The 57,671-nt window shown below is 63.8% G+C and carries 46 protein-coding genes (1 of these 46 running past the window's edge); 24 read left to right on the top strand and 22 right to left on the bottom strand.

Annotated features, from left to right (window positions below; genetic code table 11):
- Window positions 1-194 precede the first annotated feature (194 nt).
- The 9 genes from KUV26_RS12660 to KUV26_RS12700 all read right to left on the bottom strand — a co-directional run bounded on the left by KUV26_RS12660 (window position 195) and on the right by KUV26_RS12700 (window position 10,630).
- Entirely contained in the window at window positions 195-1,637 is a 1,443-nt protein-coding gene (locus KUV26_RS12660) for an amidohydrolase family protein (protein ID WP_222508603.1), read from the bottom strand.
- Window positions 1,634-3,124, bottom strand: a complete 1,491-nt coding sequence (locus KUV26_RS12665) for an amidohydrolase family protein (protein WP_222508604.1) — start codon at window positions 3,122-3,124, stop codon at window positions 1,634-1,636. The genes KUV26_RS12660 and KUV26_RS12665 overlap by 4 nt, the downstream gene beginning before the upstream one ends.
- Window positions 3,124-4,323, bottom strand: coding sequence for an amidohydrolase family protein (locus KUV26_RS12670; protein WP_222508605.1), 1,200 nt, complete (start codon window positions 4,321-4,323; stop codon window positions 3,124-3,126). The genes KUV26_RS12665 and KUV26_RS12670 overlap by 1 nt, the downstream gene beginning before the upstream one ends.
- 7 nt (window positions 4,324-4,330) lie before the next feature.
- On the bottom strand, window positions 4,331-4,954 hold the full coding sequence (locus tag KUV26_RS12675; RefSeq protein ID WP_222506310.1) for a flavin reductase family protein: 624 nt from the start codon (window positions 4,952-4,954) through the stop codon (window positions 4,331-4,333).
- Window positions 4,954-6,048: an ABC transporter ATP-binding protein gene (locus tag KUV26_RS12680; RefSeq protein ID WP_222508606.1), complete on the bottom strand. Its 1,095-nt coding sequence runs from the start codon at window positions 6,046-6,048 to the stop codon at window positions 4,954-4,956. Before KUV26_RS12680 ends, KUV26_RS12675 begins: the two co-directional genes overlap by 1 nt.
- Window positions 6,045-7,037, bottom strand: a complete 993-nt coding sequence (locus KUV26_RS12685; RefSeq protein WP_222508607.1) for an ABC transporter ATP-binding protein — start codon at window positions 7,035-7,037, stop codon at window positions 6,045-6,047. The genes KUV26_RS12680 and KUV26_RS12685 overlap by 4 nt, the downstream gene beginning before the upstream one ends.
- 11 nt (window positions 7,038-7,048) lie before the next feature.
- Window positions 7,049-7,981, bottom strand: coding sequence for an ABC transporter permease (locus KUV26_RS12690; protein ID WP_222506313.1), 933 nt, complete (start codon window positions 7,979-7,981; stop codon window positions 7,049-7,051).
- 12 nt (window positions 7,982-7,993) lie between these two features.
- A complete protein-coding gene (locus KUV26_RS12695; protein WP_222506314.1) occupies window positions 7,994-8,962 on the bottom strand; it encodes an ABC transporter permease in 969 nt (322 codons plus the stop codon).
- A gap of 87 nt (window positions 8,963-9,049) precedes the next feature.
- Entirely contained in the window at window positions 9,050-10,630 is a 1,581-nt protein-coding gene (locus KUV26_RS12700; RefSeq protein ID WP_222508608.1) for an ABC transporter substrate-binding protein, read from the bottom strand.
- A gap of 191 nt (window positions 10,631-10,821) precedes the next feature.
- Here KUV26_RS12700 and KUV26_RS12705 point away from each other — a divergent pair, with 191 nt between their 5' ends.
- Window positions 10,822-11,550, top strand: a complete 729-nt coding sequence (locus tag KUV26_RS12705) for a GntR family transcriptional regulator (RefSeq protein ID WP_222506316.1) — start codon at window positions 10,822-10,824, stop codon at window positions 11,548-11,550.
- A gap of 83 nt (window positions 11,551-11,633) precedes the next feature.
- On the opposite strand, the gene KUV26_RS12710 is transcribed toward KUV26_RS12705, so the two are convergent.
- The 3 genes from KUV26_RS12710 to pcaQ all read right to left on the bottom strand — a co-directional run bounded on the left by KUV26_RS12710 (window position 11,634) and on the right by pcaQ (window position 17,424).
- Window positions 11,634-14,273, bottom strand: coding sequence for a methyl-accepting chemotaxis protein (locus tag KUV26_RS12710; protein ID WP_222508609.1), 2,640 nt, complete (start codon window positions 14,271-14,273; stop codon window positions 11,634-11,636).
- Between the two features lie 247 nt (window positions 14,274-14,520).
- Window positions 14,521-16,179 carry a transcriptional regulator gene (locus tag KUV26_RS12715; protein ID WP_222508610.1) on the bottom strand — a complete coding sequence of 553 codons (1,659 nt, stop codon included), beginning with the start codon at window positions 16,177-16,179 and terminating at the stop codon, window positions 14,521-14,523.
- Window positions 16,180-16,497: 318 nt separating this feature from the next.
- Window positions 16,498-17,424 (bottom strand): pca operon transcription factor PcaQ, encoded by a 927-nt coding sequence (gene pcaQ, locus KUV26_RS12720; RefSeq protein WP_222508611.1) that lies wholly within the window; start codon window positions 17,422-17,424, stop codon window positions 16,498-16,500.
- Between the two features lie 86 nt (window positions 17,425-17,510).
- Here pcaQ and pcaC point away from each other — a divergent pair, with 86 nt between their 5' ends.
- The 5 genes from pcaC (at window position 17,511) to KUV26_RS12745 (ending at window position 21,152) form a co-directional block, all read left to right on the top strand.
- Entirely contained in the window at window positions 17,511-17,906 is a 396-nt protein-coding gene (pcaC, locus tag KUV26_RS12725) for a 4-carboxymuconolactone decarboxylase (RefSeq protein WP_222508612.1), read from the top strand.
- The gene (gene pcaH / locus KUV26_RS12730) at window positions 17,903-18,640 is read left to right on the top strand and encodes a protocatechuate 3,4-dioxygenase subunit beta (protein ID WP_222508613.1); all 738 of its coding nucleotides are present in this window, start codon (window positions 17,903-17,905) and stop codon (window positions 18,638-18,640) included. The genes pcaC and pcaH overlap by 4 nt, the downstream gene beginning before the upstream one ends.
- A complete protein-coding gene (gene pcaG / locus KUV26_RS12735) occupies window positions 18,640-19,260 on the top strand; it encodes a protocatechuate 3,4-dioxygenase subunit alpha (RefSeq protein ID WP_222508614.1) in 621 nt (206 codons plus the stop codon). The genes pcaH and pcaG overlap by 1 nt, the downstream gene beginning before the upstream one ends.
- Window positions 19,261-19,271: 11 nt before the next feature.
- Complete coding sequence (locus tag KUV26_RS12740; RefSeq protein WP_222506323.1) at window positions 19,272-20,102, top strand: 3-keto-5-aminohexanoate cleavage protein; 831 nt, start codon at window positions 19,272-19,274, stop codon at window positions 20,100-20,102.
- Between the two features lie 129 nt (window positions 20,103-20,231).
- Window positions 20,232-21,152 carry a PHP domain-containing protein gene (locus tag KUV26_RS12745; protein ID WP_222508615.1) on the top strand — a complete coding sequence of 307 codons (921 nt, stop codon included), beginning with the start codon at window positions 20,232-20,234 and terminating at the stop codon, window positions 21,150-21,152.
- Between the two features lie 66 nt (window positions 21,153-21,218).
- On the opposite strand, the gene cueR is transcribed toward KUV26_RS12745, so the two are convergent.
- Window positions 21,219-21,608 (bottom strand): Cu(I)-responsive transcriptional regulator, encoded by a 390-nt coding sequence (gene cueR / locus KUV26_RS12750; protein ID WP_222508616.1) that lies wholly within the window; start codon window positions 21,606-21,608, stop codon window positions 21,219-21,221.
- A complete protein-coding gene (locus KUV26_RS12755; RefSeq protein ID WP_222508617.1) occupies window positions 21,605-24,112 on the bottom strand; it encodes a heavy metal translocating P-type ATPase in 2,508 nt (835 codons plus the stop codon). The genes cueR and KUV26_RS12755 overlap by 4 nt, the downstream gene beginning before the upstream one ends.
- Before the next feature lie 354 nt (window positions 24,113-24,466).
- On the opposite strand from KUV26_RS12755, the gene KUV26_RS12760 reads away from it, so the two are divergent.
- Window positions 24,467-25,579, top strand: coding sequence for an S-(hydroxymethyl)glutathione dehydrogenase/class III alcohol dehydrogenase (locus KUV26_RS12760; protein WP_222506335.1), 1,113 nt, complete (start codon window positions 24,467-24,469; stop codon window positions 25,577-25,579).
- Between the two features lie 85 nt (window positions 25,580-25,664).
- Here the strand turns inward: KUV26_RS12760 and KUV26_RS12765 are convergent, their stop codons facing one another.
- The 3 genes from KUV26_RS12765 to KUV26_RS12775 are packed head-to-tail and all read right to left on the bottom strand — an operon-like array spanning window position 25,665 to window position 30,456.
- Complete coding sequence (locus KUV26_RS12765; RefSeq protein ID WP_222508618.1) at window positions 25,665-27,179, bottom strand: SpoVR family protein; 1,515 nt, start codon at window positions 27,177-27,179, stop codon at window positions 25,665-25,667.
- Window positions 27,166-28,503: a YeaH/YhbH family protein gene (locus tag KUV26_RS12770; RefSeq protein WP_222506327.1), complete on the bottom strand. Its 1,338-nt coding sequence runs from the start codon at window positions 28,501-28,503 to the stop codon at window positions 27,166-27,168. The genes KUV26_RS12765 and KUV26_RS12770 overlap by 14 nt, the downstream gene beginning before the upstream one ends.
- 18 nt (window positions 28,504-28,521) lie before the next feature.
- Window positions 28,522-30,456 (bottom strand): PrkA family serine protein kinase, encoded by a 1,935-nt coding sequence (locus KUV26_RS12775; protein WP_222506328.1) that lies wholly within the window; start codon window positions 30,454-30,456, stop codon window positions 28,522-28,524.
- 731 nt (window positions 30,457-31,187) lie between these two features.
- On the opposite strand from KUV26_RS12775, the gene KUV26_RS12780 reads away from it, so the two are divergent.
- From KUV26_RS12780 to KUV26_RS12795, 4 genes are all read left to right on the top strand, one after another.
- Window positions 31,188-33,749 carry an Ig-like domain-containing protein gene (locus KUV26_RS12780; protein ID WP_222508619.1) on the top strand — a complete coding sequence of 854 codons (2,562 nt, stop codon included), beginning with the start codon at window positions 31,188-31,190 and terminating at the stop codon, window positions 33,747-33,749.
- Between the two features lie 75 nt (window positions 33,750-33,824).
- Window positions 33,825-35,114 (top strand): TolC family protein, encoded by a 1,290-nt coding sequence (locus KUV26_RS12785; RefSeq protein ID WP_222508620.1) that lies wholly within the window; start codon window positions 33,825-33,827, stop codon window positions 35,112-35,114.
- Window positions 35,111-37,450 carry an ATP-binding cassette domain-containing protein gene (locus tag KUV26_RS12790; protein ID WP_222508621.1) on the top strand — a complete coding sequence of 780 codons (2,340 nt, stop codon included), beginning with the start codon at window positions 35,111-35,113 and terminating at the stop codon, window positions 37,448-37,450. The genes KUV26_RS12785 and KUV26_RS12790 overlap by 4 nt, the downstream gene beginning before the upstream one ends.
- Window positions 37,447-38,625: an HlyD family type I secretion periplasmic adaptor subunit gene (locus KUV26_RS12795; protein ID WP_222508622.1), complete on the top strand. Its 1,179-nt coding sequence runs from the start codon at window positions 37,447-37,449 to the stop codon at window positions 38,623-38,625. Before KUV26_RS12790 ends, KUV26_RS12795 begins: the two co-directional genes overlap by 4 nt.
- Window positions 38,626-38,686: 61 nt before the next feature.
- Here KUV26_RS12795 and KUV26_RS12800 read toward each other — a convergent pair whose 3' ends face one another.
- Window positions 38,687-39,400, bottom strand: coding sequence for a trypsin-like serine peptidase (locus KUV26_RS12800; protein WP_222506333.1), 714 nt, complete (start codon window positions 39,398-39,400; stop codon window positions 38,687-38,689).
- Between the two features lie 620 nt (window positions 39,401-40,020).
- Between KUV26_RS12800 and KUV26_RS12805 the strand changes: the two genes are divergently transcribed.
- The 7 genes from KUV26_RS12805 (at window position 40,021) to KUV26_RS12835 (ending at window position 47,678) form a co-directional block, all read left to right on the top strand.
- A complete protein-coding gene (locus tag KUV26_RS12805; RefSeq protein ID WP_261399868.1) occupies window positions 40,021-42,333 on the top strand; it encodes a methyl-accepting chemotaxis protein in 2,313 nt (770 codons plus the stop codon).
- 166 nt (window positions 42,334-42,499) lie between these two features.
- Window positions 42,500-43,444: a CheB methylesterase domain-containing protein gene (locus KUV26_RS12810; protein ID WP_222508623.1), complete on the top strand. Its 945-nt coding sequence runs from the start codon at window positions 42,500-42,502 to the stop codon at window positions 43,442-43,444.
- 25 nt (window positions 43,445-43,469) lie between these two features.
- The gene (locus tag KUV26_RS12815; protein ID WP_222508624.1) at window positions 43,470-44,033 is read left to right on the top strand and encodes a chemotaxis protein CheD; all 564 of its coding nucleotides are present in this window, start codon (window positions 43,470-43,472) and stop codon (window positions 44,031-44,033) included.
- Between the two features lie 202 nt (window positions 44,034-44,235).
- Window positions 44,236-44,940 (top strand): molybdate ABC transporter substrate-binding protein, encoded by a 705-nt coding sequence (modA, locus tag KUV26_RS12820; protein WP_261399869.1) that lies wholly within the window; start codon window positions 44,236-44,238, stop codon window positions 44,938-44,940.
- Window positions 44,937-45,641 (top strand): molybdate ABC transporter permease subunit, encoded by a 705-nt coding sequence (modB, locus tag KUV26_RS12825; RefSeq protein WP_222508626.1) that lies wholly within the window; start codon window positions 44,937-44,939, stop codon window positions 45,639-45,641. The genes modA and modB overlap by 4 nt, the downstream gene beginning before the upstream one ends.
- Window positions 45,641-46,723 (top strand): molybdenum ABC transporter ATP-binding protein, encoded by a 1,083-nt coding sequence (gene modC, locus KUV26_RS12830; RefSeq protein WP_222508627.1) that lies wholly within the window; start codon window positions 45,641-45,643, stop codon window positions 46,721-46,723. The genes modB and modC overlap by 1 nt, the downstream gene beginning before the upstream one ends.
- 124 nt (window positions 46,724-46,847) lie before the next feature.
- Complete coding sequence (locus KUV26_RS12835) at window positions 46,848-47,678, top strand: bifunctional allantoicase/(S)-ureidoglycine aminohydrolase (protein ID WP_222508628.1); 831 nt, start codon at window positions 46,848-46,850, stop codon at window positions 47,676-47,678.
- Between the two features lie 49 nt (window positions 47,679-47,727).
- Here KUV26_RS12835 and bhcR read toward each other — a convergent pair whose 3' ends face one another.
- Window positions 47,728-48,561 (bottom strand): HTH-type transcriptional regulator BhcR, encoded by an 834-nt coding sequence (gene bhcR / locus KUV26_RS12840; protein WP_222508629.1) that lies wholly within the window; start codon window positions 48,559-48,561, stop codon window positions 47,728-47,730.
- Window positions 48,562-48,759: 198 nt separating this feature from the next.
- On the opposite strand from bhcR, the gene bhcA reads away from it, so the two are divergent.
- The 5 genes from bhcA (at window position 48,760) to KUV26_RS12865 (ending at window position 53,745) form a co-directional block, all read left to right on the top strand.
- Window positions 48,760-49,950, top strand: coding sequence for an L-aspartate--glyoxylate aminotransferase BhcA (bhcA, locus tag KUV26_RS12845; protein WP_222508630.1), 1,191 nt, complete (start codon window positions 48,760-48,762; stop codon window positions 49,948-49,950).
- On the top strand, window positions 49,950-50,918 hold the full coding sequence (bhcB, locus tag KUV26_RS12850) for a beta-hydroxyaspartate dehydratase BhcB (protein WP_222508631.1): 969 nt from the start codon (window positions 49,950-49,952) through the stop codon (window positions 50,916-50,918). Before bhcA ends, bhcB begins: the two co-directional genes overlap by 1 nt.
- A 16-nt stretch (window positions 50,919-50,934) precedes the next feature.
- On the top strand, window positions 50,935-52,098 hold the full coding sequence (gene bhcC, locus KUV26_RS12855; RefSeq protein WP_222508632.1) for a 3-hydroxy-D-aspartate aldolase BhcC: 1,164 nt from the start codon (window positions 50,935-50,937) through the stop codon (window positions 52,096-52,098).
- A 72-nt stretch (window positions 52,099-52,170) separates the two neighbouring features.
- Window positions 52,171-53,136 carry an iminosuccinate reductase BhcD gene (gene bhcD, locus KUV26_RS12860; RefSeq protein WP_222508633.1) on the top strand — a complete coding sequence of 322 codons (966 nt, stop codon included), beginning with the start codon at window positions 52,171-52,173 and terminating at the stop codon, window positions 53,134-53,136.
- A 96-nt stretch (window positions 53,137-53,232) separates the two neighbouring features.
- Complete coding sequence (locus KUV26_RS12865) at window positions 53,233-53,745, top strand: AmiS/UreI family transporter (protein WP_222508634.1); 513 nt, start codon at window positions 53,233-53,235, stop codon at window positions 53,743-53,745.
- Window positions 53,746-53,809: 64 nt separating this feature from the next.
- Here the strand turns inward: KUV26_RS12865 and KUV26_RS12870 are convergent, their stop codons facing one another.
- The 3 genes from KUV26_RS12870 to puuE all read right to left on the bottom strand — a co-directional run bounded on the left by KUV26_RS12870 (window position 53,810) and on the right by puuE (window position 57,221).
- Window positions 53,810-55,246 carry a uracil-xanthine permease family protein gene (locus tag KUV26_RS12870; RefSeq protein WP_222508635.1) on the bottom strand — a complete coding sequence of 479 codons (1,437 nt, stop codon included), beginning with the start codon at window positions 55,244-55,246 and terminating at the stop codon, window positions 53,810-53,812.
- 71 nt (window positions 55,247-55,317) lie between these two features.
- Window positions 55,318-55,809: an ureidoglycolate lyase gene (locus KUV26_RS12875; protein WP_222508636.1), complete on the bottom strand. Its 492-nt coding sequence runs from the start codon at window positions 55,807-55,809 to the stop codon at window positions 55,318-55,320.
- Window positions 55,806-57,221: an allantoinase PuuE gene (gene puuE, locus KUV26_RS12880; RefSeq protein WP_222508637.1), complete on the bottom strand. Its 1,416-nt coding sequence runs from the start codon at window positions 57,219-57,221 to the stop codon at window positions 55,806-55,808. Before puuE ends, KUV26_RS12875 begins: the two co-directional genes overlap by 4 nt.
- A 149-nt stretch (window positions 57,222-57,370) precedes the next feature.
- On the opposite strand from puuE, the gene uraH reads away from it, so the two are divergent.
- Window positions 57,371-57,671 carry the 5' portion of a hydroxyisourate hydrolase gene (uraH, locus tag KUV26_RS12885; protein WP_027233834.1) on the top strand. It continues 56 nt past the right edge of the window, so 301 of the gene's 357 nt are visible here — the first part of the coding sequence; it begins with the start codon at window positions 57,371-57,373; its stop codon lies beyond the right edge, outside the window.

Here is a 57,671-nt window from a genome sequence, read left to right on the forward strand (position 1 = left end):
CCGGCCAGCAGCAGATCGCTTGAACCGGGCATGCGGAGCGAGGCCAATTCGACCACCACAGGCGGTGCCGCCGCCGCTCCGCGGCGCGGCGCCACCCCGCGGCGGTTCTCTTCGGGCAACCGCGCAGCGCCGTAGCCCGTGCATAGCGTGGCTCAGTTACCCTTTTCACCTGTCCGGTTATTGTTCCGCGCCATTCACGCAGGGGGTTTTCCTTCCGGATTTTCCGCATTGCGCCAAAGGCACTCCGGTTCGAGCCGCAGAGCTTGCAGCCCGGCCCGGCTCACCGCCGCCCGCGCGGCTCCGGTTGCCTCCTCAATGACCGCTGCCGGATCCAGCGTTTGAGGCACGCGTCCCTGCAAGACAATCCGCCCGTTCGCGATAACAGTGTCTGCATCTGCGGCATTTGCGAAATGGGTGATGGCGTGCAGCGGCATGTCCGGCGGCGTCAGATGCGGTTTGCGCATATCCACCAGCACGATATCGGCTTTCTTGCCCGCTTCCAGAGAGCCGAGATCACGCTCCAGCCCCAGAGCCCGGGCTGCATCGATGGTTGCCATCTCCAGCACCTTGCCCGGCGGCAGCACAGAAGGGTTCCTGAAATGGCGGCGGTGGTAATGCATGGCCTGCGCCATGTGGCGGAACATGTCATAGCCGCGGTCCGGTGCCGATGCGTCCGAGCCAAGCGCCACCCGGATCCCCCGCGCGATCAGCTCGGGCGCCGGGCAGCGGCCCAGAATGGACATGATGGAACTGGGATTATGCGCAACTGCGGCACCGCTGTCCTCCAGCGCCGCGATATCTGCCGCGGTCAAGTCCACGCAGTGCGCCAGCAGGCTTAAGGGGCCAAGCAGCCCGAGGTCGCGGACATGGGCGACCGTCCCGTTGCGGTGCCCGTCCTGTGTCAGCAGGACCCCATGCTTTTCCCGCAGCGCGGCGACCGCACCGGCCATGCGGCGCACTTCCGTCTCAGGTGCAGCACTATCGTCCCCAGGCCCGTAAACCGGCATCACCAGGCAGATGCCGGTTCCGGTCTTCAGAATACTGTCATGCCGGGCGATGAGCTCCGCACTCACGTCCAGCTGATGTTCAAAGTTCACATCGACGGCAGCACCGCGGCTGTTGCGGTAGCGGCGGGGAAACGGCGGCCGCCCCGGCCCGACGGCCAGCATCGTGCGCAGCCCGCTTTCGCGCACCGCGGCGCAATAGGCATCGCCGTAGGCCGGATCATCGCTGCGGTAAATATCCGCCCCGCCGCCCAGCAGTGTGACACAGGTGGTGACCCCGGCCATCAGACGCTCCAGCAGCGTCAGACGCGCCTCTGCCGCCCAGAAGGCAACATCCGTACCCCCCGCATAAAGCGCCTCGCAGGCTTGGAACCAGGCCTGCGTGTCGCCGGCCCCCAGAGCACGGACAAGCCCATGCCCGGCGTGGGCGTGGCAATCAATCAGCCCGGGGATCGCGGTCATGCCGGTGGCGTCGATTATCTTGGCGGCGCCATCGGCCAGCGGCGCCACGTCAGCGTCGCGCCCGACCGCGGTGATGCGGTCGCCTTTAATGGCGATGGCCGCGTCCTCGATAACCCTGCGGTCCTCATCCACGGTCAGGGCTGTGGCGTGGCGGATCAGGATACTGCTCATGCAGGCGCCTTCCGCAGCGGATAGGCCGGGGCGAAGATCTCCTCCACCGGCGGATGACCGAAGGTGCGGTCGGGGTATTGCGCCACCAGGCTGTCGAAGCGGTGTTGCGCGCCGGCGCGCAGCCCGTCATGGTCGACACTGGGAATGATGCCGTCCTGCATTACGATGCGGCCGTCGATCACCACCGTGCGCACGTCACGGCCGGAACCGTTCAGCAGGACCGTCTGAACCGGGTCGATAACTTGCCCGATTGCCGGATCATCGAGACCTATAACGGTGATGTCGGCCCGTGCCCCAGGCGCCAGACGGCCGAGGTCGCTGCGCCCGAGCGCCTTGGCTCCGCCCAAAGTTGCCGCATCATACATGTCGGCTGCAGAGACGGCCTGCGGGTTGCTGTCTGCCATCCGGGCAGTGATAAGCCCCAGCTGCATGTTCAGGATCATGTCCGGCGGATGGGTGTCTGTCCCCATGCCGATGGTCAGCCCCGCGTCGCGGTAGCGTGCAAAGGATTTCAGTACCGCACCGCTGCGCGCCATCACCAGCGGGCAATGCGCCAGCGCAGCCCCTCCGTCCGCCAGGATCTCGAGGTCCGGTGCCTCGTACTCAATCCCGTTGACGCCCGACAGGAAGGTCAGATGCGGCAGGATCGCGCGCGGCGACAGGAAACCGATGTCCCGCAGCCATTCCGGCGGGCTCTTGCCATGCATCCGCAGAACGCTTTCGTACTCGAAGGCGGACTGGCAGCAATGCAGCCGAACCGGCACGTCCAGCTCCCGCACTGCCTGTGCGGTACGCGACAACAATGTTTCAGTGCAGGTTTCAATCCGGTCCGGGGCCAGCATGGTCCGGATCAGCCCTCCTGCCCCGCCTTCAAAGCGCTCGCAGAAACGCGCTGCGTCGGCGAGGCCCTGAAGACCCCGCTGCTCGTCGAAATGGAACCCGATGCTGCCGTCTTCGGAGACATAGGTGTTGCCGCTGCGGTAGGCCGGGCCAAGATAGACCCGCAGGCCAAGCCCCTCCGCCGCCTCTGCCGCGCCTTCGAATTCGTCCCAGGTTTCGCCCCATTCGCGGTAGAACAGCGAAGCAATGGGCAGCGCAGTGGTGATGCCATTGCGGATCAGCCTGGTAAAGGCATAGTGCTTCTGCCAGCGCAGGTCCTCCGGCGTGTACATTTCGCGCGGGCCGTTTTCCATGTAGCTGTGCGGCCAGATGCGGCCCTTCTTCCAGGCCGGCTGATTGTCCAGGCCCAGAACCGTGGTGTCGAGGTCCGACAGCGCGTCCAGGTCGATGAACCCCGGCCCGACAAGCGCACGGCCGCAATCGATGCGCCGCGCCACCTCGCCTTCGAACCCGTGGCCCGCAAACAGGATGGCGCCGTCCTCGAACACTACCTCGCCGCGCGGCAGCAGCACATGCTGCCCGTTTTCATGACCGACCACCCAGTCGGCGGTTATCAAGGTGCGGCCTTGCTCCCTGGTTCCGGCCATCACGGCGCTTCCCGCAGGCTGCGGCCGTCGCGGGCAACGATGCGGCCCGCCTTCAGCACCAGCTTGCGCGGCGGGTGGGATACCACCGCATGCGTCACGGTCTCTGCCTCGACCAGCACCAGATCCGCCTGGCAGCCGATTTCAAGCCCGTAGTCCTCCAGCCCCATGACTTTGGCGCCGCCCCAGGAGCAGCACCACAGGGCATGTTCGACATCGCTGTCGGCGCGCAGGTTGTTGCGCTGGCCCAGCAGCATGGCGCGCTCCAGCATATCCGCATTGCCATAGGGCCCCCAGGTATCGCGGATTCCGTCGGAGCCCGCGCACAGGGTCACCCCGGCCGCCCGCAGATCCTCTGCCAGCGGCACCGGCCGGAACGGGGTTGCGACCGTCGCGATGTGAATCTGCGCCTCGGCCAGCTGCGCCACCAGCGCCCGGGCACGGTCGCGGTCCGGCATGCCCAGGCAGAAGGCGTGACTGACCGTCACCCGCCCCTGCATCCCCAGCGCCCGGGTGCGGTCAATGATCATCTCCATGCTGAACGCCCCCAGCTCGCTGGGTTCGTGCAGATGGATGTCGATGGGTTTCCCATGCTTTTCAGCCAGAGCAAAGACTGCGTCCAGATGCCCCTTCGGGTCGGCATCCATGCCGCAGGGGTCGAGACCGCCGACAACATCCGCGCCTCCGCGCAGCGCCGCATCCAGCAGTTCCAGCGTGCCGGGGCGCGTCATCAGCCCGGATTGCGGAAAGGCCACAATCTCGATATCCACCAGCCCGGCCAGCTCGCTGCGGGTGCGCGCTACGCCCTCGATGCCGGCCAGGCCGGTTTCGGTATCCACATCCACGTGGCTGCGGATCGCGGTCGAGCCATGCCCCAGCGACAGCAGCGCCTGGCGCATCGACTGCCGGTGCGGGTCGATATTCCATTCCTGGCGCAGGCGGCGTTCGGTATCGATCTTGTCGCGCAGGCTCGGCCCCGCCTGATGCGGGCGCCAGCCCATGCCCCACAGGGATTTGTCCAGATGGGTATGGGCCTCCACCAGCCCCGGCAGCAGGATCGCGCCGCAGCAGTCTTCCTCCGGCACGCCGGGCCGGGCCGCCAGATCCGGGCCGGTTTGCGCGATGCGCCCGCCCTCGATCAGCATGTCAGCCGGTTCCGCGCCGAACGGGCGCAGGTTTCTCAGCAGGATATCGTCGGTCATGCGTGCTTCAGCTCCCTGTTGCGGCAGTCAGTGTCTCGGTTGCGGTCAGCACGAACTGCCGGTCCGATACGATGTAGTTGTCCGCATGCAGCCGCGCGACCGGCTGATAGGCTTCGGGCCGGACATAGCGCCCCGCCGCATCCAGACAATTGTCGCGCACATGCATCTGCACCACTTCGCCCAGCACGATAGCACGGCGCGGGTAGTCGATGATCTGCGACACCCGGCACTCCATCGACGCGGGCGCCTCGGCCACCCGGCCCGGTGCGATCTTCAGCGACGGCACATGGCTCAGGCCGGTCTGTGCGACCTCGTCGACATCGTCGGGAAAACTGATGCCGCAGTCCACCATTTGCTGGGCGATTGCCATGTCGCACAGGTTGACGACAAATTCGCTCGACCGGCGGATATTGCGCATCGTCTCCTTCTCGGTGCCGTCGGGCCGGGCCTGAATGCCCAGGATCACGATGGGCGGATCCTGCGAGAACACATTGAAGAAGCTCATCGGCGCCGCATTCGGAGTGCCGTTTTCGCTATTTGTGGTCACCAGCGCTATCGGCCGGGGCGCCACGAAACTGCACAGCAGCCGGTAGCGGTCCTTCGGCGGCAGCGCCTCGAAATCGAACTCCATCAGGCAACCCCCCTTTCCGGCTGCCGCTGTGCGACCGTGCCCGTTCCTGTGCCTGCGGCGCCGCCTGCACCGGGCCGGGACCCGGCGGCCGGCTCGCCGGTCACCGCATGGCAGGCGACAACGGTGCCGCTGCTGCGGGCTGCCAGCGCGGGCGATTGCTCGCGGCAGCGCTGGGTGGCAAGCGGACAGCGCGGATTGAACGAGCAGCCCGGCGGCGGCGTGATCGGATTGGGCACCTCGCCAATCGCCGGTGCCCGGTCGCGGCGGCCCAGGCTGATATCGGGTACCGTATCCATCAGCAGCCGGGTATAGGGATGCTCCGGCGCGGCAAAGATCTGCTCTGCCGGCCCGGCTTCCACCAGACGCCCCAGATACATGACGCCGACGTAGTCGGACATGAAGTCGACCACCGCCAGGTCGTGGCTGATGAACAGGTAGGTCAGCCCCAGCTCATCCTGCAGGTCGCGCATCAGGTTCAGCACCTGGCTCTGCACCGAAACGTCGAGCGCCGAGGTGGGCTCGTCGCAGACCAGGAACTCCGGCTTCGACGAAATCGCCCGCGCGATGGAGATCCGCTGGCGCTGGCCGCCGGAGAATTCATGCGGAAACTTCTCGCCGTCGCGGGCCGAGAGGCCCACCATCTCCAGCAGGCGTCCGACCTCGGCCCGTTCCTCCTGCTTCGAGGAGGTGATGCCGAAGCTGCGCAGCGGCTCCGCGATGATGTCGCGCACCCGCCAGCGCGGATTGAGGCTGGCATAGGGGTCCTGGAAGATCATCTGGATTCGCTTGCGGAAGGCGCCGCGGTCGGCGGCGGCCAGCCTGGTCAGGTCGGTGCCGTCGAAAGTGATGCTGCCGGAGGTGGCGCCATGCAGCCCCACCACCAGCTTGGCGACCGTGGACTTGCCGCAGCCCGACTCGCCCACAAGGCTGAAGGTCTTGCCGCGCGGGATGTCGATGTTGAGCGCGTCGACGGCACGGAGCGTGCGGCGGCCCTTGCGCTCGATCAGCCGGTTGAGCAGCGGCGGGGACAGATCGAAGGTCTTGGACAGTCCCGTCAGCGAGACCAGCGGTTGGGTGTCGGTGGCAGAGCTCATACCGGTTCCTCCTGATAGAGATGACAGGCGACATGGCCGCCCTCGACCGGCAGCGCCGCCGGCTTGGTCCGTTTGCATTCCGCGAAAGCGCGGGGGCAGCGCGGGTGAAAGGCGCAACCCGAAGGCAGATCGGTCAGACGCGGCATCGCGCCATCGATCTGTGTCAGCCGCAGCGCGTTCGAGCCGACGCGCGGAATGGATTGCATCAGCCCCTTGGTGTAGGGGTGGCGCGGGTCGCGGACGACCTTCTCCACCGGCCCGATCTCGACCACCCGGCCCGAGTACATCACCGCCACGCGGTCGGCGGTTTCGGCGATCACCCCCATGTCATGTGTCACCAGGATCACCGCCGCGCCGCGTTCCCGGCACATCTTTTTCAACAGGTCGAGGATCTGTGCCTGAATCGAGACGTCGAGCGCAGTGGTCGGCTCGTCGGCGATCACCAGCGACGGCTCGGCGCAAAGCGCCAGGGCGATCACCACCCGCTGCCGCATACCGCCGGAAAACTGGTGCGGATACTGGTCGATCCGGGCCTCCGGGGCGGGGATACCGACTTCGGCAAGGCATTCGATGGCCCGCTTGCGCGCCGCCTCCTTGCCGAGGGACAGATGGGTCCGGATGGTCTGCACCAGCTGCTGCCCGACGGTCATCAGCGGGTTGAGGCTGGTCAGCGGGTCCTGGAAGATCGCGCCGATCCGCCGCCCGCGCAGCCGCCGCATCTCTTCCGCAGACAGCGTGTCGATGCGCTTGCCCTCAAACAGGATCTCGCCGCGGTCGATGCGGCCGGGCCGTTCCAGCAGGCCGGTGATGGCGGTGCCGGTCAGCGACTTGCCCGCGCCGGACTCGCCCACCATGCCGAGGATTTCGCCGGGGGCGAGGTCGAAGGTGATGCCGTCCACCGCCCGCAGCGGACCGTGCCGCGTGTCAAAGCAGATTGACAGGTCGCGCACGCTCAGAAGCGGCGAATTGGGGAAGGTCGTGGTATTCATCGTCATTCCTTTCAGCGCAGCTTCGGGTTCAGCGCATCGCGCAGCCAGTCACCCAGCAGGTTGACCGCCAGCACCAGTGCCACCAGCGTCAGCGAGGGGAAGATCACCACCCACCAGACACCCGAGAACAGGTATTCGTTGCCGACCCGGATCAGGGTGCCGAGCGAGGGGTTGGTGGGCGGCATGCCGACGCCGAGGAAGGACAGCGTCGCCTCAATCAGGATCGCCATGGCCAAGTTGATCGTGGCGATAACCAGCACCGGCCCCATCACGTTCGGCAGGATATGGCTGAACAGGATGGCAAAGGGTTTGCGGCCCACCAGCTGCGCCGCATAGACGTATTCACGGCTGCGCTCGACCATGGTGGAGGAGCGCACGGTGCGGGCGTACTGCACCCAGGTCGTCACGGTGATGGCAAAGACCAGCACGATCAGCGCTGCGCTGTCATGCATCTCCCGCGGCAGGGCGCCGCGCACGATGCCGCTGACCAGCAGTGCCACGAGGATTGTGGGAAAGCTCAGCATGACATCGGCGATGCGCATGAAAAACGCATCCACCGCGCCGCCGAAATAGCCGCTGACAAGGCCGACCACGATGCCGATCACCATCGCCAGCGCCACGCTCACGAATCCGACGGCGAGCGAGATCCGCGAGCCATAGAGTATGGCCGACAGCACGTCGCGGCCCTGGTTGTCAGTGCCGAGAAGGAACCGCGGATCGCCGCCTTCCGCCCAGACCGGCGGCAGCTCGCTGTCCCAAAGGCTCAGCGTCGAGACATCAAACGGGTCATGCGGTGCGATCCAGGGCGCCAGCAGCGCTGCAAGAAGGATGAACACGGTGACGGCAGAGGCCGCCACGGTGACATATGAGGTCCGGAAGCGATAAAAGAGATCGCTTTTCAGGAACGCCGTGAGGCGGGATTGGGGGGATGCTTCAAGTGCCATTTTGCGTCTCCCTTACGCCCGCACCGACAGGCGCGGATCGATGGCGAAGTAGAGTAGATCGACGATCATGTTGATCGCCACGAAGACCAGCGCGACCATCACCAGGTAGGCGGACATCACCGGGATATCGCCAAAGCTGACGGCCTGGATGAACAGCAGGCCCATGCCCGGCCACTGGAAGACGGTCTCGGTAATGATCGCAAAGGCAATCATCGCCCCCAGCTGCAAACCGACGATGGTGATCACCGGCATCAGGGTGTTGCCGAGCGCATGGCCGAAGTTCACGGCCCGGTTGGTCAGGCCGCGGGCGCGGGCGAACCGCACAAAATCGGAGCGAAGCACTTCCATCATCTCGGCCCGCACCAGCCGCATGATCAGCGTGACCTGGAACAGGCCCAGCATCACTGCCGGCAGGATCAGGGATTTCAGCCCGCTGACGGTCAGGAACCCGGTGCGCCACCATCCGATCTGCACTGTTTCACCGCGCCCGAAGGACGGCAGCCAGTTCAGCCAGACCGAGAACACCAGGATCAACAGGATGCCGGTCACGAAGGTCGGCACCGATATGCCGATCAGCGAGATGACGTTGAGCATATTGCTCAGCACCCCCTTTGGATGCAGCGCCGCGTAGATGCCCATCGGCACTCCCAGCAGCAGCGCAAAGACGGCGGCGGCAAGCACCAGCTCCAGCGTTGCGGGCAGGCGCTCAGCGATCATTTCGGCAACCGCACGCTTGTTGCGGTAGGAAATGCCGAATTCCCCCTGCACTGCGCCGGTGACGAAGCGGGTGAACTGAACCGTCACCGGCTGGTCGAGGCCAAGCTGCTCGCGCAACTCCTGGCGGTCCTCGGCAGAGGCGTTTTCGGGCAGCATGCTGTTCACCGGATCACCGATGAACCGGAACATGGAAAAGGCGATCAGGGCGACAGCAAGCATCACGATGACCGATTGGATCAGCCGCTTCAGAATGAAAGCGATCATTGGAGGGTCCTCCATTTGTCGGCTGTGGGCCGTGGTAAAAATGCGGGCCTGCACGCCGCAGCATGCAAGCCCGCCAGGCGGGGAGGATCAGTTGATCTTCGCGTACCAGAGCCGGGGTTTATTGTCGGCGGTGATCGGCAGATCGACGCCGTCGCGCACTGCCCAGGCCAGCGGCTGCTGGTGCAGCGGGATGATTGCCACGTCATCGCGGGCGATCTTCAGCGCCTCGCTCATCATCGCGGTGCGTTTGTCCGGGTCCAGCTCGACCGCCACCTTGGAGGTCAGCGCGTCGATGTCCGGGTTGGAATAGCGGCCCGGATTCCAGGCGCCCATCCGGTCGCTCGGCGTGTGCAGCAGCGATGACAGCACGCTGTAGCTGTCCAGCATCGGCAGCGTCGCCCAGCCCATCATGTAGATGTCCGACGATCCCGCCAGCAGCTTCTCGAAATGCTTAGATTTGGTCTGCGCCGTCAGCTTGGCCTTTACGCCGATCCGCGACCACATGGCGGTGATGGCCTGGCAGATCTCTTCATCATTAACGTAGCGGTCGTTGGGGCAATCTAGGCCGACTTCGAAACCATCGGCATAGCCGGCCTCGGCCAGCAGCGCCTTTGCCGCGGACAGGTCAGCCGGCGGCAAGACATCCAGCGACTCGTCGTATCCCGGCACCGGCGGCGCCACCAGAAGAGCCGCATTGCGGGACATGTCGCGCATGATCTTCTTGCGGATCAGCTCCATGTCAATGGCGCGCCACAGGGCTTCGCGCACGCGGCGTTCCTTCAGCGGGTTGCCGTCCGTCAGGTTGGAATTGTGCAGCGTGTCCTTCTGGTTCATGCCTAGCATGATGGTGCGCAGCGCCGGGGCAATGATCACCGATGCCCCATCCGAGCGGTCGATGCGATCGATATCCTGCAGCGGCGCGGGCGTGATGAAGTCCAGTTCGCCCGACAGGAGCGCAGCAATCCGTGTCGCGTCAGAGCTGATCGGGCTGAATTCGATCCGGGTCAGGTTATGCTGCGGCTCATCCCACCAGCCTTCATGCACGGTCAGAACAGTACGGGCATCGGGCTGGCGGCTTTCCAGCTTGAACGGCCCGGTGCCGTTGGAATTGGCGACTGCATAGTTTTCCCGTCCGCTGCGCATGTCTGCCGGCAGCAGGGCGTCATGTTCCTCCATCCACTCCCGGTCAAGGATAAGCATGTTCGTCAGGTAGTTCAGCACGATTGGGTCGGGCCCCGCCAGCACCAGGTCCACGGTATGATCATCGACCTTCTCGACGGATTCCATGCCGGGAATGTTGCTTTTCACAGGCGAGCTATCATGCGCCGCGCGCTCCAGCGAGGCAACAACGTCATCAGCGGTAAAGGCATTGCCGTTATGGAACGTCACACCCTCGCGCAGGGTGAAACGGATGCGGGTCGGCTCGATGAATTCCCAGGACGTCGCAAGCGCAGGCTCGACCTCGAGGTCCTGATTGTAGCGCACCAGCCCTTCATAGACGTGATTGAGGAAACCGATGGTGTTGCTTTCGGTCATCGAGTGCGGATCCATCGCCGCGATGTCGGTCGAGTCTGCCATCCGCAGCGTGTTGGCGCCAGCGGCCCCGGCCAGGACTGCCGCAAGGGCACCTGCTGCCAGTCCGGCTTTGAGTCGCGATGTGAAAGTCATTTCTATCTCCGTGTTGTAGCTGGGTTTGCCTGCTTCTTCCGGCAGTGCTAACAATCATCGTATACAATATTTGTCCGCATTCAAACATTTTCTTTCTAGACAAAATTGGTATACGTTTCCGGTGGATGGTGCCCGGCCACTGCAGGTTTCTTCAGCCCGGCGCGCGGCACCCGGTCAGAAAAGGTCAGGTCATGAAAGCTCGTAACGGGACGGAACCGACGACTGGAACTACCGATTCGGGCAACCCGGCCCGGGTCGACAGCAGCACGATCTACTCGCGCATTTTCGACGCCATCGTCGACCACAAGCTTCCGCCCGGAACACATCTGAAGGAAGATGAACTGTGCGACCTGTTCGGCGTTGGACGCACGCGCGTGCGCTCCGCGCTGTCGCGCCTGGCCGCTGATCATGTCATTGAACTGGTCGCGAACCGCGGCGCATTTGTCGCCAGTCCGTCAGTCGAAGAGGCCCGCGAAGTCTTCCGTGCGCGGCGGGTTATCGAGGGACACCTGATCCGCCGTGCCGCAGAACGGCGGAATCCTCCGATGCAGCAAGCGCTTACTGAACACCTGCACGGAGAGCATACCGCCAGAGAGGCGGGCGACACGGCTCAGGTTATCCGCCGCTGCAGCCGCTACCACCAGCTGCTGGCAGACCAGGCAGACAGCCCCATAATGGCCGGTTTCATCCGGGAGCTTATTGCCCGCTCATCGCTGATCGTGGCGATCTATGAAAAATCAAAACCGGACAAATGCGAGATCGACGAGCACCGCCTGCTGTCCGACCTCGTCCTGGCCGGCCGTGCCGATGAGGCAGCCGCGCTGATGGACCGGCACCTTCAGGGGATCGAAGACCGCCTAGATCTGAAGCGCGAAAGCGGAACAATTAACGCGCTGTCCCAAAGCCTCGGGTTCAATTGAAGCCCGGCCTTTGAAGCGCTCTGGCCGCAATCCGCCGGGAAAGCGGGACGGCCAGGCTTTTCCCTGCCGAAAGCAGAGCGGCGTCAGGCCTGCAGCCGCCAGTTTTCCTCGCCGTCTATCTCCGCCTCTTCCACCGCCGTATTGGTGCGGAAAGCGCCAAGCGCACCAGCCATGGCCTGAGCCTCCTTAGACAGGCCGTGACTGGAGGACGTAACCTCCTCGAACAGCCCGGCATTGCGGGTGGTGGCGTCATCCAGGTTGGCCATCGCCGAATTGATCTCCTGCAGGCTGCCGGATTGCTCCGAAGACGCTTGCGAAATGGTCTGCATCAGGTCGGCTGCGCTGGCGACGGATTCAGAGATTTCGCCGATGGCCGCACGGGTCTGCTCGACCAGATCCGCGCCCAGTTCTACGTTCTGGCCTGCCTCCGCCACCAAGGCGGCAATTTCGGTCGCCGCTTCCTTGGAACGGTGCGCCAGGGTGCGCACCTCGGAGGCCACCACCGCGAAGCCCTTGCCGACAGTGCCTGCGCGGGCGGCTTCGACCCCAGCATTCAGCGCCAGCAGGTTGGTCTGCTGGGCAATCGCCTCGATCATGCCGATGATGCGGGAGATCTTATCGGAACTTTCCTTGATCGCCTCCATGGCGCCATAGGTCCGCTTAACCACTTCGATGCTGTCGGCGGCATTGCGGCGGGCCGCTTCGACTGAGGCAGCGGCCTCACCCGAGGCCTGGGCAGTTCCGGTGATCGAAACCGAGAGCTGGTTCACCGCGGCCGCAGTGCCCGCCAGGGTCTGCGCAGTGCGTTCAGAACGCTCCGACAAGTCATGGGAGGCGGCGGAAATTTCGGTGCTGACCCCGGCAATGGACTGGCCGTTGGCGCTGAGGCTGCGGACAGAGGCCTCGAGCTTTTCCAGCGCGGCGTTGAAATCGTCGCGCAGCTTGGCATAGCCCTCGCCCATATCTTCGTGAATGCGGATGGTCAGGTCGCCCTGGGACAGCCGCTCCAGCCCGTTGCCGATGGCGGTCACCGCAGCGGTCTGTTCGGCCAGCCGGGCATTGCGCTCCTGTGCGGTGGCGGCTTCGGCCTCCGCCTTTTCGACCAGCCCATCGCGGAACACAGACAAGGCATTGGCAATGCGGCGGATTTCTTCGCTGGAACGGTCATAGCCGGTGACCGGCTGCAGGTCGCCCGCAGCCAGGCGTTCGGTGGTGCCGCTGATGCTGGCCAGCGGCCGCAGGATGAGCACCCGGGTCAGGATCAGGGCCATCACGAACACCCCGGCGGAAACCGCCGCCAGGAGCTGCAGCTGCCGCTGGGCCGCAGTCACATCGGCGGCCAGCCCGTCGGCAATCGAGGCGATTTCCAGCTGGCTGTCATTACCAAGGCCAGTTGCGCGGCGGGCAAATTGCAGCACGGCCTCCACCGTCGCCTCGGAGGCGGCGGCCGCTTCGGCGGCGGCCTCCAGCGCCGCGACCTTGAACACCGGCAGTCCCTGAACAGGGTCAGCGAGGGCAATCATGCCCTCCAGTTCCTGCGCAAAGACGCCTTCGCCAAAGCCGGTATAGCCCTGCAGCGCCGCCGCGGCTTCCTGCAGCGGAACGGCGGCAGCATTGGCAGCCTCGATGCTATGGGCCGCAGCCATGTCCAGTGCGGCAACCTGGAAGGCGCTGGTCCAGCCGTTGATTTCCAGCAGGCGCAGCAGCACGCCGACCTGATTGTCAAGCAGCCCCTGAATGGCGGTGCGGTTGTCGGCGCTGGCCTGGGTTGCAGCCACCGACAGGGTGAACACCATTCGCTCCATCGCCTGTGTCAGCGGACGCACGCTGGCATTGCGAGCGCTCAGAACCTCTTTGCGGCTCTCCTTCAGCTCCTGACGGCTGGCTGTCAGAGTATAGCGGAACAGCTCAACACCTTCATGCACCTTCTTAGCGCGGAACGCATCCAGCCCAAGCTCTTCAAGTCGGCCCATAACAGGTTCCAGCCGTTTCAGGGCATCAGATGCCATTTTCTTCAGCGCCCGTTTAGTGGGCACATCGCGCACGTGGCCAAGCGCCAGCGCGGCACCCGACAGGATGCTGATGTCGGCGCGGGCCTCCAGCAGAATCTGCAGGCTGCCGAACTGCTGTTCGACAAGGTTGTTCAAGACCTCATCCACCTGGATGATGGTTTCTTCGCCGCCGTCCATCAGACTGTCGCGCGCCTCGGCCGCCACCTTCACAAGCTTTTCCTGCACCCTTTGGCTCAGGGTCTGCAGGTCGGCAGTCTGCGTGTCGATCCAGGCCTGATTGCGGAATGCCGCCTGACGCGCAGCCAGCAGGTTGTTGAGCCGCTCCGAGGCGGCAGCGGACTCCGGCGCGAATTGCTGCTGTTCCGCGGCGGGCAGTTCCGACACGCTCCCTTCGAGCGTCGCAACTGCGGCAGCCGCCGCCGCCTCCGCCAGGGCAAGTTCCTCCACCGAGCCGGCCTGCAGTACGCCGATCATTGCGTTCTTGGCCTGCCCGGCAGCGTTGACCATTCGGGTGCTGAGTTCGAGCTGCGGAACCTTCTCACCAGTCAGCACCTCCATTTGACGGCCGGTCTGGGCAAAGACCAGAGTGACGAGTATGCCGCCAGCCGCCGCTGTCGCCCCCATCGCCATCAGGATCAGCGTAATCTTGGCGCCGATGCTGGAAAACAGGCGGAGCCTGCGTTTCGCCGGGTTGTCTTTCTTCGAACTCATTCCATCACCCAAGTCTTCTGCCCGCATGCCGCGTCCGGGGTGACCGCCGCCGGAGGAAGCCATGGCATTCCAAGTGGCGCAGGCCCGCGGTGCGCTACGGCCTGCTTCTCCCCTACAGAAGGGACGCAAGTCGTAAAGAAAGGGTGAGAATGAGGCGGATTATCCCGCGCATTTTAACGGTCCGCTTGCGCAGGCCGCCGCACTCCCTGCAGCCGCCGACGCAGATTTCGTCAATCCGGCGCGCGGGTTACTCCGGCACGCCCGCCTGCCGCAGCGCGCTGGCCCATTCCCGGCCTGCCGGGCTCATCGCAGCCGGATTGTCGCGCTGGAATTGCGACAGGCAGAACTCGGGCGCGGCCTCCAGCAGCTTTTGAACGGTGCTGCGGGCCTCCGCGTCCTGGCCCGACATCTGCAGCGCAATCGCTTTGGACCGCAGCGGCACCGGGAAGGACCGCTTGGCCTCAAGAGAGCGGTCCGCCAGTTCAATGGCCCGCCCGTAGTTGCGGGCGGACAGGTTCGCGAGGGCCGAAAGCGCATCGAAGTAATAACACTGCGGCCCAAGCGGCGTCAGCCGCCGGGCGGCATCGGTCATCTGCACTGCCTCGTCCGGCATGTCCTGATAAGCCAGCGTCGCTCCCTTCAGCAGCAGGGCCAGCGCCTCGTTCGGATTGTCGCGCAGCGCCAGATCGTAGGCGTCCAGCGCCTGGTCAAAGCGGAAGGTCAAATGGCTGGAGATGAGCCCCTTGAGCGTATGAGCAAGGGAAAAGCCGGGCGCGGCCTCAATTGCGGCTTCCGCCATCTGGCTGGCCTTGCGGCAGTCATCCTCGCGGTTCCGGGACAGTCCGCGTTCGACCCGCATCACATGCCAGAATCCCGTCCAGGTCAGCGGCAGCGCATGGCCGCGCTCGCGCTCCAGAAGATGGGTCAGGATGCTGTAAGCCTGCTGGAACTTCTGCACCTCCATTTCCTGCATCAGGGAGATCGCCGCCATCAGGAGGGTGTGGCTCTCCAAGTTGCGCAGCGGCTGGAAATCCGCCAGCCGGACAGCCTCTCCCGCGGCTGTCTGGCCGATCTGCAAGGTGGCATTGCGCAGAACCTTGCTACGGCCTTCCATCAGATTGTCCAGGGCTCCCTCGAAGCAGCGGGACCAGATCACTTTCTCGCGGACTGCATCATGCAGGTCAATTTCGGCATGGAACCGGCCGCCGCCGCTGCTAACGGTCCCTGACACCAGATAGTCCGCGCCCGCCACCGAGGAGACTTCCGCCGGGCGCACGGTTTCCGGGTTAAACTGGCGGGACGCGAGAAAGGAGGTGACGGAAAACGCCCAGCTGCGCGACAGGTAGCGAGACAGCTCCTCTGACATGAGCGACCCCAGCGGTGCGGTTGCTTCCCCCGGAGCGCGGTGCGCGAACGGCAGCACCGCGATAGAGGGCAGCAGCCCGTCCAGGATCACCCGCCCCGGCGATGTGCCGCCTAACGGTGCCTGGGCTGCGGGCCTGCGGGAGAACTCCGCCCGGGCTTCCGCCAGCCAGGCGTTGAACACCGCCTCATGCGGCAGTTCAAAGCCCTCCATGAATTCGGCATTTCCGGTACAGCTGTCCAGCTCCGCGCGGGTCAGGTCCAGAATGACGCGTTCGCGGTTGGCGTAGAGCAGCTTGGCCGCTTCCGGCCCCAAGTGCCGCCGCAAGGTCGACAGCGCGGTACGCAGGCTGGCCTTGGCCTGTTCCGGCTGAGCCAGACACCACAACGTCTTTTCCAGAAAAGCCCGTGTCCGGATCCCGCCTTCGGCCGTCGACAGCAGAGCGACCAGCGCCTGGTGCTTGGCGCCGAGCTGCACCCCCGTACCGTTCGCATGAAAGACGCCAAAAGCACCGAACCGTCGAATCTTCAGAAGGACAGTCATCCGCCACCTCACTCAACCCATGATACATTCAAAATTAAAGCACCGTTATTATGCACACCTTTAGGTTGTTTTGCAATCACAGATTGCATCCAGTTGAATTTGCACCAAATCCGGCACTTGGAAAAGTCTTTCGATAGGGGCAACATTGTTTAAAGATAAATGGTTAGCCTGAAGCTGGTGCGAAAGATGAAATTTTCGTCCAATTCGCCACTTCTTTTCCCGGCAGTCTCCCGCGCTACCTCTAAAACACGCAAAGCGAGAATTTCGCCATCAGGTGCGCCGGTGGCACCATCCGCGGCTGCCAGCGTATTGACCCGGCTATGCCAGCCCCTGCCCTGCACATGTGCTTCGCAGTGCTTCGCAGAACCGTGCTGCGGCCGGTGACAGCCGATGTTCCAAGCGGGCACAGAAACCCACGGGGCCAAGGGTGCTGGCAGTGTTCATGGGCAGAACCGACATCGTGCCCGCAGCGAGATCCGGCCGCACCACGCCATGGCTGATGACCCAGATGGCCTGATGCGCCAGCACAAAACGCCGCCCGAAGCTGGAAGACACGGTCTCCACGGGATAGCGCGGCAGCGCCAGTCCCTGCTCCAGAAACATTCGCTCCACCAACGGCCGGATGACCGATCCATCCGAAGGCATCAGCACCGGGTAGTCCTCGAAGGCTGCAGGCGGGAGGTGGCTGGCCCCGGCCAGCGGATGCCCGCGGGCGGCAACAGCAACGACACGTTCACGGTAAAGCGGGTCAAACCCGATCCCCGCCATGGTTTCCGGCGCAGGCATCCGGCCTACCACCACATCCAGCCTGCCCCGGCGCAGCTGGTCGATCAGGTACTGGTTGTCGCCGGACATGACCATGAACCGGCCGGGCGCGCCGCTGCGCCTCAGCTGCGCCAGCGTGTCCGGCACCAGATCGGCAGCCACCGTGGGCAAGGCTCCGATGGCAACCTGCGGCCCCTCGGCCTCATCCATGCCGCGCAGCAGCGCCACCCCGTCCCGGGCCAGCGCCAGGCTGCGGCCGGCATGGTCGCGGAACAGCTCCCCATAGCTGCTGAGCCGGATGCCGCGGCCGTGTTTTTCAACCAGCGGCTTGCCGCAGACCTGCTCCAGCTCGCGCAGGGCCCGGGTGACCGCTGGCTGCGTCATGCCCAGCGCCTCTGCGGCCTGGGTGACGCTCATCTTGCGGGCCACTTCAACGAAAACCTCAAGATGACGCAGTTTCAAAACTGACGAAAGACGCATATCGGTTCGGTTATTATTAAATGCCTGTTTCAAGATTATACAGACCACTTGCGGTATGCGATACTCCCCTGAAGAGGGAGGCCGGAATGACGCAAGACCGATACGACCGCGGCATGCAGGTGCGGCGCATGGTGCTGGGCGATGCCCATGTCGACCGGGCGGAGGCCGCCAAGACCCCGCTGGACCAGCCGTTTCAGGAGCTGATTACCGAAGGCGCCTGGGGCACGGTCTGGGCATCGGACCGGATCAGCCTGCGGGAACGCTCGATGCTGACGCTGGCGCTGCTGGCGGCAACCGGCAATTTTGACGAGATCCCGATGCACATCCGCGCCACTGCCCGCACCGGCGCCAGCCAAGAGGATGTGCTGGAAGCCTTCCAGCATGTGGCGATCTATGCCGGGATGCCGCGGGCCAACCGCGCTCTGAAACTGGCCAAACAAACCTTTGCCGAAATGGAAAGCGAGGAAGGGGAAACCCCATGACCAAGCCACCGCAGCCAGGGGAGTTCTATCAGAGGGACCGGCGCTGGCATCCGCCCGCACTGTCGCGGGACTACAAGACCTCGGTCACACGCGCGCCGCAGTTTCCGCTGATCAGCCTGGAAAACACCGCCAGCGAGATGACCGGCCCTGTGTTTGGCCGCAACGACATTGCTCCGGCCGACAATGACCTGCTGACGAACTACGCTCAGCCTGGCGAAAGTCCGGTAGGAGAGCGCATCATCGTGCATGGCAAGGTGCTGGACGAAAACGCCCGCCCCGTGCCTAACACGCTGGTGGAGATCTGGCAGGCCAATGCCTCCGGCCGCTACCGGCACAAGAAAGACAGCTACCGCGGCGCGCTGGACCCGAATTTCGGCGGCTGCGGGCGTACCCTGACGGACGGGAACGGCTGCTACCGCTTCCGCACCGTGAAGCCCGGCGCCTACCCCTGGCGCAACGGGGTGAACGACTGGCGGCCTGCCCATATCCATGTCTCGGTGTTCGGCACCGGCTTTGCCCAGCGCCTGATCACCCAGCTGTATTTTGAGGGCGACCCGCTGATTGCGCGCTGCCCGATCGTGAACACCATCCCGGACCCGGAGGCGGTGCAGATGCTGATTGCGCGGCTCGACATGAACGCCACAATCCCGCTGGACACTATCGCTTACCGCTTTGACATCGTATTACGCGGGCGGCGGTCCACCCTGTTTGAGAACCGGCTGGAGGGGAACTGATGCCGCAGCGTCTCGACTATCTGAAGGAAACCCCCTCGCAGACGGCCGGTCCTTACGTCCATATCGGCCTGGCCCCCGGCGCGGCTGGTTTTGAGATCTACGATCAGGAGCTCGGCTGGGATATTTCTGGCCCCAACGCCAAAGGAGAGCGCATACGGGTCGAAGGCATAGTGACAGACGGAACCGGCTCTCCGGTCAAGGACGTGCTGCTGGAGGCCTGGCAGGCGAATGCGGAAGGCGTCTATGCCCACCCCGGGCATTCAGGCGAGGTCGAGGAGGGTTTTCGCGGCTGGGGCCGGGTGATCACCGATTTCGAAACCGGGGAATGGGGGTTCGATACGGTGAAACCCGGGGCTGTCATGGGCCGCAACGGGCAGATGATGGCACCGCATATCAGCCTGTGGATCGTCGCCCGCGGCATCAATGTAGGGCTGAACACCCGGATCTATTTCGAAGATGAGGCTGAGGCCAACGCGGCCGACCCGGTACTGAATGTGATAGAGTGGGAACACCGCCGCGCCACTCTGATCGCCAAACGCGAGCTGCGGGATGGTCTGGCCGTCTACCATTTTGACATCCGCCTGCAGGGCGGGGATGAAACCGTGTTTTTCGATATCTGAAAGGGAAATCCATGAGCAAACCCTGCATCATCTGCGTTGCCATTACCGGCTCGGTCCCGACCAAGGAAAACAACCCCGCGGTGCCCGTCACCATCGAGGAACAGATCGAAAGCACCCAGGAGGCATTTGAGGCCGGCGCTGCGATTGCCCATTGCCATGTGCGGAACAAAGACCAGACGCCGACCTCTGACCCGGAGAAGTTCGCCCGGCTGATGGAAGGGCTGCAAAAACACTGCCCCGGCATGATCATCCAGCTGTCGACCGGCGGCCGCTCTGGCGCCGGCCGCGAGCGCGGCGGCATGCTGCCGCTGCGCCCCGACATGGCGTCGCTGTCTGTCGGCTCCAACAATTTCCCCACCCGGGTCTACGAGAACTCTCCCGACCTGGTGGACTGGCTGGCATCCGAAATGCGCACCTATGGGGTGAAGCCGGAGATCGAGGCCTTTGACCTGTCGCATATTCATCAGGCGGTGAAGATGAACCGCGAGGGGCGCATTCCCGGCAAGCTCTACGTGCAGTTCGTGATGGGCGTGAAGAACGCGATGCCGGTCGACAGGGATGTGTTTGATTACTACGTCAAGACCATGCGGCGGCTGGCGCCCGAGGCCCAGTGGTGCGGGGCGGGCGTGGGGCCCGGGCAGATCCAGGTCAACGAATGGTCGATCGCTGCAGGCGGCCACACCCGCACCGGGCTGGAGGACAACATGCGGCTGGACCGCGAGACGCTGGCCCCCTCCAACGCCGCGCTGGTGAAACGCGCGGCCGAACTGTGCGAGAAATACGAACGCCCCGTTGCAACCTGGCGGCAGGCCCGCGAAATACTGGACCTGCGGCCCGCCTGACTTCCGGTCGTGCCCCCCGGCGCTATGCTGCTCCGGAGGGCCAGCTTCACGAAACCCGAACAAATCCGTCACAATTCTTTTGCCTAGCAAGCGTAGCAGCCGGTCAAACTGAACTGGAGAGACTGCCCTATGCTGCAACCCGCCTTTGCCGCCCCCGGAGAGTTCTTCCGCGGCAATCTGCACACCCATTCCAATCTTTCGGACGGGGTTCTGGACCCGGCTGAAGTCTGCCGCCGCTACAAGGCCGAAGGCTATGACTTCATCGCGCTTACCGACCATTTCGTCGGCTGCTACGGCTATCCGGTGACCGACACCTGTGAATTCCGCGACGCGGTTTTCACCACTCTGCTTGGGGCCGAACTGCACTCCGGCACGATGGAAAACGGCGAACTGTGGCACCTGCTTGCGGTTGGCCTGCCAGAGGATTTCGCTCCGTCGAACTCCCCCGGGTTCGACCCGGTGGACGGCCAGGAAACCGGCCCGGAACTGGCGCGGCGCGCCCGCGATGCCGGTGCTTTTGTCGCCGTTGCCCACCCACACTGGTCGGGGATGACCCTGGCGGATGCCCGGTCGGCCGAAGCCGCCCACGCGGTAGAAGTCTACAACCACGGGTGCGCCACGGAATACGGCCGCGGCGAAGGCTTCCATGTGGCGGACCTGCTGCTGTCAGAGCATCGCGATCTGACGCTCATTGCCACCGATGACGCCCATTTTGCGGGTCCCGACCATTTTGGCGGCTGGGTCATGGTCAAGGCCGAAGCGAACGAACCGGAGCTACTGCTGGAAGCCCTGAAGGCCGGGCATTTTTATGCCTCGCAAGGGCCTGAACTGAAAGCAGTGGCGCTGAACAACGGCCATATCGACGTCGCCTGCTCTGCTGTCTCCACCGTGATCGTGCAGGGGCATGGCTCCGCAGCGGTGTCACAGCACGGCACGTCGCTGACCCAAGCCCGCATCCCGCTCGACCGCTTCAAGGAGAGCCCGTGGCTGCGGGTCACGGTAATCGACAGGAGCGGCAAACAGGCCTGGTCCAATCCGGTCTGGCGCTAAAGCCGGAAACGCTGCCCGGCCCAGAGGGCCGGGCAGGTCTGTTCCGCCGCAATCCGGATAGGCGCATTATTCCTCGCCGGACAGATCCTTGAGGATCGGACAGTCCGGGCGGCTGTCGCCCGCGCAACTGCTGACCAGTTCTCCCAGCGTGTCATGCATGGCCTGCAAATCGGCGATCTTCTCCTCGATCTTGGCCAGATGCTCCAGCGCCAGATGTTTCACATCGTGGCTGGCGCGGCTTTCGTCCTCATACAGCGCCATCAGGGTACGGCAGTCCTCGATGGTGAAGCCCAGCGCCCGGGCGCGGCCCAGAAAGGCCAGCTTGTGCAGATCGGTCTCGGCAAAGCAGCGGTAACCGTTGGTGCTGCGGTGCGGCTTGATCAGTCCGATGTCCTCGTAATAGCGGATCGTTTTGGCGGGCAGGCCCGAGCGGCTGGATACGTCCCCGATGTTCATGCGCGTGCCTCCTGGTTGCCGGCGGCTGTGGATACCGGTGCGGCCTGTTTCTCATCTATGGCCGGTTTCAGCCGGCGCAAGCGCAGCGCGTTCGACAGCACGAAAACGCTCGATAATGCCATGGTGCCCGCCGCCAGCGCAGGCGACAGCAGCGGCCCGCCAAAGGGGTAGAGCATGCCGGCAGCCACAGGGATCAGCAGCACGTTGTAGCCGAAGGCCCAGCCCAGATTCTGGCGGATGTTCCGCATGGTGGCGCGGCTGACCGTCAGCGCATTCACCACCCCGCGCAGGTCGCCGGAAACCAGCACCACATCCGCTGCCTCGATCGCCACATCGGTGCCGGTGCCGATAGCAATACCCGCATCCGCCGCGGCCAGCGCCGGGGCGTCGTTGATGCCATCGCCGACAAAGGCGAGAGCGCCATGCTCCTGCTGCAACTCCTGCAGCGCAGTCACCTTATCGGCGGGCAGGCATTCGGCCTTCACCGCATCGATTCCAAGCCGTGCGGCAATCGCCTGCGCCGTGGCCGCGGCGTCGCCGGTGATCATGGCAACCTTCAGCCCCTGGTCGTGAAACGCCTTTATCGCGGCAGGCGTGCCGGGTTTGACGGGGTCCGCCACTGCGATTACCGCAGCCGCCCGGCCGTCAATCGCAGCATAAAGCGGGGTTTCGCCGCGTTCGGCCAGTTTTTGGCCTTCCGTCTCCAGCGCGCCCAATGCGATGCCTTCGCGCGCCATCAGACGGGCGGCGCCCACCAGCACAACGCGGCCTTCGACCTCCGCCCGCAAGCCATAGCCGGGAATGGCCTCGAAAGCCTCTGCCGCTGGCAGCCCTTTGCCTGCCGCTGCCGTGATGGCGCGGGCAATGGGATGCTCTGACTGCGCCTCAGCGGCCCCGGTCAGGTGCAGCACCTCGCCGCGGGAGAAGCCTTCAGCGCAGATCAGTTCAGTCAGCGCCGGGCGGCCCTCGGTCAATGTGCCGGTCTTGTCGAGCGCCACCACGCGCACCTCTTGCAGGCGCTGGAGCGCGTCGCCCTTGCGGAACAGCACACCCATCTGCGCGGCGCGGCCAATGCCGACCATGATCGAGGTCGGCGTGGCCAGCCCCATGGCACAAGGGCAGGCGATGATCAGCACGGAAACGCCGGCTACCAAAGCCAGCGGCACCGAGGGCGCAGGGCCGAAGACTGCCCATGCCAGCACCGTCAGTGCTGCGACCGCAATGACCGCGGGCACGAACCACAGGGTGATCCGGTCGACCAGCCCCTGCACCGGCAGCTTGGCGCCCTGCGCCTGCTCCACCATGCGGATGATCTGCGCCAGCACGGTGTCACGGCCCACGCGGGTGGCGCGGAACTCCAGCGCCGCATTGCCGTTTATGGTGCCTGCGGTCACCTCATCGCCGCGGGACTTGGCCACCGGCACCGGCTCGCCGCTGATCATGCTCTCGTCGATGTAGGAACTGCCTGAAACGATCTCGCCGTCCACGGCGATACGCTCGCCCGGGCGGACCCGGATCAGATCCCCTGCCCCGATCTCCTCCACCGGCGTTTCCACTGCTTCACCGCCGGCGACCACCATGGCGGTTTTCGGCTGAAGCCCGGCCAGCTTGCGGATTGCCGCGCCGGTACGCCCCTTGGCGCGGGCCTCCAGGAAGCGGCCCGTGAGGATCAGGACCACGATCACCGCCGCGGCTTCGAAATAAACATTGGCTGTGCCGGCCGGCAGCAGCCAGGGCGCAAAAGTTGAAATCACCGAGAAGCCGTAAGCCGCCGATGTGCCCAGCGCCACCAGAGCGTTCATGTCGGGGGCGCCACGGAAAAGGGCCGGGAAGCCCTTGCTGTAGAACTGCCGCCCCGGTCCTGCCAGAACTGCCGTGGTCAGGGCAAACTGTAGCAAATAGCTGTTCTGCATACCAATATTGGCTGCCACCCAATGATGCAGCGCCGGGATCATGTGGCCGCCCATCTCGATCAGGAACACCGGCAGCGTCAGAACTGCGGCAATCAGCACCTGCCGGCCCAGCGCCGCAATCTCATCCGCCTTGCGCTGGCTCGCCTCATCCGCCTCGTCCGCGGCACCGCCGCTCAGGCGGGCCGGGTAGCCTGCCCCAGTCACCGTTCGGGCTAGATCGGCCGCACGGACCGCACCAGTCAGGAAGCGGACCTGCGCAGTTTCATTCGCCAGATTGACGCTTGCAGACAGCACGCCCGGCACTGCCAGCAGCGCCCGTTCCACCCGCCCCACACAGGACGCGCAGCTCATGCCGCTGAGGGCCAGGACGGCTTCCGACTCTGCCGCCGGGTAGCCCGCGGATTTGAGTGCACCCGTCAGCTGCTCCAGCTTAACGCCAGGAGCGGCCTCGACCTGACCGGTTGCATTGGCAAGGTTCACAGATGCCTTTTGGACCCCGTCGACTGCTGCCAGGGCACGTTCGGCACGACCGGCACAGCCTGCGCAGCTCAGGTTGGTGATTTGCAGTGATATACGGCTATTTTCCGACATGGGAGACCTACTGGGTTTATCCTATGCAAAGCCATATGAGGCTTCCAGTGAGGGGAAGGTCAAGACCTGGAATCAAAATTCCTTCCTAAAACTGGAAGCCTTTCGGCAAGCTGCTGTAAACCGCCGCTTTTTTCTTAACGCGGGAATGGCGCGGACCGCCGGTCAGCTGTCGCATTCGGGGCAAAGCCCGGCGGCCCTCCCCTGATAGGGTGCCGAGGCAATGCTTGCGCGCGTCAGCCCTCAAATGTAACGCTGGGTCCGTCAAACCCGCGCCACGCCGCTGGCACAGAATTCACCCGGGCGCGCCAGGCGGCGGCCCGAACCCGCAGAAAAGAACGAAGGACCAGTCTCATGATCAAGACCCGCGCTGCCGTTGCGGTTGCCCCCGGCAAACCGCTGGAAATCATGGAAGTGAACCTCGAAGGCCCGAAAGCGGGCGAGGTTCTGGTGGAAATCAAGGCAACCGGCCTGTGCCACACCGACGAATTCACCCGCTCCGGCGACGACCCGGAAGGCATTTTCCCGGCGATCCTCGGCCATGAGGGCGCAGGCGTTGTCGTCGAGGTCGGCGAAGGCGTGACCAGCCTGAAGCCCGGCGACCATGTCATTCCGCTCTACACGCCGGAATGCCGCGAGTGCGAATACTGCCTCAATCCCAAGACCAACCTGTGCCAGGCGATCCGCTCGACCCAGGGCGCCGGTCTCTTGCCCGATGGCACCACGCGCTTCTCGATGCTGGATGGCACCCCGATCCACCACTACATGGGCTGCTCGACTTTTGCGAACCACACCGTGGTGCCGGAAATCGCGCTGGCGAAAATCCGCGACGACGCGCCGTTCGACAAGGTCTGCTACATCGGCTGCGGCGTCACCACTGGCATCGGCGCAGTGATCAACACCGCTAAGGTGGAAATCGGCTCCCGCGCCGTGGTGTTCGGCCTCGGCGGTATCGGCCTCAACGTGATCCAGGGCCTGCGGCTGGCCGGTGCTGACCAGATCGTCGGCGTCGACCTGAACCCGGGCAAGGTCGAGATGGCCGAGAAATTCGGCATGACACATTTCGTCAACCCGGCCGAGGTCGAGGGAGATCTTGTGGCGCATCTGGTCGAGCTGACCAAGGGCGGCGCCGATTACACCTTCGATGCCACCGGCAACGTCAACGTGATGCGCACCGCGCTGGAAGCGGCGCACAAGGGCTGGGGCGAGTCGATCATCATCGGCGTGGCGCCTGCCGGGGCCGAGATTTCGACCCGCCCGTTCCAGCTGGTCACAGGCCGGGTCTGGAAAGGCACCGCCTTCGGCGGCGCATCTGGCCGCACCGACGTTCCCAAGATCGTCGACTGGTACATGGACGGCAAGATCGAGATCGATCCGATGATCACCCACAAGCTGACGCTGGACCAGATCAACGAAGGCTTCGAGCTGATGCACGAAGGCAAATCGATCCGCGCGGTGGTGGAATTCTGATCCCGCGATTCATGTGAAACATGGGAAACGCAGGCCTCCGGGCCTGCGTTTTCTTTTTTCAGGACAGGCTGGACAGACCCGGCTGTCAGCGTTCCGTACTGGCTTCAACCGCGTCCAGCCGGACATCGTACCCCCAAAGGCGGCGCAAGTGCTTCAGCACCTCTTCCTGGTCATCCTCGTCCAGGTGAATGCCGTCGCGCACGGTATGGGTCAGCTTCAGCTCCCGGTCGCCGCGAAGATCCGCATCGGTCACCTGAATGTCCGGCTCCAGATAGGCCAGGTCATACTGTTTCGCCAAATCGCGGCGGATCGCCTTGTAGCCGGCCCGGTTGTGGATCTGGCTGACCACCAGATTGGGCAGCTCCGCATCGTTGGTCAGGGTGAAAAGCTTGAATTTGCGGATCAGGTGCGGCGACAGGAACTGCTGGATGAAGCTTTCGTCGCGGTAGTTCGCCCAGGCGTCCCGCAATACGCCGCGCCAGTCCGGGTTACCGGCAAAATCCGGGAACCACTCACGGTCCTCGTCGGTCGGATCCTGACAGATGCGCCGAATGTCCTGCATCATCGCAAAGCCCAGTGCATAGGGGTTGATGCCGGAGTAGCGCTGATCGTCATATTCCGGCTGCATCACCACATTGGTGTGGCTGTGCAGCATCTCCATATAGGCGCCTTGCGTGATCTGGCCCTGCTCGTAGAGCTTGTTGATGATGTAGTAGTGCACGAAGGTCGCGCAACCTTCGTTCATCACCTTGGTCTGTTTCTGCGGATAGAGGTATTGCGCCAGCATCCGCACAATGCGCAGGATTTCGCTTTGCCAGGGCTCCAGCACCGGGCTGTGCTTTTCCAGGAAGTACAGGATGTTTTCCTGCGGCAGGTTCATCATCTTGCGCCGCGCGCTGTAGTCGGCGTCCTCCACCATTTCCAGCTTGTCCCGGCCCAGGGTGGAATCGGTCCAGATATCCAGAACGCTCTGGCCGCTTTCGTAGCCTTCGCGCACTTTCTGCATCGCCACCAGCTCCTCTCTGGTGGGTTTGGGCGGGCGGCCGTAGCGGAACACGCCCTGCGACTGCAGCGCGTGGGCAGCGTCCAGAACCTCTTCCACGGCCATCGGGCCGTAGCGCTCCTCGCAGGCCGCGATATAGTTCTTGGCGAACGCAAGGTAATCATGGATGCCCGCGGCGTCCGTCCATTGCTGGAACAGGTAGTTGTTCTTGAAGAAATGATTGTGGCCGAAAGCCGCATGCGCCATCACCAGCGTCTGCATCGCCATGGTGTTTTCTTCCATGTTGTAGCTGATGCAGGGGTTGGAATTGATGACGATCTCATAGGCCAGCCCCTGGCGGCCTGTGCGGTAGAGCGCCTCGTCGCGGGCAAAATGCTTGCCGAAGGACCAGTGCTGATACATCAGCGGCAGCCCGACGCAGGAATAGGCGTCCAGCATCTGCTCCGCCGAGATGATCTCGATCTGGTTCGGATAGACATCCAGCCCAAGGTCGCCCAGCGCGATCTCCTCGATCGCGTCGCGCGCCTTCCCCATCAGCTCAAAGGTCCATTCCGGCCCGTCGAACAGTGGCGTGCGCGCCGTTTCAGCTGCCTGCATACTGCGCCCCTTTCACCTTGGGGAGGAAGAACTCCCGGAAAATCGGATAGATGTGGCCCGGCTGCGAAACACGCTGCATTTCGAAATGCTGCGCCTGCGCCTTCACTTCACGGTAGTTCTGCCACAGGTCTTCGCCTGCCTCGGGATTGTTCAGCAGCATTTCCGCCGCCTCGTCGACGATTTCCACGTAGGCGTAGAACTGGCTGACCGGCAGAAGATCGTTCAGCAGCAGATTTTTGCAGCGCACCGAGTCATTGCCGAAGTTTTCGCCGTCGGAGGCCTGGGCGCCGTAGATGTTCCATTCATCCGGCGGATAGCGTTCCTCGATGATCTCCTTCATTTTCTCCAAAGCGGTCGACACAATCGTGCCGCCGGTCTCGCGGGCATAGAAGAAGGTTTCCTCATCCACTTCCTGTGCGTGGTGGGTATGGCGCACGAACACAAGCTCGGTGTGCTCATAGCAGCGTTCCAGAAACAGATGCAGCAACAGGAAAAAGCGCTTGGCCAGGTCCTTCTCGCGTTCCTGCATGGAGCCGGAGACATCCATCAGGCAGAACACCACGGCGCGGGAGTTGCGGATCTTCTCCGGCACGAAAGTGTCGTAGCGCAGATCCAGCGGGTCGATGTAGCCGACCACCTTGCGCTTTCGGATGATGCCTTCCAGCCGTTTCTTCAGCGCCTCCAGGAATTCCTCCTGCGGCGGGGTGCGCTCATCCAGCGCTTCCAGTTCCGCGATCTGTTCTTCCAGATCGCGCTGGGATTTAGTGGTGGGACGCTGCAGCGCGATGCGGCGGCCCAGTGAGTTGCGCATGGTGCGCACCAGGTTGAGGTTGTTGGGCGTCCCTGCAGTGGTCAGGCCTGCGCGGCGGGTGCCGATGGTTTCGGTCTCCACCGTGGCCTTTTCCACCAGGTCCGGCAGCTCCAGCCCCTCGAACAGGATTTCCAGGTATTCCTCCTGCGTCAGGGTAAAGGAAAACTCGTCCTCGCCGTCGCCGTCCTCGGAGGCCTTGCGGCCGCCCTGCCCGGCGCCGCCCTGCGGCCGCTTGATGGTGTCGCCGACAACAAAATCCTTGTTGCCGGGCAGCACATGGCGTCGCAGGCCGCCCTTGGAGGAATGGAAGAACCGCGGCTCTTTCAGACCCCGGGTCGGGATGGTGACCTTTTCGCCTTCATCCGGGACGCCGCTGCCGTTCTGGATCGACTTTCCCCGGACCGACTGATCGACGCGCTCCTTAATATTCTCCCGGGCCCGCCGCAGGAACCGCTGGCGGTTCCCTAGGCTCTTGCCCTTTGGATTGGCGCGCCTGTCGATGAAATGATGCATGTTGCACAGCGCTCCTCTTTAGCCCGCCTTGTTGACCCGCATGTACCATTCGACCAGGCGCCGCACCTGGCGGTCGGTGTAGCCGTGGCCGCGCATGCGCTCGACGAACTCCTGGTGCTTGCTTTCGGTCTTACTGTCCTTCTTGGACCCGAAGGAAATTACCGGAAGCAGTTCCTCGACCTGGCTGAACATATGCTTTTCGATCACATCGCGCAGCTTCTCGTAAGAGTTCCAGGCAGGATTCGAGCCGGTGTTGGCGCGGTGCCGCAGGGCGAATTTGACAACCTCGTTGCGGAAGTCCTTGGGATTGGCGATGCCCACCGGCTTCTCAATCTTGCTGAGCTCCGCGTCCAGCACCTCGCGGTTGTAGAGCTGGCCGGTGTCGGGATCCTTGTAGTCCTGCTCTTCAATCCAGGCATCGGCATAGGAAATGTAGCGGTCAAAGACGTTCTGCCCGTATTCGGTATAGCTTTCGAGGTACGCCTTCTGAATCTCGTTGCCGATGAATTCCTCATAGCGCGGCGCCAGCTCGGTCTTGATGAACTCGAGATACTTCTGTTCCGTCTCCTGCGGGAACTGCTCGCGCTTGATCATCTGCTCAAGCACATACATCAGATGCACTGGGTCCGCCGCTACCTCGTTGGTGTCGAAGTTGAAGGTGGTCGACAGCACCTTGAAGGCAAAGCGGGTCGAGATGCCGTTCATGCCCTCGTCCACGCCGGCGCGGTCCTGGTACTCCTGCACCGTCTTGGCCTTGGGGTCGGTGTCCTTCAGGCTTTCGCCGTCATAAACCCGCATCTTGGAATAGAGGTTGGAGTTCTCATGCGGCTTCAGGCGGGTCAGCACCGAGAAGCGGCTGAGGATCTTCAGCGTTTCCGGTGCGCAGGGCGCGCTGCGCAGTTCGCTGTGCTCGATCAGCTTTTCATAGATCGAGGTCTCGTCCGATACCCGCAGGCAATAGGGCACCTTGACGATGGACACCCGGTCGATGAAGGCCTCGTTGTTTTTGTTGTTCTTGAACGATTGCCATTCGCTCTCGTTCGAGTGCGCCAGGATCAGGCCGTTGAACGGGATCGCACCGAAGCTTTCGGTGCCCATGTAGTTGCCTTCCTGGGTCGCCGTCAGCAGCGGATGCAGCATCTTGATCGGCGCCTTGAACATTTCGACGAATTCCAGGATGCCCTGGGTCGAGCGGTTCAGCCCGCCGGAGAAGCTGTAGGCATCCGGGTTGTCCTGGCTGAAATGCTCCAGCTGTCGGATGTCGACCTTGCCCACCAGGGTCGAGATATCCTGGTTGTTCTCATCGCCCGGCTCCACCTTTGCGACGCAGATCCGGCGCAGCCGCGACGGATACAAGCGCACCACGGAGAACTTGTTGATATCGCCGTCGAATTCATCCAGGCGCTGCACCGCCCAAGGCGACATCAGCCCCGGCAGCCGGTGCTGGGCAATACCGTATTCCTCTTCCAGAACCTTGCCCATGCGGACCGGGTCGAAGAGGCCCAGCGGGCTCTCGAAGATCGGCGAGACCTGATCGCCGGCCTTCAGCACATAAATCGGCTGGTCTTCGACCAGGCGCTTCAGGCGCTCAGCCAGAGACGACTTGCCGCCGCCGACCGGCCCCAGCAGGTAGAGGATCTGCTTGCGCTCCTCCAGGCCTTGCGCCGCGTGACGGAAGTAGCCCACGATCCGCTCGATCGTGTCTTCCATGCCGTAGAAATCGTGGAAGGCGCTGTAGCGCTTGATCGTCCGGTTCTGAAAGATCGGCCCGAGCCGGGAATGCTTGGACGTATCCACCAGCTCTTCTTTGCCAATTGCCTTCAGCATCCTCTCGGCGACATTCGCGTACAGGCTCGGATCGTCACGGCAGGCGTTCAAATACTCCTGCAGCGGCATTTCCTGCTCGCGGGTTTCGCCGTACTGCTCTGCAAAAAGTTCGGCAATGTCTTTCATCTTGGATCAAGCCTCCTGGTTAACTCGCGCCGTTCCTCCTGGCGTATCGGTTCGCGCACGGACAGAGAGTGCCCAGCACGTGGGCATGGGTGTCCGCGTCAGTGTTGAGTTCTGATTTCTGCTCGGCGCCGCTGCTGGCGTCATACGTCCGGCTGACCGCTCTTTGCGGCGGCCTGAGCCCGGAGTCCAAGGCTGTCGGCGTCGTATTACTTACTTTCGAGCTTACACCAATTACGAACTTCTTACTATCTGAAAGTGGTGTACTTTTAATTAATTGCCAGAAACTTTTGCGGGAAATTCTCTTCACATCGCGGCGATCACCGCCGTTGCACCGCCCTTTTGCATCGCGGCATTTCAAGGGCTTCCGCGCCTGCATCAGCTCAAAACCGGAGCAGCAAATACCGCTTTCCCCTTTCCCCGCAGCGCCAGCGCGGACACGGCGCTCCGCAGAACCCGCCACCCGGCTCCAGCGCCCGCGCGACGTGCGGGTCCGGAGGACGCAGCATTACAGGCGCGTGAAAAACCTTTTAAAATCTGCGGCAGCCAAGACACGGTCCGCGACAAAATCACCCCGAATGCCTCGCGCCTGCACTGGACAGATCTATTAAAATTGTAACATTGTGGCCTCAAAATGGCCGCAAAAGACGGCCGCTGGGCAAAAGACAGGCAACGAAACCATACGCCGACGGCCGAATTCCGGGCTGCGGCGCGTACAGATGGGCGGTAAGTTTATGAGCACGGTCGCATATATCACCCGCGATATGGCGGGCACCACGCAGCATGGAAATTTCTCCGAAGGCACCCCGGCGCACATTGATGCCAGCCGCTCCAAGGACATTTCGCTAAACCTCAGCCCTGCTGATGTCGAGAGCTATTCCCGGCAAGGCGGCAACCTGCACATCAGGCTGGCGAACGGCCAGGAACTGGTGCTGGAGAACTATTATTCCTTCGGCTCAACCGGCGCGAAAAACCTGTTCCTGAGCCAGGAAGGTGAATTCATTGAAGTGGTCCTGGAGGACAAGTCCAGCGGCATGCTGTTCGCAACCTATGAGCCTCTCGACCTGACCGGCAAGTGGAGCGCCTATGACGAGATGGTGTTCCTGGACGTTGACAGGATTGAACCGGTCGTGGCACCGCTGGCGGCCCCGCTGTTCGGCGGCCTCGGCGCGGCCGGAGCCGCTGCAGGCGCCGTTGGCGTCGCGGCCATCGCCGCCGGCGGCGGCGATGGAGGAGATGGCGGCGGCGGAGGTGGCGGCGATGGCGGCGGCAACAATGGCAACACCTTCGTGACCATCGACAGCGGCCAGGCCGGCGGCGACGACACGATCAGCGCTGCCGAAGCGTCCGCCGGGGTGACCCTGACCGGCACCGCAGAGGCAGGTTCCACCGTGGAAGTCACCTTTCAGGGCGTTACCCGCACAGTGACCGCCACCGACGAGGGCACCTGGAGCGCCGATTTCGCATCGGGGGAGATTACTGGCGGCGAATACGACGCACCTATAAGCGTCACCTCTACGGACACCTCCGGTAATACGGCAACTGCCACCTCAATAATCCGCATCGACACCGCGACCACGGTTGCGCTTGATGACGGCCAGGCCGGCGGCGATGATATGATCAACGGCGCAGAGGCCGCAGACGGCGTCACTCTGACCGGCACTGCCGAGGCAGGCGCCACGGTGGAAGTGACCTTCCAAGGCGTGATCCGCACGGTGACGGCCACCGACGAGGGCACCTGGAGCGCCGTTTTCGCCGCCTCTGAAATCCTGTCCGGAGAATACGACGCAGAGGTCACGGCAACGGCTACCGACACCTTCGGCAACACCGAGACAACCACCGGCATGGTCCGGGTGGACACCATTACCTCGGTGGCAATCGATTCCGGCCAGGCTGGCGGCGACGACATCGTCAACAACGCGGAAGCGGCAGCAGGCCTGACCTTGACCGGAACCGGCGAAGCCGGCGCGACAGTCAGCGTCACGGTCGAAGGCGTCACCCGCACAACCACCGTGGACGCCGACGGCAACTGGGCCGCGGAATTCGAAGCGGGATCCCTGCCCGCGGGCGAATACGACACCACCGTCAGCGTGACCTCAACCGACGCAGCGGGCAACAGCGCAACAGCCACGGCCGATCTGCGTGTGGACACCCTTGTCGACCCCCTGACAACCGATACCGCCAGTGTCGAAGGCGATGGCATCGTTAATGAAACCGAACACAGCGACGGCGTGACCCTGACCGGCACCGTTGAACCGGGATCAACCGTGGTTGTTCAGCTGGGCAGCGCCACCAGGACTGCGACCGTGGATGCTGGCGGCAACTGGAGCGTGGACTTTGCTGCCTCCGACATCCCCGACGGCAGCTATGAAGCGGATGTCACCGTCACCGCCACGGACGCTGTCGGCAACACTGCGGAAATCACCGACACTCTGACCATCGACACGGAAGTCGTGCCGTTCGAGGCTGACAGCATCACCGGTGATGACATCGTTAACATCGCCGAGCGCGCTGCGGGGCTGACGCTTACCGGCACGGTGGAGGCTGGCTCAACTGTCGACGTCACCATCGAAGGCGTGACCCGGGCCGCATCGGTCGATGCCGACGGCAACTGGAGCGTGGCGTTCGACGCAGGCGACCTGCCCGAAGGCAGCTATACCAGCCGCGCGGAGATCACTGCGACCGATCCGGCCGGCAACACCGCAACTCTGACCGAGGCCTTTGAAGTCGACACTGATTATGACGCGCCGAACGTCGGCAATATCATCAGCACTGGCGCCGGCGTCACCGGTTTCTTCAGCGACGACTACGAAGACGGCGACACCACCCATGAACTGACCAGCAGCGGTGCCGTCGAGAATGTTACGGGCACGGAAACCGACCTCGGTGGCGGCAGCACCCTGTTCAGCTTCGACGATACGGTCCCGGACGGCTCCAACCTGGTGGTCAACCGCATCGATGATGCCGGCAACAGTTCCGGCACCATGGTGGTGTTTGAAGATGGCGCCGATGCCAGCGTTCTGAATCACGCCGGCCTGTCGCAATTCAATATCGACGAGCTGAACCTGGTCCACGCGGACAACGTCGATCTGACCCTGACCGAAGCCGACATCAACGCTCTTTCGGGCAATTCCGACACTCTGACAGTGCACGGCGGTACCGATGACAGGCTGACCATCACCGGCGCGACCGCAAACGGGACAGAGACCATCGACGGCGAGACCTACAACGTCTATACACTGGGCACTGACGGCACCACGATCCTGGTTGATGAAGACGTCAATACCGTGATCTGACTTACCGGCCCGGCAGCGGCGCCTGCAGCCGGGCCCAAGATATCAAAAGCCTGGGACAAAAGGGCAAAGGGCAGGATGCAACCGGGACGCTTTCTTTGCGCCATCGCAGTGATGTGCAGCCTGTCGGGCTGCGCACCTTCCCCCTTTGGCGGCGCAGGCGATGCAGAGAACGGCCCCCCGCGCAGCAATTTCACACAATCCGGCGAGACCCGGTCAGAAGTGATCAGCACCTTGATGGACCGCCGATCGCTGCTGGCCGAGGACAGCGCCTACGGGCAGGTTGCTGCGGCAGCAATCGCCGCATCCTCCCGCGCGGCGGAGGCGGAACTGGTCAGCGCCAAATTGCGGGCCGAGGCCGCGTCCAAGAACTGGTTTCCGACGCTGGGACCGTCGGTCAGCCTGACCGATCTGGGCGATCTGGTCGCGGGGCTGCTGATCGAGCAGGTGCTGTTTGACAATGGCCGCCGCAAGGCGGAGCGCGAATTTGCCGCCGCCGATGTCGAAGCGGCCGCCGTCAGCTTGTCACAGGACATGAACAGCCGGGTGCAAACAGCAGTCGGGCTCTACGCCGCGGCGCTGCGCGGCGATGAGAAGGCCGCCTATGGCAACCGCGCGCTGCGCCGGATGCAGGATTTCCGCCGCATCGTTCAGGGCCGTGTTGACGGCGGCGTCTCCGACCGCGCGGACCTCAACGTCGTGGACAGCAAGATCAGCGGCATCCGCACCGCCACGGCCACCGCCCAGGACGCCGCCGTAACCGCCCGCGCAGAATTGCAGGCAATGACCGGACGGAGTTTCGAGCAAAAGCCATCGCATCTGTCCATTGCCCCCCCCCCGGAACAGCTGCAGTTCCTGTCGGTGCTGAAGGCGCGCGCCGAAGCAGAACGCGCCATCGCCCAGGCAAAGTCCGGCCGCGCCGCGCTGCTGCCGCAAATTGCGGCGTCCGGCAACGTGACCTCTGACGGTTTCGGTGCCGGGATTACCCTGGGGGTCGGCCAGCCGCTGGGCCTGGGCACCCCTGCTGCCATTCAGGCGCTGGAAGCCTCGAAGGAGGCCGCGGCACGCCAGGTGGGTGAAGCGGAGGAAGCCGCCCGCCGAGCCCGCAGCCGGCAGTTGCAGCAAATCGCATCTTACCAGCGCCAGGAGGGCGAGACCGCCGTGCTGGTGCGCCGCAGCCGCGAGACCTATGAGCTGTTCCAGAAGCAGTTCGAGGCCGGCCAGCGCCCGGTGATGGAGGTGATCCAGGTCTATGAGGAGCTGGTGCGCCGCGAGCAGGCCTATATCGACGCGAAATACGAGGTGGTGCTGATCCAGCTGGAGCTGGCGCGCGACCTGGGGCTTCTGGCTGATGGGGACAAGATTTGACCGACACCACGCGAAAGCCGCCCCGCCCGGCACCTGCCGCCGGAAAAAAGCCGGTGCTGCGGGCCGTGCCGGTTTCCGGGCCGCAAGCCGCATCGCGAGGCGGAGTGCAGCCCGCCAATACCGCTGCCCCGGCCCCCAGCGCCAAGGCTCAGGTCAAGCCGCGCACGGACAATCCGGTGCCTCCGCCCCAGCCGCAGGAAGCACAGCCCGAAGTCGGCTCCTTGCTGGAGGGCGCTGCGGCCCGCATCCAGCACCGCGCCAGCCTGATTGCCACTCTTGCCGCCCTGAAAGGCAGTGAGGTGCCGGTCAGCGATGTCGCCGCCTTCCTGTGGAAGGAAACACCGGGCGATCTGTCGCTGCACACACTGGCCAAGGCGGTGCAGACCGCCGGGCTGCAACCCAAGGTGCTGGAAAAGCAGCGCCTTGCCCCTGCACTCTGGCCTGCGCTGGCGGTTATGTCCGGCGGCCAATGCGTATTGGTTCTGGGCCAGGCCGATAACGCGCTGACCATCTATGACACCTCCTGCCCGGACAACCGCACCGAGGTGCCGCTGGCGGAGTTCAGCCCCTATTTCACCGGCACCGTTCTGTCGGCCCGCCCCTCGCTCAGCCAGATGGCGGCCAAGCACACGCCGCAGATTGATCCGGGCCACTGGTTCTGGAGCGAATTCCCGAAGTACCGCCGTCAGGTGGGCGAGATCATGCTGGGCTCGCTGGTTGCGAACATCCTGGCAGTGTCGGTCGCGCTGTTCTCCCTTCAGGTCTATGACCGGGTGGTGCCGCACCAGTCGCACGCCACCCTTTGGGTGCTTGCCGTCGGCGCCTTTCTGGCGATTGCGCTGGAAGCGATGCTGAAACTCGCCCGCGCACGGCTGACCGATGCGGCGGGCCGCCAGATCGAACTGTCGGTGCAGCACAACCTGATGCGCCGCCTGATCGGCATGCGCTCGGACAAGAAACCGCTGCCGCCCTCCGGCCTGTTTGCCGCAATGCGCGATTTCGGCTCGGTGCGGGAGTTCTTCACCTCGTCCACCATCTCGACGCTGGCGGACATTCCGTTCATCGCCGTGTTCCTGCTGCTGGTGGCCTCCATCGCGGGGCCGGTGGTCTGGGTGATCATCGCAGGCGGCATCCTGATGCTGCTGCCTGCCTATTTCATGCAGAAGAAGATGATCGCCTACACCCGCCAGACCCAGGGGGCGAACGCCAAGGCGGGACGGCTTCTGCATGAGGTTGTCACAGAACTGGATACCGTTAAGACCCAGCGCGGCGAAGACCGGGTGCTGCGGCTGTGGGATGAGCTGAACACTCTATCGTCGCACTCCGCCACCGAGCAGCGCAAGCTGGCCAGTGCCCTCACCTACTGGTCTCAAGGAGTGCAGCAGGCAACCTATATCACCGCTGTGGTGCTGGGCACGCTGTTGGTGTTTGCCGGTGAGTTCACTGTCGGCACCATCATCGCCACTGGCATCCTGACCAGCCGCACCCTGGCGCCGCTGACCCAGTTCGCCGCCACGCTGGCACGCTGGAGCAACGTCAAGGCAGCGCTGGAAGGGCTGGATGCCATCGCCCAGGCACCGCAGGAGAAGGAAAAGGAGCGCACCTACCTGCGCCGCCAGAAAATCGAAGGCCGGTTCGAGCTGCGCGAGATCATGTTCCGCTACGAGGACGACGCCGCGCCAACACTGGACGTGCAGGCAGTAGCCATCACCCCCGGCCAGCGGGTTGCGGTGCTGGGCGTCAACGGCTCGGGCAAATCCACCCTGCTCAAACTTCTCTCGGGCCTCTACGCACCCGATCATGGCCGCATCCTGCTGGACGGCACCGACATGGCGCAAATCGACTCTAGGGATCTGCGGGCGAATATCGGCTACCTCAGCCAGGATGTGCGGCTGTTTGCCGGCTCATTGCGCGACAACCTGAACCTGAACCAGCTGGAACGCGACGACGACCGGCTGATGGAAGCGCTGGAGTTTGCGGGCCTCGGCGGCCATGTGCGCAGCCATCACAAGGGGCTGGACCTGGAAATCAGCGACGGCGGCCATGGCTTGTCCATCGGCCAGCGGCAATCGATCGGCTGGGCAAGGCTATGGCTGCAGAATCCGTCTGTCGTGCTGCTGGATGAGCCGACGGCGGCACTGGACCAGACGTTGGAACGCACTCTGGTCAGCCGCCTTGAAACCTGGCTTGACGGACGTACTGCAGTCATCGCCACCCACCGGATGCCGATCCTGTCGCTGACCAACCGCACCCTGATCCTGCAATCCGGCCGGATGGTGGTGGACGGGCCGCGCGACCAGGTTCTGGCGCATCTGGCCGCCGGGGAAGGCAAATGACCTTGTCCCTCCACGACCCTTACGGCAACGCAGAGCCTCCGCGCAGCGCCAGCCGGATCATATACCTGGCGCTGGCTGCGGTGCTGACCTTCCTGATCTGGGCCGCCTTTGCCTCCATTGACGAGATTGTGCGCGGCGAGGGCCAGGTGGTCTCCTCCTCGCGCGCGCAGATCGTGCAGAACCTCGAGGGCGGCATCCTGGCGGAGCTGCATGTGCGCCAAGGCGATATTGTGACCGCCGGCCAGGTGCTGGCCAAGCTGCAGGACACCAAATTCCGCACCGCTGCCGATGAGTTGCAAAACCAGATAGACGCGCTGGAAATCAAACGCCACCGGCTGGAAGCGCAGATGAAAGGCGCCTTCGAATTCACCGTGCCCGACATGCTGGCGCAACGGTCCCCCGGCATCCTGGCCTCTGAGCGCGGCCTTCTTATTGCACGGCAGACCGACTTTGCCAGCCGCCGCGACAGCGCCCGGCAGATCATGGATCAGCTGAATGCTGAGCTGGCCAATATGGAAGATCTCTTAAGCCAGAAGATCGTGGCGCTGATCGAAGTGAACAAGGCGCGCAAGGCGGCGACCGACGCCCACGCCAAATACAATGAAATCGGCACCCAGGCGGAACTGGAACAGGCCGAGGAATACGCCCAGACCCTGCGGGAAATCACCACCCTGCGCCAGGAGCAGCGGCTGGCAGTGGATCAGCTGAACCGCACCATCATCACCTCGCCGATGGCAGGCATCGTCAACAGCCTGGCGGTGACCACTATCGGCGGCGTGATCCGCCCCGGCGAGGAGATCCTCGAAATCATCCCTCTGGGCGAGGAACTGTTTGTGGAGGCGCGCGTCAAACCCGAAGATATCGCCAGCGTGCAGCCAGGGCAGGACGCCACCATCAAGCTGTCGGCCTATGATTACACCATCTACGGCTCGCTGCGCGGCAAGGTGGATTTTGTCTCGGCCGACACCTTTGAGGATGAGCGCAACCCGCGCGCCGAACCCTATTACCGGGTGACGGTCAGGGTAGACAAATCGGGCTTTTCCGAACGCCAGCAAGCCATTGAGATCCGCCCCGGCATGCGGGCCACTGCGGAATTGCAGACTGGGGCCAAGACCGTGCTGCAATATCTGCTGAAACCGCTTTACAAGTCCCGGGAAGCTCTGCGCGAGCCTTGAGACGGAAAGGTCCGTCCCGTCCTGAACAGTCTCTTCGCCGCGGCGGGCTGGAAGCGACGCTTTAGCCGGCGCTGCGGATCAGATCGCTGAGCGTTTCATCCAATGCGGTGCCAATCGATACCCTGCGGCTGCCCATAGCGGCCTTGGCCGAGATTACGGAAACCAGCCGCGGCGCCTGGCCCGGGCGCAGTTCCAGAACCGGCGACCCGGACGCGCCGAAGTCCACCAGGCACGACATCACCAGTGTCCGGCTCTTGCGGGCCAAAACACTGCAGGAGCGTTTCAGTCTGGGCCGGGTTGCATTCGCCTGTGTATAAGACATCACATCCAGGCTATCCCCCCGCTCGGCGCCGCCGTCCATCGCCAGGGGCGCAACCTGATTGCGGCTGATCGGCTTGTCCAGCCGCAGGACAGCCAAATCGCTGCCGATCTGATGCACTCCTGACGGGCGGTACCGATACTGCGGATGAATGACCGCCTTCACCACCTGCCGCAAGGCGACGGCACGGCGCCCTGACAACCCGGCCTCGAACCGGATGCTTTGCGGATCGACCCTGGCCCCGGTCCTGGGATCAAACAGGCAATGCGCAGCGGTCAGCACCAGATTGGGTGCGACCAGCGCGCCGGTGCACATGCTCTGATTGGCGATGCTCAGCCGCCCGACGGCTTCCAGCCCGCGTATCGATTCGGCGCGCGGTTGCAGTTCACCCGCAGCCGCGCCATTGGGCATGCCCAAGGACAGGCATGCCGCAATTGCAGCAATGGTCAGTCTCATAACCCACTCCAGCTTCCCACATGGGCATCGTCATTCAGGCGTGCGGCTGGAATGAGACCCAAAGTTGCCGGGCCGAGACCAAAAGATGGACAGAATGCGGCAGCGTTAACAATTCCCTAACCCCCCGGTTATTGATGCTTAACCATGGCAAAAAAGCCTGGGGCTTGGCCAGAAAAAGTAAACAATTCGTAAATATTATTTCCAATCCCCAGACAACAAACGAGAATTATCCCGCCGCCTGCCGGGCCGGTTTCACTGCACCGCGCCGGGAAAGGGCCGATTCGGCGGCCTAGATCCGTGAAATTGGTTAACCGGACCCGCCCGCCGGAAGAGAAAAAGTGAACGCCGCTCAGCCTGCCCCTGACTGCCAGCGCCTGCCCGAAACCTTAACGACGGATGCCGGAAAGCGGCCAGTTATGCAGTTCCGCTGCAGTAAATCACAATCAGGATGAAACTTTTTGCCCATATCTGCTGGGGCATTAACGGATCAAAAATCAATCTTTAGTTGTATGAGGCCAATCTTAGCCCCCAATCCGCGGCACCGGGCCGGCGGATGCCTTCATGCCAGAGGTGATATGCTGAAAATGTTGAAGAATTTCAAACTTTCCCAAAAGCTCCCCATGCTGGTCGTCGGCACTGCCCTGACCGTAACCGTTGTCCTGATTGCCTTCAGCAGCAGCTACTTCCGGCGCAGCGTTGTGCATGATGCCGAGATCGTCTTGCAATCCTTGGTCCGCGACCGCGAAGCAGCGCTGCATTCCTACCTTGAATCCATCGAAGCGGCGATCCTCACGGTCTCCGCGGTTCCCTCCACCGCAAAGGCGATGAAAGATATGGGCGTGACCTGGAACTCTCGCGGCGGCAGCGGACAGGAGGCGGTTGGAAACCTGTCGATGTTCGCCTCTGCCTCATCGCCCTATGACATACATTTCGAACGCAATCACCCGGCCTTCGCCGGCATGATGGAGCGGCTCGGCTACTACGACATCTTCCTGATCAGCCCTGACGGCGACGTGATTTTCACGGTTACGAAGGAGGCCGACTACGCCACCAACCTGAACACAGGCCCTTATAATGAAACCGGCCTGGCGCAAGCCTTCCAGCTTGCAGCAGAGGGCGAAAAGGAACAGGTCTATTTTTCCGACATTGCACCCTATGCTCCCAGTGCGGACGCGCCCGCAGCCTTTGCAGCGACCCGCATTCAGGACAGCGGCGGGAGGTACATCGGTGTCTTTGCAATTCAGGTCGCGATTGACGAGATTTCCGGCATCACAACCAGCTTCGGCGGAGATCTGAAAACGCTCGACGTCTATCTTGCCGGGAAGGACTTCAAGGCCAGGACCGCTTCGCGCCGGGAGGGCGGTCACGAACTGCTGCAGGAACTGCCCGCTCTGCCGCACATTCAAGGCGCCTTCACGTCCGCGCCACAAGCGTCCGGTGAACAGACTGAAAACTTTGTGGAGACGTTCTATCCGTCCATCACACGGGAGGACGGGCGCACGATTGCTGCGGTATCCGCACCCGTGATGTTCCGTGGCATCCAATGGGCGCTGGTGGCCGAACTTGACCGCGACGAAATTCTGGCCCCTGCGGCTGCGCAGCAGCAGATCATGATACTGATCTCCCTCGTCTGCGCCGCCGTGGTTTCTTTTTTCGGCTGGCTTTTTGCGCGGTCGATCACCCGGCCGATCGACCGTATCTGCGCCGACATGGAAGCGGTGTCCTCCGGCGACCTGGAGACCGAGGTGTCGGCCGCCAGCCGCACCGACGAGATCGGCAAGATCGGCAAGACGCTGGTCTCCATGCAGGACGACCTGAAGCTGGCCCGTGCCGCCGAGGAGGAGCGCGCCGAGATGCAGCGCCAGCAGCAGCAGGTGGTCGAAAGCCTCAGCGCCGGGCTGGTGCAGCTCGCCGGCGGCGATTTCTCGCAGCCGATCACCGGCGCCTTCCCGGAGGAATACGAGCAGCTGCGGCAGAACTTCAACAGCACGGTCGGCAACCTCAGCGCCACCGTGCAGCAGGTGATCGAAGCCTCCGGCAGCATCCGCAACGGCGCCGCCGAGATCAGCCAGGCCTCCGACGACCTGTCGCACCGCACCGAAAGCCAGGCCGCGACGCTGGAAGAGACCGCCGCCGCGCTGGATGAGCTGACGGCAAGCGTCAAATCCGCCGCCGAGGGCGCCCGCAGCGTCGAGGCGACCATGGCCGAGGCCCGGACGCAGGCGGAAAACAACCGCGAGGTGGTGCAGAGCGCGGTTTCGGCGATGACCGAGATCGAGCAGAGCTCGAACCACATCAGCCAGATCATCTCGGTGATCGACGACATCGCCTTCCAGACCAACCTGCTGGCGCTCAATGCGGGCGTCGAGGCGGCGCGGGCGGGCGAGGCCGGCAAGGGCTTTGCTGTGGTCGCCAGCGAGGTGCGCGCCCTGGCGCAGCGCTCCTCGGACGCGGCGATGGAGATCAAGACGCTGATCTCCGACAGCTCCAAACAGGTGGAGCGCGGCGTCGACCTGGTCGGCAAGGCGGGCGAGGCGCTGCAGAGCATCGTCGAGCAGGTGACGCATATCTCGCAGCTGGTCTCCGGCATTGCCGAGGGCGCCGCGGAGCAGTCCACCGGCCTCAATGAGATCAACACCGGCGTCACCCAGCTGGATCAGGTGACCCAGCAGAACGCGGCGATGGTGGAGGAAGCCACCGCCGCCGGCCACATGCTGAACACCGACGCGGGCAAGCTGGCCGAGCTGGTGGCGCATTTCCGGGTGTCCGGCGGCACGGTTTCCGCCCGCCCGGCCGCAGCTGCCGCGCCTGCCGCGGCGGTCCGGCCTGCGCCCTCGGCCCATGGCGAGGCGGACTGGCAGGTGGAGGCCAGCCCGGCTCCGGCCGCGGCCGCCAGCGGCAATGCCGCCCGCGATCTCTGGCAGGATTTCTGACCATCCAACGGAGGCGCCGCGGAAATTCCCGCGGCGCCTTCAGACTATGGCAACCTGTGCCTGAAATTCTGAGGGTACTGCAACTTGACTGGGGAACCCATTGTCTTCGCGTAACTTATTGATCATTACCACAGACCGCACTTTTGCCCGCACATTGCAGGGCTATATGGAATCCGCATATCCCGGAATGAAGGTGCTTTTGGCCAACAACCTGATGTTGGCCTATAACCAGGCAGAAGCGGCGCAACCGGTGTTTGCCTTTGTCGAGGACGGGTTCACCAAGCTGCCCGAATTCGAAATGATGATGGCGCTGTTTTCCGCCATCGATACCCGCTGGGTATCTGTGATGGACACCCAAGGGGCCACGCCAGCCCGCAAGTCCTCTCCGCTGCTCGATGTCGGGGCCGGCATCTTCGAACTGACAAAATCCGATCACCCCAGCCAGTTCGCGCAATATTTCGACATGATGATAAACGCGCCGCGCCGCAGCCCCCGGGCCGCCGCCAGCGCATCGGCCGCCGGGCCGTCCACAGTTGCAGGAGGCAGCAAGAAGCTCATCCTGATCGGCTCGTCGACCGGAGGCGTGGAGGCGCTGCGCAGTGTGCTGGTCGGTTTTCCCTTCGACTGCCCTCCGACCCTGATCGTGCAGCACACCGGCAAGAACTTCGGCGCCGGCCTGGTCTCGCTGCTGGACCGCATCTGCCCGGCCCGTGTGCGCCCGGCGGAAGACGGTGCCGCATTGGAGCCGGGCCATGTCTACATTGCAGCCGGTCAGCGCCGCCACATGGGTCTGGCCAGCCGGAAGCCGCTGCGGCTGCGGATGAAGGAAGGCCCGGATATTTCCGGCCACACCCCCTCTGTTGACGCTCTGTTCACCTCTGCCGTGCCATATGGGAAGGACGTGGTTGCCACCATCCTGACCGGCATGGGGCAGGACGGGGCCAGGGGGCTTCTGGAACTGCGCAAGGCCGGCGCCAAGACCTTTGCCCAGGACGAGAAATCCTCGGTGGTCTACGGCATGCCGCGCGTGGCTTGGGAAATGGGTGCTGCCCAGCAGCAGGTTTCCCTGGCCCGGATGGCCAATACACTAATACAGGCCAGCAAGGCCTGACCGAATTGCAGGAAGGGACCAGATTTTGACAACTGTTTTCGCCAACTCGAAGTCCGTAACAGTCCTGCAAGGGGAGTACCGGGTGAGCACGGATCCGAAAATCATGTTCTCCACGGTGCTCGGGTCGTGCATTGCCGCGTGCATTTACGATCCGGAAAACGCCGTGGGCGGGATGAACCATTTTCTGCTGGCCAATGCCCGCCAGGGCGGCGCGGCGAATGCCCGCTACGGCATCCATGCCATGGAACTGCTGATCAACGGGCTCCTGAAGAAAGGAGCCATCCGCTCCAACCTGAAAGCCAAGGTGTTCGGCGGTGCCAAGATGTCGGCGAACTTATCGGACATCGGGGCGGCCAACGCGGATTTCGTGCAGCGGTTCCTGCGCGATGAGGGCATTCCCTGCATCTCTTCGAGCATCGGCGGGACCTCGGCGCGCCGGGTGCGGTTCCACGCCTGTTCCGGTGCCGCCCAGCAAACCCACGTGAAGGATGACCGCAAACTCGGCGAACTGGAGCAGCGCGCGGCCGCGCGCCCGGCCCCGGCTCCCGCTCCCGCGGCGGGCGGCGCCGGCGCGGTCGATCTGTTCTGACCGGCGGCGCCCCGCCGGGGTTTGTTACTAGGAAGCCTGCACAAAGACCTGCAGGAAATACCGTTTGCCTGGACGGGGCGGCGAGGGTAGTTCCTTAGGGGAAATGACAGAGAAACAGGCTTCAAATTCAAGCTCATTTGCTTCGCCGGCCCACTGGCGGAGCCTTTTGGCTGCCGGGGTCTTCCTACTGAGCTTGGCGGGTATGGCACATGCCGGGATAACAGTCTTTGCGGCTGCCAGCACTAAAACCGCGCTGGATGACATCGCGGCAGCCTACACGGCGGACACCGGCCAGAACATAACCTTTTCCTATGCGGGTTCCCCGGCTTTGGCCCGCCAGATCCAGCTTGGAGCCCCGGCGGACCTGTTCATCTCCGCCAATCCAGGCTGGATGAATGTGCTGCAGGACGAAGGGCTCATTGACGCCGGCTCGCGGGTTGACCTGCTGGCGAACCGTTTGGTCCTGATTGCGCATGGCACCGCGGTGCCGCCGCTGAACCTGGAAACCACCGATCTGGCCGGCCTGCTGGGCGAAGGCCGCCTGGCCATGGCGCTGGTGGATGCGGTGCCCGCAGGAATTTACGGCAAGGCGGCGCTGGCAGCGCTGGGGCAGTGGCCATCGGTCGCGCCCAAGGTGGCACAGGCTGCAAATGTGCGTGCGGCTTTGGCGCTGGTCGCTTCTGGCGAGGCGCCGATGGGGGTGGTTTATGCCACCGATGCCCGGGCCAGCGCCGGCGTCTCGGTGATCGCGGCGTTTCCTCAGGACAGCCACCCTCCGGTGATCTACCCGGCCGCGGCAGTCGCGGGCGGCAATACCGGGGAGGCCAAGGCATTCCTGGCGTATTTGCGCAGTCCGAAGGGCCGGGACATTTTTCTGCAGCATGGATTCGGAGTGCCTGACCAGTGAGCGCTGAAGCCGCATGGCTGGGGCCCGAGGAGTGGCAGGCGGTGAAGCTGTCGCTGCGGGTATCCCTGTGGGCGACGCTGGCGGCGCTGCCGCTGGCGGTTCTGACGGCCTACGCGCTGGCACGCTGGCAATTCCATGGCAAGCAGATTCTGAACAGCCTGGTGCATCTTCCGCTGATCCTGCCGCCGGTGGTGACCGGCTATATTCTGCTGATGGTCTTCGGCACCAAGGGCCCCATTGGCGGGGCGCTTCAGCAGATCGGCATCGTGTTCGCCTTCCGCTGGACCGGGGCGGCTCTGGCGGCAGCCATCATGGCCTTCCCATTGATGGTGCGGGCGATCCGCCTGTCGGTGGAGGCCGTGGATCCCAGGCTGGAGCAGGCCGCCGCCACTTTGGGCGCGTCTCGCATCATGTGTTTCGCCACGGTTACCCTTCCGATGATCCTGCCGGGCCTGATTGCCGGCACGGTTCTGGGGTTTGCCAAGGCAATGGGCGAATTCGGCGCCACGATCACCTTTGTTTCCAGCATTCCGGGGCAGACCCAAACGCTGCCCTCAGCGATTTACACGTTTCTGCAAGTTCCGGGCGGCGAGACCGCAGCGTTGCGGCTGACGCTGGTGTCTATCGGCATTGCGCTGACCGCGCTGCTGCTGTCCGAACTGCTGGCGCGGCGGGCGGCGGACCGGGCCGGGGGACGCTGATGCTGACCGTGTCGCTGCAGCATGCCTTGCCGGCCTTTGCTCTGGATGTGCGGTTCGAAGCCCCGCCCGGCGTCACCGTTCTGTTCGGCCGCTCCGGCACCGGCAAGACAACCGTGATCCAGGCGGTGGCAGGGTTGCTTAGACCGGATCAGGGCCGGGTGACCCTGGACGGGGACGTGCTCTGCGACACCCGCCAGCGGCAATGGCTGCCGCCGCACAAACGCCGCATGGGCTATGTCTTTCAGGAAGGGCGGCTGTTTCCGCATCTGACGGTGCGCCAGAACCTGGCTTTCGGGCAGTGGTTCGCACCCCGGGACGCCAAACAGGAAAGTCTGGACCGGGTGGTTGAGCTTCTGGGCATCGGCCCGCTACTGCTGCGCCGCCCCGGGCTGCTGTCGGGCGGCGAGAAACAGCGCGTCGCCATCGGCCGGGCGCTGCTGTCGGCACCGCGGATGATCCTGGCGGACGAGCCGCTCTCGGCTCTGGATGAGGCGCGCAAGGCGGAGATCCTGCCCTATTTCGAGCGGCTCCGGGATGAAATCGGCATTCCGATGCTTTACGTCAGCCATTCCGCCGCGGAAGTCGCCCGGCTGGCAACCACCGTGGTAGTACTGCAGAACGGCAAAGTGCAGCGGCAGGGAACAGCAGCCGAGGTTCTGGGCGACCCAGCGGTCATGCCCGCGGGCGTCCGCGCGGCAGGCGCGCTGCTGCAGGCACGGGTGGCCCGGCATCACAGCGACGGGCTGACGGAACTGGACGCAGGCGGCGTGCCGCTGTTCCTGCCGCAGATTGCCAAGGCACCCGGCAGTGTGGTCCGGATCAGGATATCAGCGCATGAGGTGATCCTGTCGCGCCAGCGCCCGGAAGGGCTGTCAGCGCTCAACATCCTGCCGGGCACCGTCGAGCATTTGCGCACAGGCGGCGGACCGGGCGCCATGGTCTCGCTGACGACGCCAGCGGGCCGGGTGCTGGCCCGTGTCACCCGCCGGTCAGCGCACGCGTTGGGGCTGGAGCCGGGCGCGGAATGCCATGCGATTGTCAAAACCGTCTCCATCGCGCCGGAAGATATCGGCGGCGGGTAGGCGCTTTGGCCTGCCTTCAAAAATTCCGAAATAATCCTTCAGGTAATCTTGATACGGAAATAAGTTCGGTTGCGCGGGGCAGGCGGGTATCAATGGGGCAGCACTTCAGCAGGAAAGGCAGCCCATGACAAAACGATCCTATTACGCGCCGGAAGGCGGGCTGCCGCCGCAGACCCAGCTGCTCACCGACCGCGCCATGTTCACCGAGGCCTACGCGGTGATCCCCAAGGGCACGATGAGCGATATCGTGGCAAGCCTTTTGCCGTTCTGGGACAAGGCGCGCTTCTGGGTGCTGTCGCGGCCCCTGTCCGGCTTTGCCGAGACGTTTTCCCAGTACATTGCAGAAGTGCAGCCCGGCGGCGGCAGCGACCGGCCGGAAACCGAGCCCGGCACCGAAGCGGTGCTGTTCGTGGTGCAGGGCGTCATGACCCTGACCATCGACGGCACCGCGCATGAGATGGAAGAAGGCGGCTATGCCTTCCTGCCGCCTCAGGCCAGCTGGAGCCTGCGCAACAACACCGGCGCGCCGGTACGGTTCCACTGGATCCGCAAGGCTTATCAAGCGGTTGCCGGGCTGGACGCTCCGGAGGCCTTTGTCACCAACGAAAATCACGTCGACCCCACCCCGATGCCGGAAACCGAGGGCAAATGGGCAACCACCCGGTTCGTGGATCCCAACGACCTGCGCCACGACATGCATGTGACCATCGTCACCTTTGAGCCCGGCGCGGTGATCCCCTTTGCCGAGACTCATGTGATGGAGCACGGCCTGTATGTGCTGGAGGGCAAGGCGGTCTACAGGCTGAACCAGGACTGGGTCGAGGTTGAGGCCGGCGATTACATGTGGCTGCGCGCCTTCTGCCCGCAGGCCTGTTATGCAGGCGGCCCGGGCAAGTTCCGCTATCTGCTGTACAAGGACGTGAACCGGCACATGCCGCTGGCGCCGTTGCGCTGACGGCGGGGGGAGGCCGGCCTGAAAATGTGCCCGGGCGCTGCCCGGCTGGTCAGCCGGGCGGGGTCTGATCCGCTGCCGGCGCCCCCAATCCATAAGACAGTTTCTCTGCGGCGTCCTTGACCAGGGCGCCGATGCCGTTGATGCCCCCATCCGGCATCCGCGCAGTGGGGCCGGAGATGGAGATCCCCGCCAGCACCTCTCCCTGCATGCCGAAGACAGGCGCTGCGACGCAGCGCATGCCCGGCGCCTTTTCCTCATCATCAAAGGACCAGCCGCGGCTTCGGATCCGGGCCAGATCAGCGCGGAGCGCCTCTACGGACGTCAGGGTCTTTTCTGTGAACCGCTCCAGTGTCCGGCCGCGCAGGAAACGGGCCAGCTGATCTTCCCCGAAGCAGCTGAGCAGCGCCTTTCCGATGCCCGAAGCATGCATCGGCGAGGTGGTGCCGGGCGGAAAGAAGGCGCGGATGGATTCATGGGTTTCCACCTGGCTCACGAACATCACGTCGCCGCCGCGTTCGATCCCGAGGTTGGAGGTCTCGCCGGTGGCCTCCATCAGTTCGCGCATCACCGGCCGCGCCCGCTCGATCACGCTGGAGCGGCGCAAGAAGGCGGAGCCGAGGCGAAAGGCCATCGCGCCGATGTGCCAGGTCTGCGACTGCGGATCCATCTCGACGATCTGGCGCGCCTCCAGGGTGGCCAGCACCCGGTACATGGTGGCCGCCGACTGATCCAGCGCTGTGGACAGTTCGGTCAGCGTCATGCCGCTAGCGCCGGCCAGCGCATCCAGCACATCCAGCGCCCGGTCAAGCGATTGAATCGTGGCCGGCTGGCTGGCGGAATCAAAGCTTTTGGGGCGGCCCTTGCGGCGCGGTGCTTGCGGCATTTTCAAGCCTCCCGAGGCAATTCAATAAGCAGCTTATGGATAAAACTGAAAATCGCTTCTGTACAGTGAAAAAACTAAAGCCTTTGAATTTATAGTGAAAATCACGCATTTTTGCATTTCTGAAAGCTTTTTTCAAAAAAATTTCCCTGCGTGCGTCTTGTCTCTAAAGTGAAGGAAATCGCCACAGGAGGGCACGACATGAGCTTTCAAAACCCGGTTTTCATTCCCGGTCCCACCAACATGCCCGAAGCGCTGCGCAAGGCAGTGGACATGCCGACGCTGGACCACCGCTCGCCGCTGTTCGGCCAGATCCTGCACCCCGCGCTGGAAGGCGTGAAGAAGGTTCTGAAAAGCGAAACCGCCGAGATCTTCGTCTTCCCGTCCACCGGCACCGGCGGCTGGGAAACCGCGATCACCAACACACTGAACGCCGGTGACAAGGTTCTGGCGGCGCGCAACGGCATGTTCAGCCACCGCTGGATCGACATGTGCCAACGCCACGGGCTGGACGTGCAGGTGGTTGAAACCCCCTGGGGGCAGGGCATCCCGGCCGACCGCTACGAGGAAATCCTTACCGCCGACACATCGCACGAGATCAAGGTGGTTTTGGCGACCCACAACGAAACCGCAACCGGTGTGAAATCCGACATCGCCGCCGTCCGCCGTGCGTTGGATGCGGCCGGCCACCCGGCGCTCTTGTTTGTCGACGGCGTGTCCTCCATCGCCTCGATGGACTTCCGCATGGACGAATGGGGTGTCGACATTGCCGTCACCGGCTCGCAGAAGGGTTTCATGCTGCCGCCGGGGCTGGCCATCGTCGGCTTCTCACCACGGGCAATGGAGGCCGCCAAGACCGCGACCCTCCCGCGCACCTTCTTTGATATCAAGGACATGGCCGCAGGCTACGCCAACAGCGCCTACCCCTACACGCCGTCGGTCGGCCTGCTGAACGGTCTGAACATGGCCTGTGGTATGCTGCTGGATGAAGGGCTGGAGAATGTCTTTGCCCGCCACCACCGGATTGCTGAGGGCGTCCGCGCCGCAGTCCGCGCTTGGGGCCTGGAGCTGTGCGCGGTGTCGCCGGACGTCTACTCAGACAGCGTCAGCGCGATCCGCACGCCCGAAGGCTTTGACGCCAACAAGTTCGTCAGCCTGGCGGCCGAGAAATACGGCGTCGCTTTCGGCACCGGTCTGGGTGAGGTCGCGGGCAAGGTGTTCCGCATCGGCCATCTGGGCAGCCTGACCGACGTGATGGCCCTGTCGGGCATCGCAACCGCCGAAATGGTCATGGCCGACCTTGGCCTGAACATTCAGCTGGGCTCTGGCGTGGCGGCGGCGCAGGACTACTACCGCGGCAACACCGCCTCCAGCGCCAAGGCTGCCGCCTGATGAAGGATACCGCTATGTATATCCCGACCTACGAGGACATGCTGGCTGCGCATGAGCGCATTCAGCCCCATATCCGCCGCACGCCGGTGCGCACCTCTGCCTACCTGAACGAGCTGACCGGGGCTGAGCTGTTCTTTAAGTGCGAGAACTTCCAGGAGCCGGGCGCCTTCAAGGTGCGCGGCGCGACCAACGCGGTGTTCGGGCTGGATGAGGAACAGGCGAAGAAGGGCGTCGCCACGCATTCTTCGGGCAACCATGCCTCCTGCCTGTCCTACGCCGCGATGCTGCGCGGCATTCCGTGCAACGTGGTCATGCCGCGCACCGCGCCGCAGGCCAAGAAGGACACCGTGCGCCGTTACGGCGGCAAGATCACCGAGTGCGAGCCCTCGACCTCCTCGCGCGAGGAGACCTTCGCCAAGGTTCAGGCCGAGACCGGCGGCGATTTCGTGCATCCCTACAATGACCACCGCGTCATCGCGGGGCAGGGCACCTGCGCCAAGGAGTTCGTGGAGCAGACCGACGGGCTCGACATGGTTGTGGCCCCGATCGGCGGCGGCGGCATGATCTCCGGCACCTGCCTGACGCTGTCCAACCTGGCGCCGGAAACCCAGGTGATCGCGGCAGAGCCGGAGCAGGCCGATGACGCCTACCGCAGCTTCAAGGCGGGATACATCATCGCCGATGATGCGCCCAAGACCATCGCAGATGGCCTGCTGGTTCCGCTGAAGGATCTGACCTGGCATTTCGTCAGCAATCACGTCAGCGAGATCTACACCGCCTCGGACGCGGAGATCATCGAGGCGATGAAGCTGATCTGGAAGCACCTGCGGATCGTGATGGAGCCGTCCTCCGCGGTTCCGCTCGCCACCATTCTGAAAAACAAGGACGCCTTCGCGGGCAAACGCGTGGGCCTGATCGTCACCGGCGGCAATGTCGACCTCGACAAGCTGCCCTGGATGAACAGCTAAACTGGGGAACTAAACAATGAACGCACAGACAAATTTTGATCAGCTCGAAGTTGGCTATGACGTCCCGGCGGTCCCGGGCATGGACGAGGCTGACATCCAGACCCCGGCGCTGGTCCTCGACCTGGACGCGCTGGAGCGCAACATCAAGAAAATGGGCGATTATGCCAAGGCGCATGGCATGCGCCACCGGGTGCACGGCAAGATGCACAAGTCGGTGGATGTGGCCAAGCTGCAGGAAAAACTCGGCGGCGCGGTTGGCGTCTGCTGCCAGAAGGTCTCCGAGGCCGAGGTTTTTGCCCGCGGCGGCATCAAGGACATCCTGGTTTCCAACCAGGTCCGCGACCCGCTGAAGATCGACCGTCTGGCCCGCCTGCCCAAGCTGGGTGCGCGCACCATCGTCTGCGTTGATGACATCGACAACGTGGCCGACCTGTCGGCAGCGGCGCAAAAGCACGACACCGAGCTTGAAGTCTTTGTCGAGATCGACTGCGGCGCGGGCCGCTGCGGCGTGACCACGACTGAGGCGGTTGTTGAAATCGCCAAGGCCGTGAACGCGGCAGAGAACCTCAAGTTCTCCGGCATCCAAGCCTATCAGGGCGCCATGCAGCACATGGACAGCTACGAGGACCGCAAGGCCAAGCTGGACATCGCCATCGCGCAGGTTGCCGATGCGGTCGAAGGCTTGAAGAAGGAAGGCATCGAGTGCGAGCTGGTCTCCGGCGGCGGCACCGGCTCCTACTACTTCGAGTCGAACTCGGGTGTTTACAACGAACTGCAGTGCGGCTCCTACGCCTTCATGGACGCGGACTATGGCCGCATCCTGGACAAGGACGGCAACCGGATCGACCAGGGCGAGTGGGAAAACGCCTTCTTCCTGCTGACCCAGGTGATGAGCCACGCCAAGGCCGACAAGGCCATCGTGGACGCAGGCCTCAAGGCGCAATCCGTGGACAGCGGCCTGCCCTTCATCTTCGGCCGCGACGACGTGGAATACATCAAATGCTCGGACGAGCACGGTGTGGTCTCGGACCCGAACGGCGCGCTGAAAGTGGGCGACAAGCTGCGCCTTGTGCCTGGCCACTGCGACCCGACCGCCAACGTGCATGACTGGTACGTCGGCGTCCGCAACGGCAAGGTCGAAACCGTCTGGCCCGTCTCGGCCCGCGGCAAAGCCTACTAAGCAAACGATCCCCGAACTGGCGGAGGTGCGCATGCCGCCCTCCGCCGGCTTTTTTGTTGAGGAGAAACAGACATGTATATCGTTCCGGAAAAGGCGATTGCGGATCTTGTGACCCGCGAGGCCTCGTTCGATGCGGTCGAGAAGGTCTTTGCCGCGATGGCCGCAGGCGATGCCTACAACTTCCCCGTCGTGCGCGAGGCAATCGGCCACGAGGACGCGCTTTACGGCTTCAAGGGCGGCTTTGACTGCGCGGGCCTGACCTTGGGCCTGAAGGCCGGCGGCTACTGGCCGAACAACCTGGAAAAGCGCGGGCTGATCAATCACCAGTCCACCGTCTTCCTGTTCGACCCCGACACCGGCAAGGTGAAGGCGATGGTGGGCGGCAACCTTCTGACCGCGCTGCGCACCGCCGCGGCGTCTTCGGTGTCGATTAAGCATCTGGCCCGCCAGGATGCCAAGGTGATCGGCATGATCGGCGCAGGCCATCAGGCCACCTTCCAGCTGCGCGCCGCGCTGGAGCAGCGCAGCTTCGAGAAAGTGATTGGCTGGAACCTGCATCCGGAAATGCTGCCCAACCTGCAAGAGGTGGCCGACGAGGCCGGGGTGCCGTTTGAGGCGGTTGAGCTGGACGGCATGCGCGAAGCGGATGTGATCATCTCGATCACCTCGTCGTTTGATGCGATACTGAAGGCCGGGCAGGTCAGCCCCGGCGCCCATATCGCCTGCATGGGCACCGACACCAAGGGCAAGCAAGAAGTCGATCCCCAGCTGCTGGTCAAAGCGGATGTGTTCACTGACGAGGTCGCGCAGTCGGTCTCCATCGGCGAGGCGCAGCACGCAGTGGCGCAGGGCCTGATCGAGGAATCCGATGTAGCCCAGATCGGTGCAGTGATCAACGGCAACAACCCGGGCCGCACCTCGGACGATCAGATCACGCTGTTCGACGGCACCGGCGTCGGCCTGCAGGATCTGGCGGTCGCGGCCTCGGTCGTTGAGGTCGCGGTGGAAAAGGGCATCGCCATCGAGGTCGATTTCTAAGCCCCAGCCAGAAACATTTTCTGCAATTATCCGCATAGCGGAGCGGCAGGAGAGAGGTGTACCTCTCTCCTGTTTTTTCTTTGAGGGACTCCAAACATGTTTCTGGGATTGAGCCTGCTGGTGGTCGGCGTGGTGCTGTGCCTGAACGGCGTATGGCAGATGGGCCGGATCCAGGACCGCGAGATCATATTGATCAACACGGTTGCGGCGCTGGTGTTCTTTGCAGTTGTTCTAATGATCGCACTGGCTGCGGAGCAGCCGGCGGATCTGCTGGATGCGGGCATGACATTGCTTTTTGGAACCACTTACTTGTGGGTCGCCTACAACCGGACCTTTGTTTCCAGCGGCGAGGGACTGGGCTGGTTCAGCGGCTTTGTGGCGCTGACCGCAGCACCCATGGCCCTGCGAGTGCTGGCACAGGCGGACGGGCTGTTCGATGTCTGGCTGGCCGCCTGCTGGGCAGCCTGGTCTGGGCTGTGGTTCCTGTATTTTCTGAACCTCGCGCTCCGGCGCGGCAGCCCCCGTCTGACGGCCATGGCAACCCTTCTGTGCGGGGTCTTCACAGGCTGGCTTCCGGGGCTAGCGGTTCTGCACGGGCTGACCACCTGAGATCCTTGTAAGAAAAGCCGGCCCACCAAGGGCCGGCTTTCGCATTCCATTCATTCCGTTTGTTTCAGGCGCGGTCTTCTTGCGGCAGCGAGCCGCGGCCGTGGCCGCTCAGCCCGCCTGAAACCTCCTCGGTGGACTCGTCAGCCAGATCCTGCGGCAGCAGCAGGTTCAGAACGATGGCGATCAGTGCCGCCGGCAGAAGGCCGCTGGTCAGCAGGATCCGCGCGGTGTCCGGCATGTGCTGCAGCGCGCCGGGTTCCAGCTGCAGGCCGAGGCCAATCGACAGCGAGATCGCAAAGATCACCATGTTGCGGCGGTTCCAGTCCACGTCCGACAGCATCGACACGCCAGCCGCAACCACCATGCCGAACATCACGATCACGCCGCCGCCCAGCACTTCGATCGGCACGGTGCGGATCACCGCCCCCACCTTGGGAACCAGGCCGCAGACGATCAGGAAGATGGCGCCGCAGGTCACAACATGGCGGCTCATCACGCCGGTCATCGCAATCAGGCCGACGTTCTGGCTGAACGAAGTATTCGGGAAGGCGCCGAAGAAGCCTGCAAAGGCGGTACCGACACCATCGGCATAGGTCGCCCCCGCGATCTCTTTCTGGGTCGCCTCGCGGCCCGCGCCGCCCTTGGTCACGCCCGAAACGTCACCGACGGTTTCAACCGCGGAGACAAAGCTCATCAGGCAGAAGCCGATGATGGCGGCAGCCGAGAACTCGAACCCGTATTTAAAGGGCTGCGGCAGGGCAAAGGCGGCCGCCCCGGACCAGGAGCTGGAAACCGCCTCGAAGGTCAGCATGCCGGTCATCAGCGCATAGACATACCCCACAATAAGGCCCAGCAGCACGGCGGAAACGGACAGCATCCCTTTGGTAAAGAACTTGAGGCCCAGGGTGACAAAAATCACCACCAGCGCGGCCGACCAGTTCAAGAGCGAGCCGTATTCCGGTGTGCCGATCGCCGGCACACCGCCCGCAGCGTACTGAATACCGACCTTAACCAGCGCCAGGCCGATCATGGTCACGACCAGGCCGGTGACCAGCGGCGGCAAGGCAAAGCGGATCTTGCCGATCACCGTCCCCAGCATACCGTGGAAGATACCGCCGACGATGACGCCAGTGAACAGCGCGGCCAACCCGTCGACACCCTTGCCCGCAACGAGCGGGATCATGATCGGCAGGAAGGCGAACGAAGTGCCCTGCACAATCGGCAGGGCAGAGCCGACCGGTCCCAGGGTGATGGTCTGCAGCAGGGTGGCAATGCCGGCAAACAGCATCGACATCTGGATCAAGTAGAGCAACTCCGGGAAGTCGGGCGAATTTGAGCCGAAGCCGAAGCCGGCGGCCCCGGCCACGATGATTGCCGGTGTCACGTTTGATACGAACATCGCCAGCACATGCTGGATGCCCAGCGGGATCGCCTTGTGCAAAGGGGGGGTGTAATCCGGGTCGCGCAGTTGCTCTGGCGTCCCAACGGAAGTGTCAGCCATGAAGGGAATCTCCTGTCGGTCATGGGGATCTCGCCGCTTCTTGTTTTTTGTTGGCGGCTTGAGGGGAGTGGTCAGTCCGAGACCACGGTAAAAGGCTCCTTGAACCAGTGTTCTTCGAGGTTCGGCGAGGTTCCGATCCGGTCAACAACGATGTATTGGCCGGGCGCGCCAAGTGGCGCGAGGACCCCGTGCCAGGTGCCGCGGTGCAGGTTGATGGACTGGCCAGGCCGGCTGATGAATGCCTGCAGGTTGACCGGCACGCCGCCGTCGTCATCCGCCACCACCACCAGCATCGGCACGCCGCTGACCGGGACAAACGCCTGGCTGCCTTCCGGGTGGCGCTCCACCATGTCCACCTTGTGGGGCAGATGGCGGGCCTTGGCGTCAAACAGGCTGATCCCGGCCCGCCCATCCGGGCCGAAATCCAGGGAAGCGCGGTCGTGGTGGCGGCCGCACATGCCCTGATTGATCATCTTGTCCGGTGCGCCCGAGACCTCGATCACGTCGCCGTACGGCGCAAAAGCCGCTGCGGTCAGCGGCTCCGCTGTCAGCCGACCGCTCATGGCAGCAGGTCCTGCAGCCGGAACTGGGCAATCCGCTCCACCTGGCGGCAGGCCTCGTCGAACTCGGTTGCCCGGTCGTTGCGGATCCTGCGGTGGAACGCTTCCATGATCGACGCTTTGTTGTGGTCGCGCACCGCGATGATGAAGGGGAAGCCGTGCTTCTCCACATATTCGCTGTTGAGCCGGGTGAAGGTCTCGCGCTCCTCATCGGTCAGCATATCAAGGCCGGCGCTCGACTGTTCCGAGGTGCTCTCCGCCGTCAGGCGGCCGGCAGCAGCCAGCTTGCCCGCCAGATCCGGGTGCGCGGTCAGCACACCAAGGCGCTCATCCTCGGATGCGGTGCGGAAAATCCGGCACAGCGCGTTGTGGATGCCGGCCGCGCAGTCATGCGCCGGACCCAGTTCAAGGTCAAAGGCGCGGTCGGCGATCCAGGGCGAATGTTCAAAGATCGAACCGAACTTGGCAACAAATTCCTCGCGCGCCATCCGGCTGGGGCGCTCGCGCTTGACCGGCGGATGGGTCTCCGCCCAATGTTCGGCAATGTCGACCCTGCGCGGACACCACACGCCCTCAAAACCTTGAATATACTCGATGAAGCGCTTGAGGCCAGCGATCTTGCCCGGACGGCCCACCAGACGGCAGTGCAGGCCGATGGTCATCATCTTCGCAGCACCTTCCTCACCCTCGGCATAGATGACGTCAAAGGCATCCTTCAGATACTGGAAGAAATGCTCGCCCGTGATCCAGCCCGGCGAATTGGCAAACCGCATGTCATTGGCTTCCAGCGTGTAGGGGATGATCAGCTGTTCGCGCCCGCCGGTTTCCAGCCAGTAGGGCAGGTCGTCGTCATAAGTGTCTGAGATGTAGTCAAAACCGCCTTCTTCGGCGACTAGGCGTACGGTGTTGGCGCTGCAGCGGCCGGTGTACCAGCCGCGCGGGTGCTCGCCCACGACCTCGGTGTGCAGGCGCACCGCTTCGGCGATGGCGGCACGCTCTTCCTCTTCCGCCATGTCCTTGTGCTCGACCCATTTCAGGCCGTGGCTGGCGATCTCCCAATCCGCGTCCTTCATCGCCTGCACCTGTTCGGGCGAGCGGGCCAAGGCAGAGGCAACGCCGTAGATCGTCAGCGGGATTCCGGCGCCGGTGAACAGCCGGTGCAGCCGCCAGAATCCGGCACGGCTGCCGTATTCATAGATCGATTCCATGTTCCAGTGGCGCTGGCCGGGCCATTGCGCGGCACCGGGAATGTCGGACAGAAAGGCTTCGGAAGCCGCATCCCCGTGCAGGATGCAGTTCTCGCCGCCTTCTTCATAGTTGAGGACGAATTGCACGGCAGCTTTGGCCCCATTGGGCCACTGCGGGTCAGGTGCCTTGGCACCGTACCCGCGCAAGTCACGAGGATAGCGCGTCACGACTGGTCTCCTGTTTTTTATCCCTTATAGAGCAAAATAATCCTCGGGGGCTTTCAGTAAATTTTTGAAAGAACTTTTTGACTCTTCCTTCTGTATGCATTGGGCTGAACCGCGCATACCTGAAGAAACGGAATTGATAGGAGGCTGGCATGGCCGGATTTCTGACCACCCATGTGCTGGACACCGCCCGCGGCTGCCCCGCGGAAGGGCTGAAGATCGACCTGTACCGGATCGAAGGCAAAGAGCGCATCCACCTGCGCAGCCTGACCACCAATGACGACGGGCGCACCGATGAGCAGATCCTGCCCGCAGGCGAGTTTGCCACCGGCACCTATGAGCTGGTGTTCCATGCAGGTGGCTACCTGCGCGCCACCGGTCAGGCCGGCGCCGATCCGCTGTTCCTGGACGAGGTGCCGCTGCGTTTCGGCATGAGCGAGGCAGACAGCCACT

Source organism: Leisingera daeponensis, assembly GCF_019801465.1.
In the GTDB taxonomy this organism is placed as follows: domain Bacteria; phylum Pseudomonadota; class Alphaproteobacteria; order Rhodobacterales; family Rhodobacteraceae; genus Leisingera; species Leisingera daeponensis_A.

Coding starts and splice junctions, on each gene's coding strand:
- KUV26_RS12835 (WP_222508628.1), top strand. CDS start 46,848: ATGACAAAACGATCCTATTACGCGCCGGAAGGCGGGCTGCCGCCGCAG.
- KUV26_RS12780 (WP_222508619.1), top strand. CDS start 31,188: ATGAGCACGGTCGCATATATCACCCGCGATATGGCGGGCACCACGCAG.
- KUV26_RS12660 (WP_222508603.1), bottom strand. CDS start 1,637: ATGAGCAGTATCCTGATCCGCCACGCCACAGCCCTGACCGTGGATGAG.
- KUV26_RS12810 (WP_222508623.1), top strand. CDS start 42,500: ATGGAATCCGCATATCCCGGAATGAAGGTGCTTTTGGCCAACAACCTG.
- KUV26_RS12745 (WP_222508615.1), top strand. CDS start 20,232: ATGCTGCAACCCGCCTTTGCCGCCCCCGGAGAGTTCTTCCGCGGCAAT.
- KUV26_RS12795 (WP_222508622.1), top strand. CDS start 37,447: ATGACCTTGTCCCTCCACGACCCTTACGGCAACGCAGAGCCTCCGCGC.
- pcaQ (WP_222508611.1), bottom strand. CDS start 17,424: ATGCGTCTTTCGTCAGTTTTGAAACTGCGTCATCTTGAGGTTTTCGTT.
- KUV26_RS12785 (WP_222508620.1), top strand. CDS start 33,825: ATGCAACCGGGACGCTTTCTTTGCGCCATCGCAGTGATGTGCAGCCTG.
- KUV26_RS12685 (WP_222508607.1), bottom strand. CDS start 7,037: ATGAATACCACGACCTTCCCCAATTCGCCGCTTCTGAGCGTGCGCGAC.
- KUV26_RS12775 (WP_222506328.1), bottom strand. CDS start 30,456: ATGAAAGACATTGCCGAACTTTTTGCAGAGCAGTACGGCGAAACCCGC.
- KUV26_RS12715 (WP_222508610.1), bottom strand. CDS start 16,179: ATGACTGTCCTTCTGAAGATTCGACGGTTCGGTGCTTTTGGCGTCTTT.
- KUV26_RS12740 (WP_222506323.1), top strand. CDS start 19,272: ATGAGCAAACCCTGCATCATCTGCGTTGCCATTACCGGCTCGGTCCCG.
- KUV26_RS12690 (WP_222506313.1), bottom strand. CDS start 7,981: ATGGCACTTGAAGCATCCCCCCAATCCCGCCTCACGGCGTTCCTGAAA.
- modA (WP_261399869.1), top strand. CDS start 44,236: ATGGCACATGCCGGGATAACAGTCTTTGCGGCTGCCAGCACTAAAACC.
- bhcR (WP_222508629.1), bottom strand. CDS start 48,561: ATGCCGCAAGCACCGCGCCGCAAGGGCCGCCCCAAAAGCTTTGATTCC.
- KUV26_RS12665 (WP_222508604.1), bottom strand. CDS start 3,124: ATGGCCGGAACCAGGGAGCAAGGCCGCACCTTGATAACCGCCGACTGG.
- pcaG (WP_222508614.1), top strand. CDS start 18,640: ATGCCGCAGCGTCTCGACTATCTGAAGGAAACCCCCTCGCAGACGGCC.
- KUV26_RS12670 (WP_222508605.1), bottom strand. CDS start 4,323: ATGACCGACGATATCCTGCTGAGAAACCTGCGCCCGTTCGGCGCGGAA.
- KUV26_RS12755 (WP_222508617.1), bottom strand. CDS start 24,112: ATGTCGGAAAATAGCCGTATATCACTGCAAATCACCAACCTGAGCTGC.
- bhcC (WP_222508632.1), top strand. CDS start 50,935: ATGAACGCACAGACAAATTTTGATCAGCTCGAAGTTGGCTATGACGTC.
- pcaH (WP_222508613.1), top strand. CDS start 17,903: ATGACCAAGCCACCGCAGCCAGGGGAGTTCTATCAGAGGGACCGGCGC.
- KUV26_RS12705 (WP_222506316.1), top strand. CDS start 10,822: ATGAAAGCTCGTAACGGGACGGAACCGACGACTGGAACTACCGATTCG.
- KUV26_RS12765 (WP_222508618.1), bottom strand. CDS start 27,179: ATGCAGGCAGCTGAAACGGCGCGCACGCCACTGTTCGACGGGCCGGAA.
- bhcA (WP_222508630.1), top strand. CDS start 48,760: ATGAGCTTTCAAAACCCGGTTTTCATTCCCGGTCCCACCAACATGCCC.
- KUV26_RS12700 (WP_222508608.1), bottom strand. CDS start 10,630: ATGACTTTCACATCGCGACTCAAAGCCGGACTGGCAGCAGGTGCCCTT.
- KUV26_RS12680 (WP_222508606.1), bottom strand. CDS start 6,048: ATGAGCTCTGCCACCGACACCCAACCGCTGGTCTCGCTGACGGGACTG.
- pcaC (WP_222508612.1), top strand. CDS start 17,511: ATGACGCAAGACCGATACGACCGCGGCATGCAGGTGCGGCGCATGGTG.
- KUV26_RS12695 (WP_222506314.1), bottom strand. CDS start 8,962: ATGATCGCTTTCATTCTGAAGCGGCTGATCCAATCGGTCATCGTGATG.
- bhcB (WP_222508631.1), top strand. CDS start 49,950: ATGAAGGATACCGCTATGTATATCCCGACCTACGAGGACATGCTGGCT.
- KUV26_RS12675 (WP_222506310.1), bottom strand. CDS start 4,954: ATGGAGTTCGATTTCGAGGCGCTGCCGCCGAAGGACCGCTACCGGCTG.
- KUV26_RS12865 (WP_222508634.1), top strand. CDS start 53,233: ATGTTTCTGGGATTGAGCCTGCTGGTGGTCGGCGTGGTGCTGTGCCTG.
- KUV26_RS12870 (WP_222508635.1), bottom strand. CDS start 55,246: ATGGCTGACACTTCCGTTGGGACGCCAGAGCAACTGCGCGACCCGGAT.
- cueR (WP_222508616.1), bottom strand. CDS start 21,608: ATGAACATCGGGGACGTATCCAGCCGCTCGGGCCTGCCCGCCAAAACG.
- KUV26_RS12710 (WP_222508609.1), bottom strand. CDS start 14,273: ATGAGTTCGAAGAAAGACAACCCGGCGAAACGCAGGCTCCGCCTGTTT.
- KUV26_RS12800 (WP_222506333.1), bottom strand. CDS start 39,400: ATGAGACTGACCATTGCTGCAATTGCGGCATGCCTGTCCTTGGGCATG.
- KUV26_RS12805 (WP_261399868.1), top strand. CDS start 40,021: ATGCTGGTCGTCGGCACTGCCCTGACCGTAACCGTTGTCCTGATTGCC.
- modC (WP_222508627.1), top strand. CDS start 45,641: ATGCTGACCGTGTCGCTGCAGCATGCCTTGCCGGCCTTTGCTCTGGAT.
- KUV26_RS12875 (WP_222508636.1), bottom strand. CDS start 55,809: ATGAGCGGTCGGCTGACAGCGGAGCCGCTGACCGCAGCGGCTTTTGCG.
- bhcD (WP_222508633.1), top strand. CDS start 52,171: ATGTATATCGTTCCGGAAAAGGCGATTGCGGATCTTGTGACCCGCGAG.
- KUV26_RS12770 (WP_222506327.1), bottom strand. CDS start 28,503: ATGCATCATTTCATCGACAGGCGCGCCAATCCAAAGGGCAAGAGCCTA.